Below are 57,671 nucleotides of genomic sequence, written 5' to 3'. Positions count from 1 at the left end.
CATGATGAACGATCTTTTTTCACTGGACGGCAAAAATATTCTGATCACCGGTTCGGCTCAGGGAATTGGTTATTTACTGGCGACTGGGCTCGGTAAATATGGCGCGCAGATTATCGTCAATGATATTACGCCAGAACGCGCAGAAGCCGCTGTTACGAAACTGCAGCAGGAAGGTATTCGCGCCGTTGCTGCACCTTTTAATGTTACGCATAAACAGGATATTGATGCTGCCATCGAACATATCGAAAAAGATATTGGTCCGATCGACGTACTGGTGAATAACGCCGGTATCCAGCGCCGCCATCCGTTCACCGAGTTCCCGGAGCAGGACTGGAACGACGTCATTGCCGTTAACCAGACGGCGGTATTCCTGGTATCACAAGCGGTGACCCGTCGCATGGTTGAACGCCAGGCCGGGAAAGTCATCAATATCTGCTCCATGCAGAGCGAACTGGGGCGTGACACCATTACGCCGTATGCCGCATCGAAAGGCGCGGTGAAAATGCTCACCCGCGGGATGTGCGTTGAGCTGGCGCGCCACAATATTCAGGTGAACGGTATCGCGCCTGGCTACTTCAAAACCGAAATGACCAAAGCGTTGGTCGAGGACGAAGCCTTCACCTCCTGGCTGTGCAAACGTACGCCAGCCGCACGCTGGGGCGATCCGCAGGAGCTGATTGGCGCAGCGGTATTCCTTTCTTCCAAAGCGTCAGATTTTGTTAACGGACACCTGTTGTTTGTCGATGGCGGCATGCTGGTCGCCGTCTGATACAACACAACGCAACATCACGCAGCGCCCAGGCGCTGCATTTTTGGCCCCCCCTAAATAATTCGAGTTGCAGGACGGCGGCAAGTGAATGAACCCGATGAGCTTACTTGAGTAAGTGATTCGGGTGAGTGAGCGCAGCCCACACACCTGCAACTTGAAGTATGACGGGTGTATAAGAGAAACGATTATGCCATTAATAATAATTGCGGCAGGCGTCGCGCTGCTTCTGGTCCTGATGATTGGCTTTAAAGTTAACGGCTTTATTGCCCTTGTACTGGTTGCGGCTGTCGTCGGTTTTGCCGAAGGGATGGATGCACAGGCCGTTCTGCACTCAATACAAAACGGCATCGGCGGGACGCTTGGCGGACTGGCGATGATCCTGGGTTTCGGCGCAATGCTCGGGAAGCTAATTTCCGATACTGGTGCGGCCCAACGCATCGCCACCACGCTGATTAGTACGTTCGGGAAAAAGCGCGTGCAGTGGGCGCTGGTAATCACCGGGTTGGTCGTCGGTCTGGCGATGTTCTTCGAAGTCGGTTTTGTTCTGCTGCTACCGCTGGTATTTACAGTGGTTGCCTCATCTGGCCTGCCGCTGCTGTATGTCGGCGTGCCAATGGTTGCCGCCCTTTCTGTTACTCATTGTTTTCTGCCGCCGCATCCGGGCCCAACGGCGATCGCCACGATTTTCGAGGCGAACCTGGGGACCACGCTGCTGTACGGATTTATCATTACTATCCCGACGGTGATTGTCGCCGGACCACTGTTTTCCAAGCTGCTGACCCGTTTTGAGAAAGCGCCACCGGAAGGTTTATTCAACCCACATTTGTTCACCGAAGAAGAGATGCCATCATTCTGGAACAGTATCTTTGCGGCGGTTATCCCGGTAATACTGATGGCAGTAGCGGCGGTATGCGAAATTACGCTGCCAAAAACCAACAGCGTGCGGGTGTTTTTTGAATTTATCGGTAACCCTGCGGTCGCGTTGTTTATCGCCATCGTGCTCGCTATTTTTACCCTTGGTCGACGTAACGGACGTACGATTGAGCAAATTATGGATATCATTGGCGACTCTATCGGCGCGATTGCGATGATTGTGTTTATCATCGCCGGTGGTGGTGCGTTTAAGCAGGTTCTGGTGGACAGCGGCGTGGGGCAGTATATCTCGCACCTGATGACCGGCACCTCACTCTCTCCGCTACTGATGTGCTGGACGGTAGCCGCCTTGCTGCGCATCGCGCTCGGTTCAGCGACCGTTGCCGCTATTACCACTGCGGGTGTGGTGCTGCCGATTATTAACGTCACCCATGCTGACCCGGCGCTGATGGTGCTGGCAACTGGCGCGGGCAGCGTGATTGCCTCACACGTTAACGATCCGGGATTCTGGTTGTTTAAAGGCTATTTTAATCTCAGCGTCGGGGAAACGTTACGTACCTGGACGGTAATGGAAACGCTGATTTCCATTATGGGACTGCTGGGGGTTCTGGCGCTGAACGCCATCCTGCATTAATACGGTATTTACCGGGGAGCGAAAGTCAGTGCTCCCCGGCACTGGAGAGAAAATGAGGAACCACAGAATTTCTTTGCAAGACATAGCCACCCTGGCGGGTGTGACCAAAATGACGGTGAGCCGCTACATCCGTTCGCCGAAAAAGGTCGCAAAGGAAACCGGTGAACGTATCGCGCAGATTATGGAGGAGATTAATTACATCCCTAACCGTGCGCCCGCAATGCTATTGAATGCGCAAAGCTATACGCTCGGTGTGCTGATCCCCTCTTTTCAAAACCAACTGTTCGCCGACATCCTTGCAGGTATTGAATCGGTGACCTCGGACCATAACTATCAGACGTTGATCGCTAACTACAATTATGACCGGGAATCCGAAGAAGAGTCAGTGATTAACCTGCTCTCGTACAATATCGACGGTATTATTCTTTCCGAGAAATATCACACTCTGCGCACCGTTAAGTTTCTGCGATCAGCCACCATTCCGGTGGTTGAGCTGATGGATATTCAGGGCGATCGCCTGGATATGGAAGTGGGCTTTGATAACCGTCAGGCGGCGTTTGATATGGTCAGCACCATGCTGGATAAACGCCAGCGCCACAAAATTCTCTATCTGGGGTCGAAAGATGATATCCGCGATGAGCAGCGCTACCGCGGTTACTGCGATGCCATGACGCGTCGTGGACTGGAGCCGCTGCGCGTCAATCCGCGCGCGATTTCATCCATCCACCTGGGAACACAAATGATGCGTGATGCCCTCACGGCACACCCTGACGTAGACGGCGTTTTTTGTACCAATGACGATATTGCGATGGGTGCGTTGCTGTTGTGTCGCGAACACAACCTTGCCGTACCGGAGCAGATCTCCATTGCCGGGTTCCACGGACTGGAAATGGGCAGGCAGATGATCCCAAGCCTCGCCAGCGTCATTACTCCGCGTTTTGACATTGGGCGCATGGCGGCGCAAATGTTACTGAGCAAAATCAAGAACAACGACCATAACCACAACACGGTTGATTTGGGGTATCAGATTTATCACGGCAATACGCTTTAAGTCATTTTCTCTCCCTGTCGCATACTTTCTTTCATTCACATTGCCTATACTCCAGGCAGGATAAATGGAGGAAATCTTAATGAGCACACCTCTGTTAATTGCCCGCACACCGGACACCGAACTGTTTTTACTGCCAGGCATGGCCAACCGTCACGGGCTGATTACCGGCGCAACCGGGACCGGCAAAACCGTCACGTTACAAAAGCTTGCCGAATCGCTGTCTGAGATTGGTGTGCCGGTATTTATGGCTGATGTGAAAGGTGACTTAACCGGTGTGGCACAGGAAGGACAAGCGTCAGAAAAACTGCTCGCTCGCCTGAAAAATATCGGTATTACCGACTGGCAGCCACATGCCAATCCGGTAACGGTATGGGATATCTTTGGCGAGAAAGGTCATCCCGTTCGCGCCACTGTTTCTGATCTCGGGCCACTGCTTCTTGCCCGGCTGCTGAACCTGAACGACGTACAGTCTGGCGTATTAGATATTATCTTCCGCATTGCTGATGATCAGGGGCTGCTCCTGCTCGATTTCAAAGATCTGCGGGCGATTACCCAGTACATCGGCGATAACGCCAAATCTTTCCAGAATCAGTACGGCAACATCAGCAGCGCCTCGGTGGGGGCTATCCAGCGCGGATTACTGTCGCTGGAGCAACAGGGCGCAGCGCATTTCTTTGGCGAGCCGATGCTGGAGATTAAAGACTGGATGCGCACCGACACCAGTGGTAAAGGGATGATCAACATCCTCAGCGCCGAAAAGCTCTACCAGATGCCCAAACTGTATGCTGCCAGCCTGCTATGGATGCTCTCCGAGCTGTACGAACAATTACCGGAAGCGGGCGATCTGGAGAAACCGAAGCTGGTATTCTTCTTCGACGAGGCCCATCTGTTGTTCAATGACGCTCCGCAGGTGCTATTGGATAAAATTGAGCAGGTGATTCGTCTGATCCGCTCGAAAGGTGTCGGCGTGTGGTTTGTTTCGCAAAACCCGTCTGATATTCCTGACAACGTACTCGGCCAATTGGGCAACCGTGTGCAGCACGCCCTGCGCGCGTTCACGCCCAAAGATCAGAAAGCGGTGAAAGCGGCAGCGCAAACCATGCGCGCCAATCCGGCATTTGATACCGAAAAAGCCATTCAGGAGTTGGGCACCGGCGAAGCGCTGGTTTCATTTCTCGACGCCAAAGGCAGTCCCTCAGTGGTTGAACGGGCAATGGTGATTGCACCGTGTTCGCGGATGGGTCCGGTGACGGACGATGAACGTAACGGGTTAATTAATCACTCTTCTCTGTACGGCAAATATGAAGAAGAGGTCGATCGTGAATCCGCCTATGAACGCTTACAGAAAGGGGTTCAGGCCAGTACCGAACAGCAAAATACCCCCCCAGCCAACGGCAAAGCGGTCGAGGTGGACGACGGTATTCTTGGCGGGCTAAAGGATATCCTGTTTGGCAGCACCGGACCACGCGGTGGCAAGCGCGATGGTGTGGTACAAAGCGTGGCGAAAAGCGCGGCGCGTCAGGTCACTAACCAGATAATCCGTGGCATGTTGGGAAGTTTAATGGGCGGCAGAAAACGCTAGCAGGAAGACGCCCCTCCCGAACAACGAGAGGGGCAGATGTTATGACTTACGCAGCATCAGCCAGAGGCTGATCAGGAAGAACGATGCGCTTGGCAGCAACGCGCCGATAATCGGTGGAATACCGTACACCAGCGTCAGTGGGCCAAAGATCTGGTCCAGCACGTAGAACACGAAACCAAAGCTAATCCCTGTCACCACGCGCACACCCATCGGCACGCTACGCAGCGGGCCAAAGATAAACGACAGCGCCATCAGCATCATTACCGCTACCGATAACGGCTGGAAGACTTTGCTCCACATATTGAGCTGGTAGCGTCCGGCATCCTGGCCGCTCGACTTCAGGTACTTCACGTAGTTATGCAGACCGCTGATGGAGAGCGCATCTGGATCCAATGCCACCACACCAAGTTTGTCTGGCGTAAGGTTGGTTTTCCAGGTTCCGCTCACAGTTTGCGAACCGGTGATTTGTTTCGGATCCTGCAGGTTAGATTCATCAACCTGCGACAGGCGCCAAACTTTATTATCGGCATCGAATTTTGCATTTGCGGCGTAACGCACAGACAACAGGCGACGCTGATCGTTAAAGGTGTAAATACTGATACCACCCAGCTCTTCGTCACCTTTCACCCGCTCAATGTAGACAAAGCTGTCACCATCTTTCGCCCACAGCCCCTGCTGGGTTGAAAGCAGCGAGCCGCCATACATCTGCTGCGCACGATAGTTACGCGCCATCTGTTCGCCCTGAGGCGCAACCCATTCACCGATAGCCATCGTCAACAACACCAGCGGAATAGCGGTTTTCATCACCGACAATGCGACCTGCATACGGGTAAAACCAGAAGCCTGCATCACTACCAGTTCACTGCGCTGGGCCAGCATGCCCAGCCCCAGCAACGCGCCGAGCAGCGCGGCCATAGGGAAGAAGATCTGAATATCTTTCGGTGCGCTGAGCAGGGTATACAGCCCTGCGCCCATCGCATCGTAGCTCCCCTGCCCGGCTTTTTTGAGCTGGTCTACAAACTTGATTATGCCGGAGAGCGACACCAGCATGAACAACGTCATCATGATGGTGGTGAAAATCGTTTTACCGATATAGCGGTCAAGTACACCAAAGGGCTGCATTATACCGCTCCTTTACGCAGAAAACGGGCACGCAAGCGGCGCACTGGCAACGTATCCCACAGGTTAAGCGCAATCGCCAGTGCCAGATAAAGCAGGTTAACCGTCCACATCCAGAGCGCTGGATCAAGCTTACCTTTGCCACCGTTCGACTTCAGGGAAGTCTGGATCAGGAAGAACATCAGATACAACAGCATTGCTGGCAGCATGGAAAGCACACGCCCCTGACGCGGGTTAACCACGCTCAGCGGCACAACCATCAGCGCCATCATAAATACGGTGAATACCAATGTGATACGCCAGTGCAGTTCCGCACGGGCACGATCGGTATCGGTCGTCCACAATGTGCGCATATCCATCTGGTCGGTATCGTTGGGATCCAGCGCCACAGCCTGATGACCGATAATTCCCTGATAATCCTGGAAGTCGGTAATACGGAAATCGCGTAACAGTGCAGTACCTTCAAAGCGCGTACCTTTGTTCAGCACCACCACCTGAGAGCCATCGCGCAACTGGGTCAAATGTCCTGAATCAGCCACCACCACCGAAGGACGGGCGTTACCTTTCGGGCGGATTTGCGCGAGGAAGACATCTTTGAAGTTGTTACCATCGACGCTTTCGATAAACAGTACCGAACTGCCGTTGGTGGCCTGCTGGAATTGCCCCTGCGCGAGTGCAGCCATGCCAGGATTCGCTTTCGCTTCCGCCAGCACTTCATCCTGATGTTTTGAGGACCAGGGTCCAGCCCACATGACGTTCACCGCCGCAATAATACTGGTAAACAACGCCAGCACCATCGCCGCTTTCACCAGCACCGCTTTGCTCAGACCGCAGGCGTGCATGACCGTAATTTCACTTTCGGTATACAGTTTACCCAGCGTCATTAGCAGCCCGAGGAACAGGCTTAATGGCAAGATAAGTTGCGCCATTTCTGGCACGCCCAGCCCCAGAAGCGAGAGCACCAGATTTGCCGGGATATCACCGTCAACCGCCGCACCGAGGATCCTGACTAGCTTTTGACAAAAGAAGATCAAAAGTAGAATGAAAAGGATCGCAAGTTGGCTTTTGAGCGTTTCCCGTACCAGATATCTTATGATTATCACTTTAAATACGCCCGTAAAAACTCGTCTTTTGCCGGAATTTAGCTTGTTTCATGGCTTATACGTCATTTATTCTCTTGAGTCGTCGAAATCGTCGCTAAGACTATTATACTCAACGGATTCACCTCTCAGAAATTGTTCTGACGTGCCAATGCCGTAATAACGTTAAGATTAACACGAAGTCACCGCAACAGCGGGTATGAGTTACGAAAGCTTGCAATTCTATCCGTAGCCACCGCCGTTGTCTTTAAGATTCAGGAGCGTAGTGCATGGAGTTCAGTGTAAAAAGCGGTAGCCCGGAGAAACAGCGGAGTGCCTGCATCGTCGTGGGCGTCTTTGAACCACGCCGCCTCTCTCCGATTGCAGAGCAGCTCGACAAGATCAGCGACGGGTACATCAGCGCACTGCTGCGTCGTGGTGAACTGGAAGGCAAACCGGGTCAAACCCTGTTGCTGCACCATGTTCCTAACGTTCTGTCTGAGCGAATTCTCCTCATTGGTTGTGGCAAAGAGCGTGAGCTTGATGAACGCCAGTACAAGCAAGTTATTCAGAAAACCATCAACACCCTGAATGACACTGGCTCGATGGAAGCAGTCTGCTTTCTGACTGAGCTACATGTGAAAGGCCGTAACAACTACTGGAAAGTGCGTCAGGCTGTAGAGACCGCGCAGGAAACGCTGTACAGCTTTGATCAGCTAAAGACCAACAAAAGCGAGCCGCGTCGCCCGCTGCGTAAAATGGTCTTCAACGTACCTACCCGCCGTGAGCTGACCAGCGGTGAACGTGCTATTCAGCACGGTCTGGCTATTGCCGCCGGTATTAAAGCCGCGAAAGATCTCGGCAACATGCCGCCGAACATCTGTAATGCGGCGTACCTGGCGTCTCAGGCACGTCAGTTGGCTGACAGCTACAGCAAAAATGTGGTGACGCGCGTGATTGGCGAGCAACAGATGAAAGAGCTGGGCATGCACTCTTACCTCGCCGTTGGCCACGGGTCGCAGAACGAGTCGCTGATGTCCGTTATCGAGTACAAAGGCAATCCGTCAGAAGATGTCCGTCCGATTGTTCTGGTCGGCAAAGGACTAACCTTTGACTCCGGTGGTATTTCCATCAAGCCTGCCGAAGGCATGGACGAGATGAAATACGACATGTGCGGCGCAGCGGCAGTGTATGGCGTGATGCGTATGGTGGCGGAGCTGCAATTGCCGATTAACGTCGTCGGTGTGCTGGCTGGTTGTGAAAACATGCCAGGTGGTCGCGCGTATCGTCCGGGTGATGTGCTGACTACCATGTCCGGCCAGACTGTTGAAGTGCTCAATACTGATGCCGAAGGCCGCCTGGTGCTATGTGACGTGTTAACCTACGTTGAGCGTTTTGAACCGGAAGCCGTCATCGACGTAGCAACCCTGACCGGCGCATGCGTCATTGCGCTGGGCCATCACATCACCGGCCTGATGTCGAACCATAACCCGCTGGCGCACGAGCTGATTGGTGCTTCTGAACAAGCAGGCGATCGCGCGTGGCGTTTACCGCTGGGCGATGAATTCCAGGAACAACTGGAATCCAACTTTGCGGATATGGCCAATATTGGCGGACGTCCTGGCGGGGCAATTACTGCGGGCTGCTTCCTGTCACGCTTTACCCGTAAGTACAACTGGGCGCATCTGGACATCGCCGGTACCGCATGGCGTTCAGGAAAAGCCAAAGGAGCAACCGGTCGTCCGGTCGCGCTGCTGTCGCAGTTCCTGCTCAATCGTGCTGGTTTTAACGGCGAAGAGTAAGTTTGAGATTGTCCCGTAGGCCAGATAGCGCCATCCGGCCTACGGTGTGCATCATGGCAACGCATTTAAATCCACCACAAGAAGCCCCATATATGAAGAATGCAACGTTCTACCTTCTGGACAATGACACCGTCATTGATGGCTTAAGCGCCGTCGAGCAACTGGTGTGTGAAATTGCCGCAGAACGTTGGCGCGCGGGCAAGCGTGTACTGATTGCCTGTGAAGATGAAAGACAAGCTATTCGGCTGGATGAAGCGCTGTGGGCGAGACCGGCAGAAAGCTTTGTGCCGCATAATCTGGCGGGTGAAGGCCCGCGCGGCGGTGCACCAGTTGAAATTGCCTGGCCGGAAAAGCGCAATAGTAGCCCACGCGATCTGCTGATCAGTTTGCGCGTTGGCTTTGTAGATTTTGCCACCGCTTTCACAGAAGTGATAGACTTTGTCCCTTACGAAGATTCTTTGAAACAATCGGCACGCGAGCGCTACAAAGCATATCGCGTGGCTGGTTTTAACCTGAATACGGCAACCTGGAAATAATGGAAAAGACATACAACCCACAAGATATCGAACAGCCGCTTTACGAGCACTGGGAAAAGCAGGGCTATTTCAAACCTAACGGCGATGAAAGCAAAGAGTCCTTCTGCATCATGATCCCGCCGCCGAACGTTACCGGCAGTTTGCATATGGGTCATGCTTTCCAGCAGACCATCATGGACACCATGATCCGTTACCAGCGCATGCAGGGTAAAAACACCCTGTGGCAGGCAGGTACTGACCATGCGGGTATCGCAACCCAGATGGTGGTTGAACGTAAGATTGCTGCCGAAGAAGGTAAAACCCGTCACGACTATGGTCGCGATGCTTTTATCGATAAAATCTGGCAGTGGAAAGCGGAGTCCGGCGGTACGATTACCCGTCAGATGCGCCGTCTGGGCAACTCTGTGGACTGGGAGCGCGAGCGCTTTACCATGGATGAAGGCCTTTCCAATGCCGTGAAAGAAGTCTTTGTTCGCTTGTACAAAGAAGACCTGATTTACCGTGGCAAACGCCTGGTAAACTGGGATCCAAAACTGCGTACTGCTATTTCTGATCTGGAAGTGGAAAACCGCGAGTCCAAAGGCTCGATGTGGCACATCCGCTATCCGCTCGCCGATGGTGCAAAAACCGCCGACGGTAAAGATTACCTGGTCGTTGCGACAACCCGTCCGGAAACCGTACTGGGTGATACCGGCGTGGCCGTTAACCCGGAAGATCCGCGCTATAAAGACCTGATCGGCAAATTCGTGATCCTGCCGCTGGTTAACCGCCGCATTCCAATTGTTGGCGATGAACACGCCGATATGGAAAAAGGCACCGGTTGCGTGAAAATCACCCCGGCCCACGACTTCAATGACTATGAAGTGGGTAAACGTCACGGCCTGCCGATGATCAACATTCTGACCTTTGACGGCGATATCCGTGAAAGTGCAGAAGTGTACGACACCAAAGGTGAAGAGTCCGACGTTTACTCCAATGAGATCCCGGCTGAATTCCAGAAGCTGGAGCGTTTTGCCGCACGTAAAGCCGTGGTTGCCGCTGTCGACGCACTGGGCCTGCTGGAAGAGATTAAACCGCACGATCTGACTGTTCCTTACGGCGACCGTGGCGGCGTGGTTATTGAACCGATGCTGACCGACCAGTGGTACGTTCGTGCCGATGTGCTGGCAAAACCGGCCGTTGAAGCGGTTGAGAATGGCGACATTCAGTTTGTACCGAAACAATACGAAAACATGTACTTCTCCTGGATGCGCGATATTCAGGACTGGTGTATCTCCCGTCAACTGTGGTGGGGTCACCGTATTCCGGCATGGTACGACAACGACGGTAACGTCTACGTTGGCCGTAACGAAGACGAAGTACGTCAGGAAAACAACCTGAGCGCCGACGTTGCCCTGCGTCAGGACGAAGACGTTCTCGATACCTGGTTCTCCTCCGCACTGTGGACCTTCTCCACCCTCGGCTGGCCGGAAAACACCGACGCTCTGCGTCAGTTCCACCCAACCAGCGTGATGGTTTCCGGCTTCGACATCATCTTCTTCTGGATTGCCCGCATGATCATGATGACCATGCATTTCATCAAAGATGAAAACGGCAAGCCGCAGGTTCCGTTCAAGACCGTCTACATGACCGGCCTGATCCGTGACGACGAAGGCCAGAAGATGTCCAAATCCAAGGGGAACGTTATCGACCCGCTGGATATGGTTGACGGAATCTCCCTGCCTGAGTTGCTGGAAAAACGTACCGGCAATATGATGCAGCCGCAGCTGGCAGAGAAAATCGCCAAACGCACCGAGAAGCAGTTCCCGAACGGCATCGAGCCGCACGGTACCGACGCTCTGCGTTTCACCCTGGCCGCGCTCGCGTCTACCGGTCGCGATATCAACTGGGATATGAAGCGTCTGGAAGGTTACCGTAACTTCTGTAACAAGCTGTGGAACGCCAGCCGCTTTGTGCTGATGAATACCGAAGACCAGGATTGCGGCTTTAACGGCGGCGAAATGACGCTGTCGCTGGCGGACCGCTGGATCCTCGCAGAATTCAACCAGACCGTGAAAGCGTACCGCGAAGCACTGGATAACTTCCGCTTCGATATCGCCGCAGGCATCCTGTACGAATTCACCTGGAACCAGTTCTGCGATTGGTATCTGGAGCTGACCAAGCCGGTAATGAACGGTGGTTCAGAGTCTGAACTGCGCGGTACCCGCCACACGCTGGTGACGGTTCTGGAAGGTCTGCTGCGCCTGGCGCACCCGATTATTCCATTCATCACCGAAACCATCTGGCAGCGTGTGAAAGTGATTTGCGGTATCACCGCAGACACCATCATGCTGCAACCGTTCCCGGAATACGATGCGGCTCAGGTTGATGAAGCGGCACTGTCTGATACCGAATGGCTGAAGCAGGCGATCGTTGCCGTACGTAACATCCGTGCGGAAATGAACATTGCCCCAGGCAAACCACTGGAATTGCTGCTGCGTGGTTGCAGTGAAGCCGCGATTCGTCGCGTCAACAACAACCGTAGCTTCCTGCTGAATCTGGCGCGTCTGGAAAGCATCACCGTGCTGCCTGCCGACGATAAAGGTCCGGTATCTGTGACCAAAATCATCGACGGTGCTGAGCTGCTGATCCCGATGGCTGGCCTCATCAATAAAGAAGATGAACTGGCACGTCTGGCGAAAGAAGTGGCGAAAATCGAAGGTGAAATCAGCCGCATCGAAAATAAACTGTCTAACGAAGGCTTTGTGGCGCGTGCACCAGAAGCGGTGATCGCCAAAGAGCGCGAGAAGCTGGACGGTTATGCAGAAGCGAAAGCTAAACTGATTGAGCAGCAGGCGGTTATTAGCGCGCTGTAATCTGAAAGCCGGGAGGCATATCGCCTACCCGGCCTGTTATATCTTTAATATCAATGTATTGCGCGCTTCCTGGGGCGCGCAATACATCCGTTCCTGAATTTTCCTCTCTTGCACATCCCCGTCCCACAGTGTTATTAACTGCGTATATCCGCCACTACATGTCACGAGTTTTGCTATGAATGTTATTTCACCCGTCGCGGCCACCCTGCGCCTTATCACTGCTGACGATAATTCAGCCGTTGCCAGTGTGATCCGTCAGGTTTCCGCTGAATACGGCCTGACCGCCGATAAAGGCTATACCGTCGCCGACCCTAATCTCGATGAGCTATATCAGCTCTACAATCAGCCAGGATATGCATATTGGGTCGTCGAGCAGAACGGAAAGGTTGTGGGCGGTGGCGGCATCGCACCACTTTCCTGTAGCGAACCTGATATTTGTGAACTGCAAAAAATGTATTTTTTACCCACGATACGTGGACAGGGGATGGCAAAGAAACTGGCGTTGATGGCGCTGGACCATGCCCGTGAACAGGGCTTTAAGCGCTGTTATCTGGAAACCACTGCCTTTTTGCGTGAGGCGATTGGCCTGTATGAACATTTAGGGTTTGAGCACATCAGCGAACCATTGGGCTGTACCGGGCACGTCGATTGTGAAGTGCGGATGCTCAAACCCCTTTAAGTTTTACTGCATGTCAGGTGCGACTGACAGGCGAATAACGCCGGCCGCATTTGCCGCAGGCAGTTTCAGTACCTGCGACCAGAAGTCCTGCACCAGATCGCAGGCAATCTTCTCTTTACCAACGCCTTTCTGTGGATCAGCCATGATTTCAATATCATGGCCATAACGCTGCACTAACGGTGGCACGACTGTCTGCACATCCTGTGTTGCCTGCTGACGTTCAGTTTCCGTAACCGTGTGTCGGTTTGGCCCATAGGCAGCACGCATCATTGCGGCATCGCTCTCCATCCGCCGCTGAATAATATCCTTCGCAATCAAATGGACCGGGTTAATTCCACCTTTCACCGCCGGAAACAGAAAACGGAAGCACTCGTCATCCCCTTTCTTTTGCACTGCCGCAATCTGTTCAAGGTTGATTTTCATATAGGTCGTGACGTTCTCGTCCGGCGCATTCTGTAAGCGTGCCATCTGAATCTGCAATATCTGCGGTTGTACCGCATCAATCATCTCCTGCTCGCTTTTACCCTCTTTTCGCATCTGCAGGGCCTGCATGCGAATACGCTGCCATAATGCGGGTTCCTGCTCTTTTAGCACGATCATCGTTGGCAGGGTTGCCATCGCGGCATCAAATTTTTGTTCTTCGGTCTGACCTGAGGCTGCATTTTCCCGGGGGATCAGGTAATGCACGTCAAAAACGTTCCACGCAATGATCGCTATCACCATGAAAACCGCGCCGGAGATTTTCCCCACCCAGCCTTTTTTGCGAAAGATGCCCACCACGATGGCGATAACCACGCCTACGTAAGCAGCGAGTAATACATGTGTCCAGTTCATTGGTAATCCTTGTCCCAAAAAGAGACATTCTTAACGTCTGCAGACATCCTGTCACTGGGCAACAGCAAAAACTACCGAATTTTAGAGATGACCGGTACGCCACTGTGAAAACGGAACTCATCGTCCGGGGATAAGATCAGCGAAGCTTCTACTTCACCAAAAAATCGTACTCTTTCACTGATATCGTGTGCAGAAACCTGCTGTGCCAGCGCCAGATAATCCTGATAATGGCGCGCCTCTGAACGGAGCAACGACAGATAAAATGCCTGTAACTCGTCATCCAGATACGGTGCCAGAGCAGCGAAACGTTCGCAGGAACGCGCCTCGATATACGCGCCGCAAATGAGCTTATCAATCAGCGTTAACGGCTCATGGGTTCGCACCTCTTTGAGCATGCCTTTGGCATAACGGCTGGCAGTAATTTTGATATACGGAATATTGCGACTCATCATCGCCTCCCGCACCTGCCAGAAGTGGTGTAACTCTTCTTTGATCAACAAAACCATGCTGTCGATAAGCTGTCGTCCCCATGGGTCGTCAGTTTGCGGCATCACACTTTTGCCGATCTGCTTATTCAGTGAGATGAAATCAGGTTCTTCCCCTTCCCGGAAGGCAAAGGCCTCATAGGGTTTCAGCCACTCCAGCAGCGCCTGCGCTCCCTGCTTATCAGCGACATATTTACGCACCAGCAACATCGCGGTTTGCGCCGCTTTCAGTTCACAAATGAGGTGGTCGGTCAGTAACAGAGGTAGATGTTCCGGGTCTCGCGCTTTATCAAGCCATGCCTGGGGTGTTTTGCAGTGCAGGAAGTTCAGGATCGGGGAGAGTATTTGCGGGTAATCCATACGTTGTCCTTGCCCTACGACAGCAAACGCTGCCGTAGGTCAGCAGATGATTTAGTGACGCACGCCATCATCATCTTCGTCGACGAAATCTTCATCGTCGCCGTCTTCACCTTCTTCGCCGTTAGGGTCTTCAAAATAAGTACCCCACCCGTCGTACTCCACATCAAATTTTTCAGCCAGGTTCATCAGTTGCTCAACCTGGGAGTCAATCAGCTCGGCGTTCAGAGCACATTCGCTGAGGATGTCACAGCAAATTACCGTGTCGCCCTCTTCCACTTCCAGCTCTTCCGGCTCGGTCACTTCATAACCCAGTTTGAAAGCTTCTACTGCTGCTTTTTCCAGGGTTTCAAAATCATCTGCGGAAAGGTGATGCTCGATGGTATACAGCGCATCAGGATCGCTGCCATCTTCAAGTAATTCTTCAATAATCAAGCGTGTTTCTTCACGCTGTTCTTCCAGGTGTTCCGGGTTTGCCATGGCTCGTTCCTCATAATGTCCTGCCGATACTCTTATTGTCACATACCGCTGACATTGCCTCCACCTTTCCAGGAAAGATTTGTTAAACAAGGTTGCAAACGAATAAATATCCATATAAATTGAATTTTAATTCAATAAATGGCTTAAGCCATGTGAGGGAACCATGTCTGCACTTTATCAGAAGCATTTTTTGAAACTGCTTGATTTCACCTCTGCTGAACTCGCATCACTGCTACAACTCGCCGCACAACTAAAGGTGGATAAGAAAAACGGCACAGAGATCGCCAAACTGACCGGCAAAAACATCGCGCTCATCTTCGAAAAAGACTCGACCCGTACCCGTTGCTCTTTCGAAGTTGCCGCATACGATCAGGGCGCTCGCGTAACGTATCTCGGGCCAAGCGGCAGTCAGATTGGTCATAAAGAGTCGATTAAAGATACCGCCCGAGTGCTCGGTCGCATGTACGACGGTATTCAGTACCGGGGCCACGGACAGGAGGTCGTTGAGACACTGGCGGAGTATGCCGGGGTTCCGGTATGGAATGGGTTAACTAACGAATTTCACCCCACTCAGTTACTGGCCGATCTGTTAACTATGCAAGAACATCTGCCGGGTAAAGCGTTTAATGAGATGACGCTGGTATATACCGGCGATGCCCGCAACAATATGGGGAACTCGATGCTGGAAGCAGCAGCGTTAACGGGGCTGGATTTGCGTCTGGTTGCGCCACAAGCCTGCTGGCCTGAAGAAAATCTGGTTGCGGAATGCAAAGCCCTGGCACAGAAAAACGGCGGTAATATAACGCTGACTGAAGATGTTGCCACAGGCGTTAAAGGTGCAGATTTCATCTATACCGACGTTTGGGTATCAATGGGTGAAGCGAAAGAGAAATGGGCCGAGCGTATTGCGTTACTGCGTAAATATCAGGTCAACAGCAGCATGATGGAGCTGACCGGCAACCCGCAGGTGAAATTCTTGCACTGCTTGCCTGCATTTCATGACGATCAGACCACGCTTGGCAAAAAAATGGCGGAAGAGTACGGTCTGCATGGCGGTATGGAAGTGACAGACGAGGTCTTCGAGTCACCCGCCAGTGTGGTATTCGATCAGGCAGAAAACCGCATGCACACAATCAAAGCGGTGATGGTCGCGACGTTAGCGAAGTGACTATATTACATGACGGAAGTGCCGGATGGCGTCTCATCCGGCATCACAATATATTCTACGCCACCAGCATTTTCACCACAGCTTTGCGTACCAGCGCAGGCTTACCCACCGCACACAGCGGCTTATGAACCTCTCCTGGATAGAACACCACAAAGTCACCTTCATTCAGTACAACCGTTTTCTCCTCAGCCCCTTCCGGTAAAAAGGCGATATCTTTATCCTCCAGCCAGTCGGTCTCCGGCGCACCCGCAGGCAATGTGCTGAAAGTCATCCCTTCCTGGCCTTTGAGCAGGATCTGAATATCAAGATAACGGGCATGGTACTCGGCACGGCGCTGCTCGAACGGCTCGGTCATATCTTCTGCAATCAGATAAAACAGGCGATTGCCATCGATGTCATGCTTACCTTTTTCAGTTTCATCCGTCACATGCGCTTTAATGTGCTCAATCGCCTGTCGCAACTCTTCTGGCAGCCATGCTTCCAGGTGGTGAATATTGCCAATAATCATTTCAAAACCCTCAACTAAAACAACGTTTCATTTTGGTTGTTATACGAAAAAACCGTCTGCCATACAACTCCTGGTTACTGATATTTTGCGTCAACGCATGTTTATCGCTGATGATGTTGGTCAGTTGTTAATATCCAGGATGAGTTATGCATAAACTATGCATAACTCATGATCCTCTCTTTCCCTGATGTTATGTAACCTACTGTTTTACAAAATTTTATTAGAAAAACCCGCAACAGGTCACATTTCACTCTCCCTTCATAATGCCTGTATATCCTCATATTTATTTGAAAATAAAAGTTAAACCACAAATAATAAAATTAAAAAATCGCATAACCATTCAAAGATGAAAAATAAACCATTAAAAATCAACAAACTATTAAATTCACTATATTTAAGAAAACACACAAACAATTAACACAAACAAATAACAAGACATATTCCTGCGTATTAATTCAATTCAACACCCTATTATTTTTTTAATTTCTCAGAACTCTGTCATATATTAAAAAAGAAAAATAAAACGTCCGCTCTACTGTGAAAGAAATCACATTTCTATGTCAGATAAGGTCTAAATATAGATCCCGCAATTAGCTGAAAAATCATGACTGCAAAAATATTATTTGCAGGCACCTCCTCTTTATTTTTTACAATCACGTTAAAGGGATAATGATGGAAAAGCATTATGTCGGTTCCGAAATCGGTCAATTACGTAGCGTGATGCTACATCGTCCTAATCTCAGTTTAAAAAGGCTGACGCCATCGAACTGTCAGGAGCTGCTTTTTGATGATGTTCTTTCAGTAGAACGTGCGGGTGAAGAACATGACATTTTCGCCGACACACTGCGTCAGCAGGGAATTGAAGTTCTGTTACTCACTGATTTATTGACACAAACTCTTGATATCCCTGACGCAAAAAGCTGGTTACTGGATACGCAAATTTCTGATTACCGCCTTGGCCCCGCTTTCGCTACCGATATTCGCGCCTGGCTGGCAGATATGTCGCACCGGGAACTCGCCCGGCATTTAAGCGGCGGTCTGACCTACGGAGAAATCCCCGCTTCAATCAAAAATATGGTAGTCGACACTCATGATATTAATGATTTTATTATGAAGCCATTACCGAATCACTTATTTACTCGCGACACTTCATGCTGGATATATAACGGTGTGTCTATTAATCCGATGGCCAAAACAGCTCGTCAGCGGGAAACCAATAATCTCCGGGCAATTTATCGCTGGCATCCGCAATTTGCCGATGGTGATTTTATTAAATATTTCGGTGATGAAAATATTAATTATGACCATGCCACGTTAGAAGGTGGTGATGTGCTGGTCATTGGCCGTGGCGCAGTGCTGATCGGCATGTCTGAACGGACAACCCCACAGGGAATCGAGTTTCTTGCCCAGTCGCTATTCAGGCATCGCCAGGCTGAACGCGTGATCGCCGTAGAACTGCCAAAACATCGCTCCTGTATGCATCTCGATACCGTTATGACCCATATCGATATCGATACCTTCTCCGTCTACCCGGAAGTCGTTCGCCCTGACGTTCAGTGCTGGACCCTGACGCCAGATGGACGCGGCGGCCTGAAACGAACTCAGGAAAACACCCTGGTACATGCCCTCGAAAAAGCCCTGGGCCTTGATCAAATTCGCTTAATCACCACCGGTGGTGACGCTTTCGAAGCCGAACGTGAGCAGTGGAATGATGCGAACAACGTCCTCACTCTGCGCCCCGGCGTCGTAGTGGGTTATGAGCGCAACATCTGGACCAACGAAAAATACGATAAAGCCGGAATCACCGTTTTACCCATTCCAGGCGACGAACTTGGACGAGGTCGCGGCGGTGCGCGCTGCATGAGTTGCCCGCTGGAACGCGACGGTATTTAAGGGGACGTCATGGAAAACAAACCTACTTTGGTTGTCGCCCTCGGTGGCAACGCGCTGCTCAAACGTGGCGAGCCGCTGGAAGCAGATATTCAACGTAAAAATATTGAGCTGGCAGCAAAAACCATCGCCCAGCTCACGCAGCAGTGGCGGGTGATCCTGGTGCATGGCAACGGCCCGCAGGTCGGACTGCTGGCGTTACAAAACAGTGCCTACGCCAGCGTCACCCCCTATCCGCTCGACATTCTCGGCGCGGAGAGCCAGGGCATGATCGGCTACATGCTACAGCAGGCGCTGAAAAATCAGCTTCCGCAGCGTGAAATTAGCGTCCTGCTGACGCAGGTTGAAGTCGATGCCAGCGATCCGGCATTCAGCAACCCAACCAAATATATCGGACCGATTTACGACAACATCCAGGCCAGGACATTACAGGCGGAAAAGGGCTGGGTTTTCAAAGCCGACGGTAAAGCATTCCGCCGGGTGGTCCCCTCTCCACAACCCAAGCGCATTGTTGAAAGCGACGCGATTCGTACCCTGATCGCCCGCGATCATCTGGTTATTTGCAACGGTGGCGGTGGTGTGCCCGTGGTGGAGAAGGCCGATGGCTACCACGGTATTGAAGCGGTGATCGACAAAGATCTCTCCGCAGCCCTCCTCGCCAGCCAAATCCATGCCAATGCGCTGCTGATCCTGACAGATGCCGACGCCGTATACCTCGACTGGGGCAAACCCACTCAACGCCCGCTGGCTCAGGTCACTCCGGAGCTACTCAGCGAAATGCAATTCGACGCCGGTTCAATGGGGCCCAAAGTCACGGCCTGCGCCGAGTTTGTCAGCCGCTGCCACGGCATTGCGGGCATCGGTTCGCTGGCTGACGGCACGTCCATTCTCAGCGGAGACAAAGGCACGCTGATTCGCAGCGAAACCGTCGACGCATAAACCCCTTTTACCTGATGGCACGAACCCGCAGGCCGGATAAGGCGAAGTTGCCATCCTGCCTACTACGACTTAAGGACCTATTTATGGCTATTTCACTGAAAAATCGCAACTTTCTAAAACTTCTCGACTACACCCCCACCGAGATCCAGTACCTCATCGATCTGGCTATCGAGCTAAAAACCGCGAAAAAAGCCGGGCGTGAAAGACAAACACTAATCGGCAAGAACATCGCGCTGATCTTTGAAAAAACCTCTACTCGCACCCGTTGCGCCTTTGAAGTCGGCGCTTTCGACCAGGGTGCGCAAGTGACCTATCTCGGCCCAAGCGGCTCGCAGATTGGTCATAAAGAGTCGATGAAAGATACCGCCCGCGTTTTGGGTCGTATGTATGACGGCATCGAATACCGTGGCTATGGCCAGGACATCGTTGAGGAGCTGGGTGAGTACGCCGGTGTTCCGGTATGGAATGGGCTGACGAATGAATTTCACCCTACGCAGATCCTCGCCGATCTGATGACAATGCTGGAACACGCACCGGGTAGAACTCTACCTGAACTGAGTTTTGCTTACCTCGGGGATGCCCGTAACAACATGGGCAATTCGCTGATGGTCGGCGCGGCAAAAATGGGCATGGATATTCGCCTGGTCGCACCAAAATCCTTCTGGCCAAATGAAGCTCTGGTCGCCGAATGCCGTGAAATCGCCAGTGTTACTGGTGCGCGCATTACGCTCACCGACGATGTCGCTGAAGGCGTCTACGACGTGGATTTCCTCTACACCGATGTCTGGGTCTCAATGGGCGAGCCAAAAGAAGCATGGGCGGAACGCGTCAGCCTGATGACGCCCTACCAGGTTAACCAACAGGTCATCAAGGCCACCGGCAACCCTAATGTGAAATTTATGCACTGCCTGCCGGCCTTCCATAACGAGCACACCAAAGTAGGACGTGAAATCGAAGCGGCTTACGGCCTGAAAGGGCTGGAAGTCACAGAAGAAGTATTCGAGTCAGTTCACTCGATCGTCTTCGACGAAGCAGAGAACCGGATGCATACCATCAAAGCGGTCATGGTAGCGACACTCGGCGACTAATCCCTCAGGGCATATGTCGCCAGGCGACGTATGCCCGAGCTATCCGGAGAACATCATGGGCAAATTCAAATTTCCCAGCGCATATACCATTCTGTTTATTCTCATTGCACTTGTCGCCGTCATGACCTGGATAGTCCCGGCAGGGAAATACCAGATGGCGATGAATGACACACTGGGAAAAGAAGTACCGGTTGCTGGCACTTACGCCCCCACAGAGGCCCATCCACAAGGTTTTACCGCGGTATTACTGGCACCAATCGACGGTCTTTATAACCATGAAACCTACACCGCCGGTGCAATTGATGTGGCGTTGTTTGTCCTGATCATCGGCGGTTTTTTGGGGGTTGTGAATAAAACAGGTGCCATCGACGCCGGAATTGAACGCGTGACGGTGAGACTTAACGGTAAAGAGGAGTGGATGATCCCCATCCTGATGGGACTTTTTGCTGCCGGAGGAACGATTTACGGGATGGCAGAAGAGTCACTCCCTTTCTACACATTATTAGTTCCGGTAATGATGGCCGCCCGCTTCGATCCGTTAGTTGCCGCCGCTACCGTTCTGCTCGGCGCTGGTATTGGCACACTCGGTTCGACGATTAACCCCTTTGCGACAGTCATCGCTGCTAACGCAGCCGGGATCCCTTTTACCCAGGGGATGTTGATGCGCATTCTGCTACTGCTCGTCGGGTATGTTATCTGCGTCGTGTGGGTGATGCGCTATGCCCGAAAAGTTCGCAGTCATCCAGAGCTGTCTATCGTAGCGGACAAACTGGAGGAAAACCGCGCTCATTTTCTCGGTAATCGCGCCGATACCAACCTTGAGTTCACGGCTACGCGTAAAGCAATCCTGTTTATTTTCGCTGCCGCCTTTGCGGTGATGATTTATGGGGTCGCTGTACTCGGGTGGTGGATGGCGGAAATATCCGGCGTCTTTCTGGCTGCTGCAATTATCGTGGGCGTGATAGCCAGAATGAGCGAAGAAGCATTTACCAGCACGTTCATCGACGGCGCGCGGGATCTGCTTGGTGTCGCGCTAATTATCGGTATTGCCCGCGGCATCGTCGTGGTGATGGATAACGGCATGATTACCCACACGATTCTGCACAGCGCCGAGAATTTAGTCTCTGGCCTTTCTACCACCATTTTCATCAATGTTACCTACTGGCTGGAAGTTTTGCTGTCCTTCCTGGTGCCTTCCTCCTCCGGGCTTGCAGTACTTACCATGCCAATAATGGCTCCGCTGGCAGACTTCGCCCATGTGCAAAGAGATCTGGTTGTCACTGCGTACCAGTCCGCTTCCGGCATTGTGAATCTGGTTACCCCTACCTCTGCGGTGGTAATGGGGGGACTGGCCATTGCTCGCGTACCTTACGTGCGATACCTGAAATGGGTCGCCCCACTACTGCTCATTCTCACGCTGCTGAACATGGCGGTCTTAAGCATTGGCGCCATGCTGTAGCCCTTTTGCCGTCGGATATCGACGGCTTTTTTGAGCGCTCTCTCGTTTTTCTGCCCAACCGCCCGTTTGATCCGTTATCGATACGGAAAATATGGTGAATTTCGCCATCGCATTGATATAAATAATAAATATAAGGTGTCTTTATGAAGGAATACGATGATTACTCTGCCAAAGAGCAACTGCTGCTGGCGGTTTGTCAGCGCCTGATTACAGAAAAACGCTACCTGTCACAGGAAGCCATCCGCTGTGAACTACAAAACCAGGGGTTTGCCGGCATCAGCCAGTCTACTGTCTCACGCCTGCTGAAATTGCTCGGAGCTATAAAAATAAGAAATACAAAAGGGCAAAAAATTTATTCTACAAATCCCCAGTTGCGCCCTGCGCCGGATGCCGCCCGCTCTATTGCTGAAATGGTGGTCAGCATAGAGCACAATAGCGAATTTATCCTTATCCACACCGCAGCGGGATATGGCCGGGCCGTTGCCAGAATCCTCGATTATCACGCATTGCCGGAAGTTCTGGGGGTAGTTGCTGGCAGCAGTATTGTCTGGGTCGCACCTCGGGTAGTTCAGCGAACTGCGCTAGTCCACAAGCAAATTAATTATTTACTAAAGATGAATTAAAATTCATAAGAACCGTTTGCGATGAATAATTTGTGCATTATTTGCTTGATCCCATAACGTAGCTGAGTATAATCGCGGACAATTTGCCGGGAGGATGTATGGTTCAGTGTGTACGACATTTTGTCTTACCGCGTCTGAAAAAAGACGCTGGCCTGCCGTTTTTCTTCCCGTTGATCACCTATTCCAAGCCCCTCAATTGAGGGGCTTTTTTTTTGCCCAGGCGTCAGGAGATAAACATGGCTAACCCGCTCTATCAAAAACACATCATTTCCATAAACGACCTCAGCCGCGATGATCTGAATCTGGTCCTCGCGACGGCGGCGAAACTCAAAGCAAACCCGCAACCGGAACTGTTAAAACATAAAGTAATCGCCAGTTGCTTCTTCGAGGCGTCAACCCGTACCCGTTTATCATTTGAAACCTCGATGCACCGTCTGGGTGCCAGCGTGGTTGGGTTCTCCGACAGCAGCAACACATCCCTGGGCAAAAAAGGTGAAACGCTGGCCGACACCATTTCCGTCATCAGCACCTATGTTGATGCCATTGTGATGCGTCATCCGCAGGAAGGCGCCGCGCGTCTGGCAACTGAATTCTCCGGCAATGTGCCGGTACTGAATGCGGGTGACGGCTCCAACCAGCATCCGACGCAGACCCTGCTGGATCTGTTCACCATTCAGGAAACTCAGGGCCGCCTGGACAATCTGCAGATAGCGATGGTAGGCGACCTGAAATATGGTCGTACCGTCCACTCCCTGACCCAGGCACTGGCGAAATTTGACGGCAACCGCTTCTACTTTATCGCCCCGGATGCGCTGGCAATGCCGCAATACATTCTGGATATGCTGAATGAAAAAGGTATCGCCTGGAGCCTGCATGGCACTATCGAAGAGGTGATGGCGGAAGTGGACATTCTCTATATGACCCGCGTACAGAAAGAACGTCTGGACCCGTCTGAATACGCCAACGTGAAAGCACAGTTTGTTCTGCGCGCCAGCGATCTGAATGGTGCGAGAGAGAATATGAAAGTTCTGCATCCGCTGCCGCGTATCGATGAGATCACTACCGACGTTGATAAGACGCCACATGCCTGGTATTTCCAGCAGGCAGGCAACGGGATATTCGCTCGCCAGGCGTTACTGGCACTGGTTCTGAACCGCGATCTGGCACTGTAAGGGGAAATGACGATGACACACGATAACAAACTGCAAGTAGAAGCCATCAAACGTGGCACTGTGATTGACCATATTCCCGCACAGGTTGGTTTCAAGCTGCTGACGCTGTTCAAACTGACAGAGACCGACCAGCGCATCACTATCGGTCTGAACCTGCCGTCTGGCGAGATGGGCCGTAAGGACCTGATTAAAATTGAAAATACCTTCCTGACCGACGAGCAGGTTAACCAGTTGTCCCTGTACGCTCCACAAGCGACGGTAAATCGCATTGACGACTATGACGTCGTGGGTAAATCACGTCCCAGCCTGCCGGAGCGTATCGATAATGTGCTGGTATGCCCGAACAGCAACTGCATCAGCCATGCTGAGCCGGTTTCATCCAGTTTTGCAGTGAAAAAGCGCGCCGATGACATCGCACTCAAATGCAAATACTGTGAAAAAGAGTTTTCGCATTATGTGGTGCTGGCCAACTAATTGGGGTTGGTAATGAATTCCCGGCTCCCTATAATGACCGGGAACATTCTATTACCGCTGTAATTCAGGAGAAATCATGAGCAAGACTATCGCGACGGAAAATGCACCAGCAGCAATCGGCCCATACGTTCAGGGCGTAGACCTGGGTAGCATGATCATCACTTCCGGTCAGATCCCGGTCGATCCAAAAACCGGTAGCGTATCGGAAGACGTGTCCGCTCAGGCGCGTCAGTCGCTGGAAAACGTGAAGGCTATCGTAGAAGCTGCAGGCCTGAAAGTCGGCGACATCGTAAAAACAACCGTGTTCGTTAAAGACTTGAACGATTTCGCCACCGTTAACGCCACCTACGAAGCGTTCTTCACCGAGCACAACGCCACCTTCCCTGCGCGCTCTTGCGTGGAAGTTGCCCGTCTGCCGAAAGACGTGAAAATCGAGATTGAAGCGATCGCCGTTCGTCGCTAAATAATGAAGAAATCCGGGCGCGAAAGCCCGGATTTTTGTCACTGCAGGGCAATCACAGCACGCCAAACAATTTCGGCAAGAACAACGAAATCGCCGGAATATACGTCACTAACATCAGTACCAGAAAAAGTACGGCGTAGAACGGTAGCATCGCCTTCACCACTTGTTCAATCTTCTGCTTACTCACCGCACTGGCAACAAACAACACCGACCCTACCGGCGGCGTAATTAGCCCAATCCCTAAGTTAACCAGCATGATCATACCAAAATGGACCGGATCAATACCGAGCGCGTTGGTTACAGGCAACAGGACCGGCGTCAGGATCAGGATCAGCGGTGCCATATCCATCAATGTACCGATCAGCAGCAGCATAATGTTAATACACATCAGGATGACGTATTTGTTATCCGAGATGCTGGTAAAGGCTTCGGTGATGCGCATCGGCAACTGCATATAGGTCATCACCGCGCCGAACGCGGCAGCAAAACCAATCAAAATCATGACGATAGTGACCGTTTTCACCGTGCGGAACATCAGTTTCGGTAGCTCAGACCACTTATAGTCGCGATAGATAAACATCGTGACAAAGAAGGCCCACAGGCAGGCAATCGCCGCTGACTCCGTCGCGGTAAAGATACCTGACAGGATGCCGCCCATGATGATAACCACCGTCATCAGGCCCCACAGCGTATCAACAAAAATCTTCAATGCCTGACGAAACGGTACGCGCTCGCCTTTCGGATAACCACGCTTGTGCGCAAACGCCACGCACATCACCATCAGGCTAAAGCTTAACAACAAACCAGGCAGGATCCCGGCGATGAACAGCGCAGCAATCGAAACCGTACCGCCGGTCGCCAGCGAGTAAATAACGGAGTTATGGCTGGGTGGCGTAAGGATCGCCTGTACCGATCCACTGGCGGTCACCGCCGCAGCAAAGTCACGTGGGTAACCTTTTTTGTCCATCTCCGGGATCATCACCGAACCGATGGAGGCGGTGTCTGCCACGGACGATCCGGAAATCGCGCCAAAAAAGGTGGAAGCCACAATGTTAACCAGCGACAGCCCACCGCGAATGAAGCCAACGAAAATATAGGCAAAATTCACCAGCCGACGAGCAATCCCGCCTTCGGCCATAATCGCTCCGGCCAGAATAAAGAACGGGATAGCCAGCAATGAAAACTTGTTCACGCCGCTGGTCAGTTGGATCATCACCGCTTCCAGCGGGATATCAATATACCAGGCCCCAATGATGGCGCTAATACCAACCGCGTACGCTACCGGTACCCCAATCGCCAGCATAATGCCGAGCGTAAAGACGAGAATAAATGCATCCATCTGCTTTCCTTTATGAAATGGGGGCGGTAACTAGCTGGTCGATCCCAGCATGACAACAGGACGCTGATACTGCGGACCACGACAAATCTTTTCAGCAATAAAAAGCAGCGTGATGGCAGAACCAATGGGCAGCGGGAGATAGTTTTGCCCGGCACTGAGAAGCGGGAATTCCGCGACGGCTTGATCCCACAATTCAAGACACAGCGTGGTTCCGTACCAGAGAATGAACAGGCTTATCGCAATCAGCATGAGATCGGCGACAATCGAGCAGTAGCGACGGGCGGAATCTCCCAGGCGATCAGTGACCATACTCACCGCGATATGGGAACCTGCGCGATAGCTTACCGCCGCGCCAATAAAGGTGAATGTCACCATACAGAGAATGGCGACTGGCTCAGGCCATGACAGTGCATTATTCAGAACATAACGTGCAAATATCCCGACAGGAATAATGGCGACCATAACCAATAATGCGACTCCGGCAATCCACATTGAGATCCGGTAAAGAAAATCCATTACTGATGAATAGCATTCACCCATCATCATCACCTCGAATTAATCAAAAGATTCAGACGGATGGTTAATCCCACCCGCCCAATAAATTACTTCACATCCTGAATACGTTTGATCAAATCCTGGTGTTCTTTACCGTAATTATCCCTTACCGATTGCGTGGCTTTAAAGAAATAATCGGTATCAATATCATGGAACTGAACGCCATTAGCTTTCATGGTTTCCAGAGACTTCTCATTATAGGCAGCCCAGAGCTTGCGCTGTTCTACTTGCGCTTCTTTAGCGAGTTTAATGATGAGATCCTGGTCCTCTTTTTTCAATTTATCCCATTTAGCCTTCGAGAAAAGAAATAGCTCCGGGATAATAAAATGTTTACTCCAGGTATAGTTTTTAACGACAGGCAAATAGTTGTGCGCAACAAACGTTGGCGGGTTATTTTCCGTTCCGTCAATGACGCCAGTCTGCATTCCGCTAAACACTTCGCTGACGCCCATTACAATGGAGTTAGCGCCCATTGCTTTTAAAGTATCCAGCGCGATCGGGCTCGCCTGAACGCGGATTTTCATACCGTGCAAATCTTCCGGTTTAACCACCGGGTTTTTGGTAATCAGGTTACGTGTTCCGGCATCCATCCAGCCGAGAAACACCAGACGTGATTTACTGTTTGCCGTCAGGCGATCGCCAATTTCCTGGCCAATCATACCGTCAAGCACCTGATGCATATGGTTTTCATCGCGAAAAATATACGGCAGTGTAAACACGTTAATCTCAGGGAGTATTGCTGCTACTGGCGTCATCGAGACACGAATAATATCGATAGCGCCTAATTGTGCCTGCTCAATCATCTGTTTTTCGTCGCCCAACACGCCACCCGGAAATGTTTTAATCTCCAGACGACCATCCGTTGCAGCACTCAGCTTCTCTCCCATGTGCTTCACTGCCACAACGTTCGGGTAATCAGCCGGGTGAACATCTGCGGCGCGAAAAGTTTGGGCCAACGTTGAATGACTGGTCAGTAATACTGATACACCAATGCACAGACTTAACAGGTTTTTTGTCAGTTTCATTTGTCCTTCTCCAGAAGTTCATAATATCCATTAACAGGAATAGCTTGCAGAGCAAATGACTGCCGGAATTAGAAATGGGCAGCGAGAAACTTTCTTTACGACGTTACCTGTGCAGACTAACTGGTGTAACAATTTATTTCACTGACTGCCTTCACAAAAAAACGTCAACGCTAATAATTTTTAGCACAGTGTTTCATTTTTGCAACGCAGATCGTTTTATTGATAAGAAAACAAAGAGAGAGGAAGGGATTGTTACCAATTTGCCCTGTTAGTATTTCAATAAAAATAAAACAGAAATATCGTCGAGTAATATCTTCGAATGAAATAAAAAAATGCCGGATAGTGACCCAAGCACTATCCGGCAGAGAACTAAAAGATTATTGCCAGCCGTAACGACGGCTATAAAAACCTTTCACTAATTGGGTCAATGTCATGTAACCAGCCAGAATCGCAATCAGCCACGGGAAGTAGCTCAGCGGCAGAGCCTGTAATTGTAAGTAGCTGGCCAACGGTGAGAATGGCAGCGCAATCCCCACCACCATGACCACCAGCGTCATCAGCATTAACGGCCATGCAGCACGGCTCTGGATAAACGGTACACGGCGGGTACGGATCATATGCACAATCAGCGTTTGCGACAGCAGACCCACCACAAACCAGCCAGACTGGAACAACGTCTGATGTTCTGGCGTATTGGCATGGAAGACGAACCACATCAGACAAAATGTCAGAATATCGAAGATGGAGCTGATTGGCCCAAAGAACAACATAAAGCGGCCCAGTTCGGCAGGATTCCAGCGCTGCGGTTTTTTGATCTGCTCTTCATCAACGTTATCAAAAGGAATAGCAACCTGGGATACATCATACAGCAGGTTCTGAATCAGTAAGTGCAGCGGCAACATTGGCAGGAAAGGCAGAAATGCGCTCGCCACCAGCACGCTAAAAACGTTACCAAAGTTAGAGCTGGCGGTCATTTTGATATACTTAAGCATATTCGAGAAGGTACGACGCCCCTCGATGACCCCTTCTTCCAGTACCATCAGGCTCTTTTCCAGCAGGATGATATCTGCCGCTTCACGGGCAATATCTACCGCACCATCAACGGAAATGCCAATATCCGCCGCACGCAGTGCCGGGGCATCGTTAATGCCATCGCCCATAAATCCAACCACATGACCTTCGCGTTTCAGCAACGTGACAATGCGCTCTTTGTGCATCGGCGTAAGACGGGCAAACAGCGTCGTGCTCTGGGCCAGTTGTGCCAGCTCGTCATCGCTTAGCCCTTCAATGCTGCTACCAATAACCACATCGCCCGCATCCAGACCTACTTCATGACAGACTTTTGCCGCCACCAGTTCGCTGTCTCCGGTGAGGATTTTCACCGTAATACCGCTGGCCTTCAGCGCCTTCAGAGCCGGAGCGGTGGTCTCTTTCGGCGGATCGAGGAACGCAATGTATCCTTCGAGGATCAGGTCGGACTCATCAATACGCTGATAATCTCCCTCACGTGCAGGCAGGTATTTGGTCGCCACAGCCACCACGCGCAATCCCTGGCGGTTAAGCGTATCGGTAACGCGTTTAACCCGACGCAGCATATTGTCATCCAGCGGAACAATCTCGCCATTGTGACGCACCTGGGTACAGACACTGAGGATCTCCTGTAGTGCCCCTTTACACACCAGCTGATGCACATCAGTTTCTTCCGCCACTACCACCGACATCCGGCGGCGCTCGAAATCAAACGGGATCTCATCGATTTTCTGCCAGCGGGTAGAGAGCAGGCGGGCCGATTCTTCATCGACACCTTCCAGCACCGCGGTATCCAGCAGGTTTTTCAGCCCGGTCTGGTAATGGCTGTTCAGCCACGCGGAATGCAGCACATGCTCACTGGGCTTACCGGAGATATCGGTATGATTCTCCAGCACGATTTTGTCCTGGGTTAGCGTACCGGTTTTATCGGTGCACAGAATATCCATCGCGCCAAAGTTCTGGATGGCATCAAGGTGCTTAACGATAACTTTTTGCTTCGACAGTTTCACCGCACCACGCGCCAGCGTGGAAGTGACGATCATGGGCAGCATTTCCGGCGTCAGTCCCACCGCCACAGAAAGAGCAAACAGCGCAGCTTCCCACCAGTCGCCTTTGGTATAACCGTTGATGATAAGCACAACAGGTGCCATCACCAGCATAAAACGGATCAACAGCATGCTGACACGGCTGATCCCTTTCTGGAACGCATTCTGCTCGCTTTCCTGCTCAGTAACCCGACCCGCCAGTTGTCCAAACCAGGTATTCGCCCCGGTAGAAATGACGATAGCCTGCGCCGTACCGCTCACCACGTTGGTGCCCATAAAGCACAGGGTATCGCACTCCAGCGGGTTGCTTTGCTGCGGGTCTCGGCTGTTCGCCACTTTCTCAACCGGCAGTGATTCTCCGGTAAGCGAGGCTTGCGCCACAAACAGGTCACGCGCCTGAACGATGCGTAAGTCAGCCGGGATCATATCGCCTGCCGCCAGTTTGATGATGTCGCCAGGAACAAGCTGGTCGATCGGCAACTCTACCCAGCCGTTTTCTCCTTTCTCGTTGATCACCCGCAGTACCGTGGCGGTGTTGCTGACCATCGCTTTCAGCGCATCTGCCGCTTTGGTTGAACGCGCCTCCTGCACAAAATTCAGTAACGTAGAGATAGCAACCATCAGGGCAATTACGCCTGCAGCAAACAGATCCTCAGTGGCATAGGAAATGCCACCCAGAATGGTGAGCAAAATATTAAATGGGTTACGGTAACAGACCCACAAATGCACCCACCACGGCAACGGTTTCTGTGCCGGCAACTGGTTTTCACCGTGTTTCTCACGGGCACTTTCCACTTCAGCGGCGTTCAAGCCTTCAGGGTGCGCATCAAACGTTTTCCACAGCGCTTCCTCTTCCATCAGCGCCATTTTCAGGCAATGTTCGCTCAGGGAAGGTGGGATCGGCGCGCTGGCAACGGCCTGGGCATTGGGCAATGGATCGCGATGCACCAGACGATGAGGCAAATGACGATTGAGCCGGGCAAACAGCTGGCGGGTAATATTTTTAAACATAGGCAGTCCCCCTGCGCCAGTAAACACAGGCGCAGTGAATACATCAGGCACAGTAAAGCCTTGCCTGATGGCAATCTAAAATCACAACAGGGACGTCAGAACGTCACTGTCTTACATATCCGGTAAGACAGTGAAAGCAGGCTTACCGGAAAGGTTTATTTCTCCGTTTCGGGAGAGGGGTGGGATCGGGATCCATACAGCCTCCGGTAAGTGAGTGAGTTGCGCGGCGCATTATACGCAGAAAACCATAAGGTTCGTGGCAATTATGGCGGTATGATAAACCACAGTAACTAAACCAAACGTATACACATTGCCTGAATAACAAAGTAAATAAAGCAGACTTTGCCCATTGCACTCCACTTGAGTAAAGTTACCCTCTTAATTAAAACTGAATGCGCTACGGGAAAACAGGATGCAGAATCGGCTGACTATTAAAGACATCGCCCGCTTAAGCGGCGTGGGAAAATCAACAGTTTCCCGCGTTCTCAACAATGAAAGCGGTGTCAGCGAACGCACCCGTGAACGTGTTGAAGCGGTAATGAATCAGCACGGTTTTTCCCCTTCCCGCTCCGCACGCGCCATGCGTGGGCAAAGTGACAAAGTGGTAGCAATTATCGTCACGCGCCTGGATTCACTTTCAGAAAATCTCGCCGTCCAGACCATGCTGCCCGCCTTCTATGAGCAGGGTTACGATCCTATTATGATGGAAAGCCAGTTTTCACCTGAACTGGTAGAAGAGCATTTGGGCATGCTCAGACGTCGCAATATTGACGGCGTGGTACTGTTTGGTTTTACCGGTATTACAGAAGCCATGATCGCTTCCTGGCAGGACTCTCTGGTGCTACTGGCAAGAGATGCCAAAGGTTTCGCCTCCGTCTGTTATGACGATGAGGGTGCAATCCATACTCTGATGCAACGTCTGTACGACCGTGAACATCGCCAGATCAGTTTTCTTGGTGTTCCCCATAGCGATGTGACCACCGGTAAGCGCCGCCATGAGGCTTACCTTGCATTCTGCAAGAAACATAAACTGCATCCTGTTGCTGCTCTGCCAGGTCTCGCCATGAAGCAGGGTTATGAGCATGCCGCAGATGTCATTACTCCGGAAACCACGGCCCTGGTATGCGCGACGGATACCCTTGCCCTTGGGGTCAGCAAATATTTGCAGGAGCAGCGGATCGATAATCTGCAACTGGCGAGTGTGGGGAATACACCACTGATGAAATTCCTCCATCCGGAGATCATCACTGTCGATCCCGGTTACGCCGAAGCCGGACGACAGGCGGCTTTACAGCTGATCGAACAGATCAACGGCCGCAGCGAGCCGCGCCAAATCATCATCCCCTCCACCCTTTCCTGATCGCTTTCTGAGCGTTAATTTGTGATCTTCGCTACGTTTCGGGAACGTTCCCATTTTTAAATATTCAACGAAGATATACTCTGACGCCAGGTCAACAACAGGGCTTAATAATGAGCAAAATAAAACAAGCAGACATCGATCGGCTGATTGAGCTGGTGGGCGGGCGCGACAATATCGCCACGGTGAGTCATTGCATCACGCGCCTGCGTTTTGTGCTGAATCAGCCTGCGAACGCCAGTCCGAAAGAGATCGAACAACTTCCGATGGTCAAAGGCTGTTTCACCAACGCCGGGCAGTTCCAGGTGGTGATTGGCACCGAGGTGGGCGATTACTACAAAGCGCTGCTGGCGACCACCGGACAGGCCAGTGCCGACAAAGAGCAGGCGAAAAAAGCCGCACGGCAGAACATGAAATGGCACGAGCAGATGATTTCTCATTTCGCAGAGATCTTCTTCCCGCTGCTGCCGGCGTTGATTAGCGGAGGCTTGATCTTAGGGTTTCGTAACGTGATCGGCGATCTGCCGATGAGCAACGGCCAGACGCTGGCGCAGATGTATCCCTCACTGAAAACGCTTTATGACTTTCTGTGGCTGATTGGCGAGGCGATTTTCTTCTATCTGCCGGTCGGGATCTGCTGGTCTGCGGTGAAGAAAATGGGCGGTACGCCGATCCTTGGCATTGTGCTCGGCGTCACGCTGGTTTCACCGCAGTTGATGAACGCCTACCTGCTGGGTCAGCAAGTGCCGGAAGTATGGAATTTCGGCCTGTTTACTATCGAAAAAGTCGGTTATCAGGCACAGGTCATTCCAGCTCTGCTGGCAGGTCTGGCACTTGGATTGATTGAAACGCGCCTGAAACGCATCGTCCCGGACTACCTGTATCTGGTGGTGGTTCCGGTGTGCTCACTGATCCTCGCGGTGTTCCTTGCGCACGCCTTTATCGGTCCGTTTGGCCGCTGGATTGGCGATGGTGTCGCCTTTGCTGTGCGTCATCTGATGACCGGCAGTTTTGCTCCGATTGGCGCAGCGCTGTTCGGCTTCCTGTACGCCCCACTGGTGATCACCGGAGTGCATCAGACCACGCTCGCTATCGACATGCAGATGATTCAAAGCATGGGCGGAACGCCTGTGTGGCCGCTCATTGCGCTGTCGAATATCGCTCAAGCCTCTGCAGTGGTCGGCATCATTATCTCCAGTCGTAAACATAACGAGCGGGAAATTTCCGTTCCTGCTGCGATCTCCGCTTATCTGGGAGTGACTGAACCGGCAATGTACGGCATCAACCTGAAATACCGTTTCCCGATGCTATGCGCGATGATCGGCTCCGGCCTTGCTGGACTGCTGTGCGGTCTGAACGGCGTGATGGCGAATGGTATTGGCGTCGGCGGCTTGCCGGGCATCCTTTCCATCCAGCCAACCTACTGGCAGGTATTTGGCCTGGCAATGGTTATCTCGATTGTTATCCCGATGGTACTGACCTCGTTCATCTACCAGCGTAAATACCGTCAGGGCACATTACAGATTGTCTGACTTTTTTTCGGGGCGCAGTTGCGCCCCATCGCATTTGCAGGAAATAACGATGAATATTCCCCACTGGTGGCAAAACGGCGTTATCTATCAGATTTACCCCAAGAGTTTTCAGGACACAACCGGTAGCGGCACTGGCGATTTACGCGGTGTGACACAACGTCTCGACTATCTGCAAAAACTGGGGATAGATGCCATCTGGCTGACGCCATTCTACATTTCGCCGCAGGTTGATAACGGCTACGATGTCGCTGATTACATTTCCGTCGACCCGGCCTACGGTACGCTGGATGATTTTGACGAACTGGTGGCGCAGGCGAAAGCGCGCGGCATCCGTATTATTCTGGATATGGTGTTTAACCATACTTCGACGCAACACGCCTGGTTTCGCGAGTCGCTGGATAAAGACAGTCCGTATCGTCAGTTTTATATCTGGCGCGATGGTACACCGGACGCATGCCCGAATAACTGGCGTTCAAAATTCGGTGGCAGCGCCTGGGGCTGGCACGCTGAAAGCGAGCAGTATTATCTGCACCTCTTTGCCCCGGAGCAGGCTGACCTGAACTGGGAAAACCCGGCAGTGCGCGCGGAGCTGAAAAAAGTCTGTGAATTCTGGGCCGATCGCGGCGTAGATGGACTGCGCCTCGACGTCGTGAACCTTATCTCCAAAGAGCAGGACTTCCCGAGCGATCCTGACGGTGATGGACGCCGTTTTTATACCGATGGCCCACGCGTGCATGAATTTTTACGCGAAATGAACCGTGACGTCTTCACGCCACGTAATCTGATGACGGTGGGCGAGATGTCTTCTACTTCGCTTGCTCATTGTCAGCAATACGCCGCACAGGACGGCAGCGAATTGTCGATGACCTTCAACTTCCACCACCTGAAAGTAGACTACCCCAATGGTGAAAAGTGGACACTGGCAAAGCCAGATTATGTGGCGTTGAAAGCCCTGTTTCGCCACTGGCAGCAGGGTATGCACGACACCGCCTGGAACGCACTGTTCTGGTGTAACCACGATCAGCCGCGCATCGTTTCACGCTTTGGTGATGAAGGGAAATACCGCATACCTGCGGCCAAAATGCTGGCAATGGTGCTGCACGGTATGCAGGGCACACCCTATATCTACCAGGGCGAAGAGATTGGCATGACCAACCCGCATTTTCGACAGATTACCGATTATCGCGATGTGGAAAGCCACAATATGTTTGCCGAACTGAATGCCGCTGGGCGTGATGCCGATGAGCTGCTGGCGATCCTCGCCAGTAAATCCCGCGATAACAGCCGCACGCCGATGCAGTGGGATCGCAGCAAACATGCCGGTTTTACGCAGGGGGAGCCGTGGATCAATCTGTGCGACAACGCGGCTGATATCAATGTCTCAGCAGCGCTTGATGATGCCGATTCGGTATTTTACGCCTATCAGAAACTGATCGCCTTACGCAAAACTGAACCAGTTATCACCTGGGGCGACTACGAGGATCTGTTACCGGAAAGCCCGCATCTGTGGTGCTATCAGCGAGAATGGCAAGGACAGCGGCTGCTGGTCATTGCCAACCTGAGCGAGACCTTCCAACCCTGGCAACCGATCCATACCGGTGGAAACTGGCGGGTGCTGATGCACAACTATGCCGAGGTCGCCAGCCAGCCCGGAGGCATGACATTGCGTCCTTTTGAAGCTATCTGGTGGCTGCAAAAATAGCTTGCAATTGGTTTTAAGCCCGGTGCGTATAGCGCTGCCGGGCTTCTCTGCATGCATCCAGCCTACCCTTCTGTTTTTGTTGAATAATTAATCAGATTTTTCTCACCACAATTTACAATCGGCTGCAGTGCCCGTCATCTGTACGCTCCAGTTTTTACTTTGAGCTACGTCAATAAAAACGTAAACATCCTTGATGCAAATCACTACATATAGAACTTAAAATGCACTCCGACCCAATATGTTGTATTAATCGACTACAATTGCTACAACAACATTTCCCTTCATAGCAGTGGAAATGTGGATAAAAGAGGTCTGGATTGCGAGAAGTCATTGGATAGAAAGATGAATAAACCGATGAACGCTCCCTAACCTCTGTGGATAACCTGTTCTTATAAATATGGAGTGATCATGACACCGCATGTGATGAAACGAGATGGCTGTAAAGTGCCGTTTAAATCAGAGCGCATCAAAGAAGCCATTCTGCGTGCAGCTAAAGCAGCGGGAGTCGATGACGCAGATTACTGTGCCACCGTCGCAGAAGTCGTTAGCAGCCAGATGAATGAGCGCAGCCAGGTCGATATCAACGAGATCCAGACAGCGGTAGAAAACCAGCTGATGTCTGGTCCGTACAAACAACTCGCCCGTGCGTACATCGAATACCGCCACGATCGTGATATACAGCGTGAAAAACGTGGCCGTCTGAACCAGGAAATTCGTGGTCTGGTTGAACAAACCAACTCAGCTCTGCTGAACGAAAACGCCAATAAAGACAGTAAAGTGATCCCGACCCAGCGCGACCTGCTGGCCGGTATCGTCGCCAAACACTATGCACGTCAGCACCTGCTGCCGCGTGATGTCGTCCAGGCACACGAGCGTGGTGATATTCACTATCACGATCTCGACTACTCGCCATTCTTCCCGATGTTTAACTGCATGCTGATCGACCTGAAAGGTATGCTGACGCAGGGCTTTAAGATGGGTAATGCGGAGATTGAGCCGCCAAAATCTATCTCGACTGCAACCGCCGTTACGGCACAAATCATCGCGCAGGTTGCCAGCCATATTTACGGCGGCACCACCATTAACCGTATTGATGAAGTCCTGGCACCGTTCGTGACCGAGAGCTTTAACAAACACCGCAAAACTGCTGAAGAGTGGCAGATCCCGGATGCAGACGGTTATGCGCATTCCCGTACCGAGAAAGAGTGCTATGACGCATTCCAGTCACTCGAGTATGAAGTGAACACGCTGCATACCGCCAATGGTCAGACGCCGTTCGTCACCTTTGGTTTTGGCCTGGGTACCAGTTGGGAATCTCGTTTGATTCAGCAGTCCATCCTGCGTAACCGTATTGCCGGTCTGGGTAAAAATCGTAAAACTGCCGTCTTCCCGAAACTGGTGTTCGCTATCCGTGACGGTCTGAACCATAAGTTTGGCGATCCGAACTATGACATCAAACAGCTGGCGCTGGAGTGCGCGAGCAAGCGTATGTACCCGGACATCCTGAACTACGATCAGGTCGTAAAAGTCACCGGTTCGTTCAAAACCCCGATGGGCTGTCGTAGTTTCCTCGGTGTTTGGGAAAACGAGAACGGCGAGCAGATCCATGACGGTCGTAACAACCTCGGCGTGATCAGCCTCAACCTGCCACGTATTGCGCTGGAAGCCCACGGCGACGAAGCCACTTTCTGGAAGTTGCTGGACGATCGCCTGGTGCTGGCGCGTAAAGCGCTGATGACCCGCATCGCTCGTCTGGAAGGCGTAAAAGCCCGCGTAGCGCCAATCCTGTATATGGAAGGTGCCTGCGGTGTGCGCCTGAAAGCGGATGATGACGTGTCTGAAATCTTCAAAAATGGCCGTGCATCAATCTCTCTGGGCTATATCGGTATTCACGAGACCATCAATGCGCTATTTGGTGATACGCACTTGTACGACAGCGAAGCACTTCGTGCCAAGGGCATTGCCATTGTCGAACGTCTGCGTAAGGCAGTCGATCAGTGGAAAGACGAGACCGGTTACGGCTTCAGCCTGTACAGCACACCGAGTGAAAACCTGTGCGATCGTTTCTGCCGTCTGGATACCGCCGAGTTTGGTGTCGTGCCGGGCGTGACCGACAAGGGTTACTACACCAACAGCTTCCACCTCGACGTGGAGAAAAAGGTTAATCCTTACGACAAGATCGATTTCGAAGCACCGTACCCGCCGCTGGCGAATGGCGGCTTCATTTGCTACGGCGAGTATCCGAACATTCAGCATAACCTGAAAGCGCTGGAAGACGTCTGGGATTACAGCTACCAGCATGTGCCGTATTACGGTACTAACACGCCTATCGATGAGTGCTATGAGTGCGGCTTTACCGGTGAGTTTGAGTGCACCAGCAAAGGCTTCACCTGCCCGAAATGTGGTAATCATGATGCAGCCCGCGTGTCGGTGACCCGCCGTGTATGCGGTTATTTAGGCAGCCCGGACGCACGCCCGTTTAATGCCGGTAAGCAAGAAGAAGTGAAGCGCCGCGTTAAGCATTTAGGTAATGGGCAACTCGGTTAATCCCTCACGGTTTTATGCCCGGTGGCGCTACGCTTACCGGGCCTACAAACTGTGCATACATTGTAGGCCGGATAAGCAAAACGCCATCCGGCATGGTTAAGCGAAATGAATTATCACCAGTATTACCCTGTCGACATCGTCAACGGTCCCGGCACTCGCTGTACCCTGTTTGTTTCAGGGTGCGTGCACGAATGCCCTGGCTGCTATAACAAAAGCACCTGGCGGCTAAACTCCGGCCAGCCGTTTACCACAGAGATGGAAGACAAGATCATTGCCGATCTGAACGATACACGGATCCATCGTCAGGGGATCTCGCTGTCGGGCGGCGATCCACTTCATCCGCAAAACGTGCCGGATATTCTGAAACTGGTACAGCGCATTCACGCTGAGTGTCCGGGAAAAGATATCTGGGTGTGGACTGGCTACAAACTCGATGAGCTCAATGCCGAGCAAATGCAGGTGGTGGATCTCATCAACGTGCTGGTCGATGGTAAATTTGTTCAGGATCTCAAAGACCCGGCGCTTATCTGGCGCGGTAGCAGCAACCAGGTTGTGCATCATTTGCGCTAACACTTCAGGCGGATGATGTTCTGTTTTCCGCCTGTCAAAACCGGCTCACACACTCCATCGCGACTGCTTTGAATTCGTTAAAGTCACGGCAGGTACAGAGTCTTGCCATGGCGCGTTCGCGCAGAAAAGTAACGAAAATATCGTAGATTGCCATCGCCTCTTCGTACTCGCTTTTGCTGATGGCGAGTAAAAAGATCACGTGTGCGGTTTCATCTCCCCAGGCAATGCCCTGCGGAGCGAGGACCGTGTAGACCACCGTTTTCTTGGCCAGCAAACCGAGCGCGTGCGGTAGTGCAATGCCGTCACCCAGCATGGTGCTAACGATGGCCTCACGTTCCACCACCGAACCAACAAACTCCGCATCCACAAAACCTTCATCCTGCAACTGATGGCATAGTGTGTTGAACAGCGTCTGTTGATCCATTTGCCCGTCGATAATACGAAAATGCGTCGCATCGAAGTATTTGTCCAGCATCCATGGGCGGGTCCTGTCCACCAGCACCAGTTTACCAATTTGCTCCAGTTGATAATCTGTTGGAAACGGCGCAATCATCACTACGGGCTTATCTTTTTCGCTAATTCGCGCAGTAGAGATAACAAAGTCTTCGCTAATACTGTCCCGTTGTTCATAGTCTCGCAGCGTCACGGTACTTACAATTTCAATCTGTGAATACTTACGCGCCAGCACCGCTTCAATCATCCTTGCCATCGCATTTCCCGCATCACAGACCAGAAGTACACGGGGCTGTCGTTGGTAACCGATGTTGTAACTACGTTCCAGCCCAACACCAATATGCAGGACAAGGAAGCCAATCTCATTTTCACTGATCGTATACGGGGTGTATTTCCCCCATCCCGACACGGCAGCAAGTGTCATGTCCCATGCCATTGGATAGTGCTGTTTAATATTTTCCAGCAGCGGATTAGGGATCATGATCTGGTAGCGTACCCGGGTGATCATCGTCTTAATATGCGTTAGCAGATCGGCATGCAGTTGCTGGTCATTCAGCAGGTTATAGTTGTACTGGGTGTTGATAAAACGCAGGATGTAATTAACCAGCGCCTCATCATCGTCAGCATTGATGGCACTGGGGGCGATCTCCTGAACCTGACGGGCAGCAATATGCACCTTCAGCCAGTTTTCTTCAAAAACGGAAAGCGGTTTATCTGCCAACTGGTGCAATACCGCCGCAATTTCCCGCGTAGCAAGGCACACCGCATGTTCGACTTCTTCTGCGGCGAACTCAGGAAGTGGATACCCCTCGCTAATCCTGCGTACCGCCACCGCACAATATAAGCGCAGAAAAAGCTCGCCCTCATCGGTCAGGCTGATATGAAAACGGGAAAAAATATCCTGTAAAACAGGTTGCAACTGCTGCGGTACGCCAGCATTGAGCGCCTCTTCCATTACCAGCGGATGGGCAGGATCTTGCTGTGCCAGCGTCCACAGAAGATCGGTCAAACAGGCCCGAATCGCCATCTCGCTACCGAACAGCTTCATTCCATGCCGGGGGCGCGTTTCCAGCGTCAGATGATAACGTTGCAGGTGTTCACGCACCTCCGCCATGTCATTCTGCAGTGTCGCCCGACTGATGAACCATTCATCAGCTAAATCTTCCAACTTTAGCGAAAAAGCCGATGTCAGAAAACGGACCACCAGCCAGTGAACCCGTTCCCGGCTGGTACGCGGTATACGCAACAGCTGCTCTGGTTGCTGCGTTTGCAACGCGTGATAACTTGCCGGATCGTCAATTTTAAGCTGGTAGCCGTTGCCCCGACTGAGAACAAACTGTGCGCCATACTGGGTGAGTAGCGTATTCAGCGCGGTGATATCCGCTCGTACAGTACGTGTGGAAACCGACAACCGCTGCGCCAGCTCATCCTGCGGCAGCGCCTCGTTTTGCAGCATGTCAAACAGCTGTGCTAAACGTTGGTTGGGGAATCGCACGTCTTTTTCCTCATCAGTCAGTTAACCTACACAGGCCCTGGTGATCGCCAGCAGCTGGCGTACATCATCCGGGCGAGTGTTTCCATTCACCTTATCAATAATAGAACTATAAATGTGAGGAATGATTTTGCTCACGCCTGCATCAAGCGCTATCTGCAGGATTTCCGCAAAGTTATCCAGGTCTATACCACCCGTTGGCTCCAGCCAGAAGTCATGCCGGGCGCAGGCTTCAGCCACAGCCTTGTACTCGTTACGGCACTTGAGACCGCCCATCGGGAAGTATTTAATCGAACTGCCGCCCATGTCTTTGAGCAGGGCGATAGCTGTTTCTAGTGGAACAATGCCATCCGGAGACTGGCTGCTCAGCGGCCCGGTGGAGATTTTGACCATACCAGGCGTTCCGGTAGGTGACACAAGACCATTGACCACCGTCTCATTCTGCCCCAGCAGCGCACGGCTGGTTGCCACGCCGGTAAAAACCTGGTTTACATGCTGTGGCTGTACCTGGCGGGAGATTTCACTGACCATCGCCGACTGGTTGGGATCACCGGCTCCCAGGCCCACGGAGAGCGCATTGTCGATAAGCGCCGCATATTCGCGCATATCAGCCACAGCGCTTTCAACATCCGGGTAATTTTTAGAGAGCACGCCGACCAGCACATGGCCTTCAGCCGCCGCATAAATATCCCGGGCATTCTCTTTGGAACCCGCCAGCACGTTCAGGCAAACGCGATCGCGATAAAAGTTAGGGGTCAGTTTCATGCTTTTTTCTCCTGCCGGGTCACGTCACCAATACGACGCGCCACAATCTCCAGTTGTGCGCGATCGACGCTGCGCACATCCGCTTCAATAATCCCTTCGTTGGCTTTATAGCCACGGAAATAAATCGCGTACTCACCCTGTTTAAGCGCATCAACCAGTTCACCCGTGGCGATACCGGTCACCGCTTCGTCAAACTTAATCTCTGCACGGGCGATGTCGCGTCCTGCGCTATCCCATACCACGCGGGCGCTAACGCCATTAAAAGTATTCAGCGTATTGATAAATGGTGTCATTTTTTCCACCATTTCCGCGCCGCTCTCTTTCTGCGCGTTCAGATAGAGTTCAATGGCGCAGGTCAGACCGAGAATGCCTTCTTTGCCGACCTTCATTGCCCTCCCAATACCCGCTGTCTGGCGTTTTACCCACTCGACATACTGAGTTTTGCCGATCACCAGACCGCTGGTTGGCCCTTCAATGGCTTTCGCACCGCTATAAATCACCAGGTCCGCGCCAACACGGTAATAGCATTGCAAATCTTCTTCCGCCGCCGCATCGACAATCAGCGGCAAGTTATGCGTACGCGCTACCACTGCGGCCTGCTCCACACTGAGCATGCTTTTCTGCACACAGTGGTGGGATTTGATATACAGAATGGCCGCCGTGCGCGGTGTAATAGCGGCAGCCAGTTGTGCCGCAGAGCATTCGTTAGCGTAACCCGCCTCCACCAACTTACCGCCGCCAAGCGCCACCATGCTGCCAACCGGTGCGCCAAAGTTGACGTTGTGTCCTCTTGGCAGCACGATTTCATTGTTGTCAATTGGCGTAACGTGCAGATTTTCCAGCAGCCAGTCACTGTCCTTAACCAACACAGCGGCAACCGACAGGGCAATCCCTGCCGAAGCGCAGGAGACGACCGTAGCCCCCTCTACTTCCAGTAGCTTTGCGATGTAGTCTCCTGTTTTGTTGACCAGATCTTTCATCTCAAAGTACTGATTCATCCCTTCCATCGCGGCCTGTACTACCTCCGGGCGCGGCGTGGAAACACCGAGCGCCGTCATGCGACCTGAAGTGTTAATTACCTGTTTTAAATCGTATTTTTCAAAAATCGAAGACATGTTCTGCGCTCCCTTGTTCGGTCATATAACCCTTGCCCGCACGTATTGCGGCAAGCGGCACCAGCAGTTGATCTGCCTGTAAGCTGTCGTTTTCTGCATCGACCAGCACGGCTGGCTGGCGTTTAAGCATAAAGAGGGTGAGATCAGCATCCTGACCGACCTGAAGTCGGCCTTTGTTTTTCAAACGCAGACCGTCAGCAACATTGGCGGTCACGCAGTCAATAACCTGCGGTAGCGACATGCCGATGGCGAGAAACTTGGACATCACATTAGCAAGCGAATACACCGGGCCGCTGATGCGATTACGGCAATAGATGTCTGAGCTGATGGTATGCGGCAGAATGCCTAAACTGATGGCGCGCTTCGCGACCGCAAAGCTCAAGCTGGCGGTGCCGTGCCCGACATCAAGGCGAACACCACGCGCGAGAGCCTGCGACACCGAGGCTCGCAGCTCGCCTTCTGGCGTCAGAATGCGGTTCGGTTTGCCGTTGTAACAGTGGGTAATGATATCGCCCGCCGCCAGGCGCTCGGCAATTTCATCCAGATCCGGCGGGTTATTACCAATATGTACCATCAACGGCAAGTCGCCGTTTTCGGCCTGCATCACTTTGGCATGCTCCAGCGGCGTAATGCCGTTTTCACCGACCACGCTGCTGCTCATCCGCGCCTTCAGGCCGACGATAAAATCAGGGTAGCGGTTGACCGCCTGTCGCACCGCATCGGCATCAATGTTGGTCATGTTCGCCAGTTCATTTTGGGCGATAAGCCCAACGCGAGAGATATTCAGTAGCGCATAAACATCAGTGATCGCTTCACGAGTCAGCGTGTAAAAATCGTCAATATCATCAGCCCCGGTACTACCTGCATCGACCACCGTGGTGACGCCGGTGGCAATACCGACGCTGTCTGGCTGGTCATGATAAATCGGAGATTTCGGGTAGCAGTGGACGTGAGAATCAATCCAGCCTGCGCTGACGTAGCACTCGCCGCGTAAGTCGATAGTTTTTGCCGCCGGGCTATCAACATCGCCCAGCGCCGCAATTTTGCCGTCTTTGAGCGCAATATCGCTCACCGTATCGTCAACCAGACGCGCATGGCGCAGGAGTAAATCAAACATCGTTCTCTCCTTTGCCGGACAGGGCTGAGTAATCGCTCTGTCCGGCCTACAAAACAGCAGTGTTAGCTAATCGCAATCGGGAAGATTGATCCCAAAATCATCGCACCGAGGATCGCCCCGCCAGTGATCGGTTTTTGCCACAGGTAAAACAGCAGCGCACCCGCCAGAGAGCCGATACCGATAGGGATGGAGGCAGTCATCGCACTGAGAATGATCAACGGCCCAAGGAAGCGACCAGAGGCGTTACCGGCCCCCATCATTACGTCAGCGCCATAGGTCGAGTCGCTCTGATTGATGGTGAACTTACGCGCCAGAATGATGATGTAACCAATCGCCAGGCCAATCACCAGACCCGTGACCAACGAGGCGGCAAAGTTCGCTACCGGGAAAATAATGCCCGCGCCCAGCAACAATGCCGGGACGCCCAGGCCAACACCGGTCTGAATCGCCCCACCGATATCAAGGATCCCTACCAGCGAACCTTCAATGATTCGGGCAAACAGGAAACTTGCGCCAAACGCCGCAACCGCGCCGTAGGATCCGGTGTCCATTCCCGCTTTCAGCATCGCCACAAATGCCACTTCGTTAAATGCGCCGATGCCGTACAGGTAGTACATGTGCGTTCCGGCAAAGACACCGGAGGAGAGCAGGCCAACGAAGATCGGGAACGACCAGTCGGCAAACCAAAAACCTTTATTCTGTTCCATGATGACCTCCGTTATTTGCCGCTGAGCGAGTTGTGGATCAGTTCGAGCCAGTGCGGCACGGTCAGATGGAAGGATTCGATCATCTTCATATCGAAGCCGCGGAAGAAGCCGCTCAGGACGAACAACGCGACGATAGCGACCATCATCACTTTGGTGACGTGGTTCCAGCCGCTCTCTTCTACGCCTTTACCAATCAGAATACCGAGTACCAGACCCGGTACCGCATTACCCATAATGAGCTGTGCTGCACCACCAAAGACTGTCGCCCAGAAACCGGATTTCTTACCGGCATCAATAGCCGCCAGCCAGAAGATCACCGGCATCACGGTATTGACCAGCAGGTTTGCCGCAGGAACCAACACCTTAACAGCGGTAACCTGCAATGCTTCCGGTACGGATGAAGCGGTCAGGTTCAGAAAGGTCACGACGATCATGCCGATAACGCCACAGGCAATCGCCATGCGTTTAGGGTCATGCAGCGTTTCACCGACATTACGGTTTTTCAGCATCAACGCCGCCGCGCCCCAGTTAGGAATGATGCGGTGATCGACATCCTGAGTGAACGCGCCGGCCGCCACGGATGATGCCCAGGCGTTGAAGAAGAAACCCAGACCAAATGAGAAGTGAGAAGCCGGATCCCCTTCGCAGGAATTCAGTTCTCCCAGGGTACGAAATGCGCCCATCCCCTGAGTGGTAGGCGCATGAAACATGCGTGCAGCCCCAGCGCCGACACCCACGCCAACCAGCGCGCCGATGATGAGCGATTTTATTAATATTATCAGGAACATATTTATGCCTTTTAATAGTAAATCAGCGTTGCGTGACGAAATCCACCTTGTCGAGATTGATGGCAGTCACGTTGACGGTCACATCCAGCTCCACGCTGAAAGTGCGTCTTTCCCGGCGCATAAAGAAGAATAAAAATGCCTCTTTACGCACCGATTCACGCGCTTGAACAACCTGCACATCCTGTGGCTCAATACGCAGTAAGATATGCGGCGATGCCTTCATCACCGCAGCCTGAACATGATTCAGGGCATCAGCAAAGGCGCGTGCTTTCGTGTCGCCTTTACCGGTAACTCTCACCGTCGTGGTGAATTGCTCTTTCATACTCAGGCGCCGTATTTCTTTTGCCACGCCTGTACCAGACGCTCGCCCAGTTCTTCCTTATCCATAAAGCCAAAGCCCAGCACGTTGCAGCCTTCGTTAATGGCGGTCACACCCTCATCCACTGAGCGCATGCCGTATTTTGCTTTGTAGCCATATTTGGTCTGCGCAGTGATGGCTCCCGCGCCGCCGCTGCCACAAAAAGAGATGCCAAAGGTGGCGTTTTCCGCTTTCATAACGTCGCCCAGTTTCATATCTGCCGCCACACCCGGCACCACGACCGCACGACCACCAGCTTTCTCAACGCCTGCCGCCACTTTCTGGCCCTTACCCAGACGATCGCCAATCACCACAGTAATCTGTTCCATCTTTTGCTCCTTAAAGGTTATCTTTCGCGACTTCGAAATGTACCGACAGCAGCCAGGCCTCTTCTTCTGGAAGATTGCCAAACTCAGCTACGACGTCGCGGGCAAGCGCCATTGATTCGGCAGAAATTTCATCAAATAGGCTGGCATCAACGTCTGGCAAGGGCTCCCCCGTCACCGAGCGGTGCGCCATGGCGCGAACATGCGACGTCAGCATTTGTTCCTGTACGGCGTTGGGGATGATGTGGCGTTCACGCAACAGGGCATATACCTGCGCCAGCATGCGATCGGCCAGTTCACCAGACGGTGTCACCGGTTCCCCCATGTCATTTATTGCAACTCCGTTATTCACTCGTTTCACCCCACTCATGGCTATGAGGGTAAACTAGCGGTGGAGGTTAAAAGTTTGTAGCGAGTTGTTTTCCACTTCGAAGTGGAAAGGCGAGCAGCGATAGTGATCTGTGCCACAGAAAAGACGGAATTGGCGATTAATAACCAGCATAACGTGATGGGGATCGCAGGAGATTGCAGGTAAAGCACAAGCGGAAGGAATAACGGTCTGACGTTAAAAGTTAAAAAATGTGATGGGCATAACGTTTACTTATGGAGGGAATCTGATGGGTATGTCTTACCCGACCTACGTAGTCTGTAGGCCGGATAAATAAATCAACGGTACTTCTTATGGTAAGCATTGCGGGTGGATTTCAGCTCTTCCGCTACTGCCTTCGCCTCTTTGACTTTACCTTCGTTCGCCAGTTTTAACGCACCGTCAATCTGACCGATCAACGTGTCAAAACCGTGGCGGAAATCTTTCATCTCCGGGCTGTCCGGGGATTTGCTTTCCAGCTTCGGCGGCGTTCCTTTTTGTGCGTCCTGTGCGGCTGCACGCATTTTGGTTAACGCACCTTTGAGTTCAGTCGAATTATCCGTTTTTTCGACGATCTTCAGGTTATCGTTGAGGATCCCCATGTCGTCTTCGAGATCGGCAGCAAACGCAGAAGAGCCAAGAACCAGCGTTGAAGCCGCGATGATCGCTAACAGGTGTTTACGCATTGCTCACTTCCTTTTTATTATTAAAAAATAACGCCCGATACCCTAAATAATCCGAGTTGCAGGCAAGCGGCAAGCGTGTGAATCCCGGCCATTTACATAAGTAAGTGACTGGGATGAACGCGTAAAACCAACACACCTGCAGCTTGAAGTATGAAGGGTATTATTGACCGGCGATCTTCATCTCCGGCAACAGTACAGAACCACACTGTATATTACTGCGCGTTTCAATATCGTTCCCTACGGTCACAATATTGCGCCACATCTCTTTTAAGTTACCGGCAATGGTAATTTCACTTACCGGATACTGAATTTCACCGTTTTCGACCCAGAAGCCAGCCGCACCGCGAGAGTAATCGCCGGTAATACCACTCACGCCCTGCCCCATCAGTTCGGTAACAACCAGGCCAGTGCCCATCTCTTTGAGCAACTGCTCGAAGCTTAGCCCTTGTCCGGGAATACGCCAGTTGTGAATGCCGCCAGCATGACCGGTGCTTTTCAGCCCCAGTTTACGGGCAGAATAGTTGGTCAACAGCCACTGAGTCAGTACACCATCTTTGATAATGTCACGACGCTCGGTACGCACGCCTTCACTGTCGAACGGTGAGGATGCCAGCCCTTTCAACAGATGCGGGTGTTCTTCAATGGTCAGCCATTCCGGCAGGATCTGTTTGCCCAGTGAATCCAGCAGGAAGGTGGATTTGCGATACACCGAGCCGCCTGCAATAGCGCCGACCAGATGTCCAAACAGTCCGGTCGCTACTTCGTTCGCAAAAATAACCGGTGCTTTCATGGTGGACAGCTTACGCGGCGACAGGCGAGATAAGGTGCGACGGGCACAGTCTGCGCCGACCCACTCCGGCGTTTGCAGATCGCCAATTGCACGGCCAATGGTATAGGCATAATCGCGTTCCATATCGCCGTTCTCTTCAGCGATAACGCAGCTGGAAAGTGAATGACGCGTGGAGCAGTAACCCTGTAGCATGCCATGGCTGTTACCAAAAACTTTGATGCCATAGTGGCTATTAAAACTGCCGCCTTCGGTGTTAGTAATGCGCTTATCGGCCTGTAACGCAGCCTGTTCAGCACGCGCGGCCAATTCAATAGCTTCATCAGGCGACACTTCTGCCGGGTGGAACAGATCTAAATCTGGCGCATCAAATGCCAGCAGCTCTTTATCTGCCACGCCCGCGCACGGGTCCGGCGAGGTGTAACGGGCGATATCCAGCGCGGCCTGCACGGTACGTGCGATAGCCTGCGGGCTTAAATCAGTGGATGATGCGCTCCCTTTACGGTTCTGGTGATAAACCGTAATGCCAAGAGCACCATCACTATTGAATTCTACGTTCTCCACTTCACCATAACGGGTGCTGACGCTAATACCCGTGGTCTTGCTTACAGCGACTTCCGCGCCATCCGACTGACCTGACGCTAGCTCCAGTGCTGTCGAGACCGCTTCTTCCAGAATCTTACGCTGCGCTTCAACTTGTGAGATTACTTTCATCGCAAATGCCATAATGTAGAGAGTTTCTCTGAAGTCTAACAGAGAACCGTTTTTCAGTGCGCATCTTAACTGGTAACATTAGCCTCTTTTTTTAAGGAGCCTGACATGACTAAGCAGCCCGAAGACTGGCTCGACGACGTTCCCGGTGATGACATCGAAGACGAAGACGATGAAATTATCTGGGTCAGTAAAAGTGAAATTAAGCGTGACGCCGAGGAGTTAAAGCGCCTGGGCGTAGAACTGGTAGAACTGGGGAAAAACGCGCTGGATAAAATCCCGCTCGATGCGGATCTGCGTGCCGCCATTGAACTGGCGCAGCGTATCAAGATGGAAGGCCGTCGCCGCCAGTTGCAGCTGATTGGTAAAATGCTGCGCCAGCGGGATGTCGATCCTATTCGCCAGGCGCTGGATAAGCTGAAAAACCGTCATAACCAACAGGTTGTGCTGTTTCACAAACTTGAACAGTTGCGCGATCGTTTGATCGTTGAAGGTGATGACGCGGTAGCAGAAGTACTGAGCCTGTGGCCAAACGCCGACCGTCAGCAGCTTCGTTCTCTGGTTCGCAATGCGAAGAAAGAGAAAGAAGGCAATAAACCGCCGAAATCAGCGCGTCAGATCTTCCAGTATCTGCGTGAGCTGGCTGAAAACGAAGCATAATTTCATGCGTTGAAAGTGCCAGATAACTGCGTCAATGCCTTATCTGGCCTACAGTCAATTACATGCCCGGTAAGCGGCCACGCTACCGGGCATTCTCTTACTCTTCTGCTTGTGCTTTCTTCGCCAGACCATCCAACAGTTTTTGATGGATGCCGCCAAACCCGCCGTTGCTCATCACCAGAATGTGATCGCCAGGCTGCGCGGTTTTCACCACCATATCAGCCAGCGTATCAACATCTCCGCTCCAGTGAGCAGGCTGGACACAGGCTTCTGCTACTTCAGAGACCAACCACGGAATATGTGGTGGTTGCAGCAGGAATACTTCGTCCGCACGTCCTAACGAAGGTGCCAGATCGTCTTTGCACAACCCCATTTTCATGGTGTTAGACCGAGGTTCCAGCACAGCAATGATACGCGCCGTACCGCCGACTTTACCGCGCAGTGCCGCGAGGGTAGCCAGAATCGCCGTTGGGTGATGGGCGAAATCGTCATACACCGTCACGCCATTAGCTTCACCGCGAAGCTCAAGACGACGGCGGGCATTGATGAACGATCCCAGTGCGTTGGCCGCATCCGCTGGCGTCACACCAACGTGACGGGCCGCCGCAATCGCCATCAGGCCGTTGTGCATGTTGTGCTCACCCACCAGGCCCCATTTCACAACACCGGCTTTTTCACCGTCCAGCCACACTTCCCACTCGGAAGCATCAGTAGTCAGTTTTTTCGCCTGCCAGTGTCCCTGCTCGCCGACCAGTTCCTGTTCACTCCAGCATCCCATCGCCATCGTCTGTTTCAGATTGATGTCGTTTTCCGGGAAGATGATGCGACCCTGACCCGGCACAATACGCACCAGGTGGTGGAACTGTTTCTGAATCGCTTTCAGATCGTCAAAGATGTCTGCGTGATCAAACTCAAGGTTGTTGAGGATCAGCGTTCGCGGGCAGTAATGCACAAACTTGGAACGCTTATCAAAGAACGCGCAGTCGTACTCATCCGCTTCAATGACAAAAAAGTCGCTTTCGCCCAGACGAGCAGAAACCTCAAAATTACCGGGTACGCCACCAATGACAAACCCCGGCTTATAACCGCAGGCTTCCAGAATCCAGGTCGCCATCCCTGCCGTGGTGGTTTTACCGTGTGTCCCCGCCACCGCCAGTACCCAGCGATCGCGCAGAACAAAGTCATGCAGCCACTGCGGACCGGACATGTACGGAATATTCTTCTCAAGCACCGCTTCCACGCACGGATTGCCACGAGTCATGGCGTTACCGATGATCACCAAATCCGGCTGTGGGTCGAGCTGGCTGGCATCGTAACCCTGAATCAGGTCAATGCCCTGCTTCTCAAGTAAAGTACTCATCGGCGGATACACATTGGCGTCCGAACCCGTTACTTCATGGCCGAGCGAACGCGCCAGCATCGCCAGACCGCCCATGAAGGTGCCACAAATTCCCAAAATATGAATGCGCATACGTCACTATCCTTTTTTAATCTGGGGGCCATTTTACGCACATGTCTGGCAAGTGAGAAACGCATTTCAGGATATTCCGTAGTTTGCTGGCGCGATTCACCTGAGCGCGATAGCTGAAATATTTGTTAATATTGTTGCGGTCGCTTTACTCCACATAAATTGCAGGGAAAGTGTTATGAAAACGTTAGGTGAATTTATTGTCGAAAAGCAGCACGAGTTTTCTCATGCTACCGGTGAACTCACTGCTTTGTTGTCGGCAATAAAGCTGGGCGCCAAGATCATCCACCGCGATATCAATAAGGCCGGTCTGGTCGATATCCTGGGTGCCAGCGGTGCAGAAAACGTGCAGGGAGAGGTACAGCAAAAACTCGATCTGTTTGCGAACGAAAAACTGAAAGCAGCACTGAAGGCTCGTGATATTGTCGCAGGCATCGCCTCCGAAGAAGAAGATGAAATCGTCGTCTTTGAAGGTTGTGAACACGCAAAATATGTCGTGCTAATGGATCCGCTGGATGGCTCATCCAACATCGATGTTAACGTCTCCGTCGGTACGATTTTCTCTATTTACCGACGCGTAACTCCTGTCGGCACACCGGTCACGGAAGAGGATTTCCTGCAGCCGGGTAACAAGCAAGTTGCTGCGGGCTATGTTGTTTATGGTTCATCCACCATGCTGGTGTACACCACTGGTTGTGGCGTACACGCCTTCACCTACGATCCTTCTCTGGGCGTATTTTGCCTCAGCCAGGAACGTATGCGCTTCCCGGCAAAAGGAAGCACCTACTCCATTAACGAAGGCAACTACATCAAATTCCCGAATGGCGTGAAGAAGTATATTAAATTCTGCCAGGAAGAAGATAAGGCCACTCAGCGCCCGTACACCTCGCGCTATATTGGATCTCTGGTCGCAGATTTCCACCGCAACCTGCTGAAAGGCGGGATCTACCTGTATCCAAGCACCGCCAGCCACCCGCAAGGGAAACTGCGTCTGCTGTACGAATGCAACCCAATGGCCTTCCTGGCCGAGCAAGCGGGCGGCAAGGCGAGCGATGGCAAAGATCGTATTCTGGATATCACCCCAGAAAGCCTGCACCAGCGTCGCTCGTTCTTCGTAGGTAACGACCATATGGTTGAAGATGTAGAACGCTTTATCCGTGAGTTCCCGGACGCGTAAACGCAACATCCCGGTCTACACCACGTTGTAGGCCGGATAAGCGAAGCGCCATCCGCGCACGATACGGTAATATTGCCGGATGGCGGCGTAAACGCCTTTATCCGGCCTACAAAATCCATAGCCCGATTACGACACCTGCAACCGGAACGCCGCCATCGCCTCCAACAGTGCATGTGACTGCTCTTCCAGTGAGCGAGTAGCCGCCGAAGATTGCTGTACCAACGCCGCATTCTGCTGCGCCGTTTCATCCATCTGGCTCACGGCAATGTTCACCTGTTCAATCCCGCGGCTCTGTTCCTGGGAAGCGCTGGCAATTTCACGCATTAGTTTAGTCATACGCATAACTTCAGTCGCAATCTCATCCATGGTTTCGCCCGCTTGCTGCGCCAGCTCACTTCCTTCTCCCACATGCGTGTGCGAGTCGCTGATTAAGGTACGGATCTCTTTTGCCGCTTCGGCACTGCGGCTGGCAAGATTGCGCACTTCTCCTGCTACCACCGCGAAACCACGCCCTTGCTCGCCAGCACGCGCCGCTTCAACAGAAGCATTCAGCGCCAGGATATTGGTCTGAAAAGCAATGCCATCGATTACGCTGAGGATGTCGGCGATACGACTGGAACTCCCGGAAATATCACGCATTTTTTCAATAACGTAGCACACCATTTCACTACCCCGATCGGCGGTATCCGATACCGATTTTGCCATCTGATGCGCCTGTTCCGCGTTTTCCGCATTCTGTTTCACGGTCGCCGTTAGCTCTTCCATACTGGCGGCGGTCTGTTCCAGCGAGGTTGCGGTGGATTCTGTACGTTGTGCCAGGTGTTGGTTACCTGCGGTCAGTTCGCGACTGCCGAGATCAATTTGCGAGCTGGCATCACGTACGCGTTGCACAGAATCACCCAATGCATGACGCATTTCATCCATTGCAGTATTAAGGCGGTTGAATTCGGCACTGGCTGACAAGGCAGTAACGGGTGACAAATCGCCCGTCGCCAGACGCTCAAGCTGTTCCACAATGTTATCCAGAGGCTGCAGAAACTTATTTCGCAGCATAAACCAAATAACCGCCAGCAAAGCGATGGCAGCCAACATGGATATTCCCATAATACCGTGATAAATCAATGAAGTAATTACACGGGTTGCGGCATAAAGCCCCATCCCTCCAGTCAGCAACAGAAGAAAAGTCAGCAGAGACAATAACACCAACAAACTTGATCGAATTGAAAGGGATTTTGGCATCGTTATATTTCCGGTTGTAGGGATAAAACAGACCTGTACAGAACCTATCGACTACAACCGGAAAAAGTTTAGGCATTTAAATGTTTTCTATAAAATCATGATGTTACTATGGTGCCGCAGACGTGGTAACTCTGGTTACCGGTGAACTCTGACGGTTCTCCCACAACACAGTAAGACCCCGTTGCAAGGCAATAAAAATAAACAATAAAATGCCAATGGCGATTTTTGTCCACCATGAACTTAATGTGCCATCAAAATTAATGTAGGTCTGAATCAGCCCCTGAATGGCTACGCCAAACAGGGTTCCTAAAACCGTTCCCACTCCGCCGCTCAGCAGCGTACCGCCAATCACCACCGAGGCAATAGCATCCAGTTCTACGCCGACACCTGCCAGTGCATAACCTGCCTGGGTATAAATTGAAAAAACAATTCCGGCCAGCGTCGCCAACCCGGTAGACAACATATAGATGCGGATTGTCGTACTGCGGGTTGAGATCCCCATCAGGTTGGCAGAGGTGGCATTACCGCCGATAGCGTAAACCTGATTGCCAAACCGCGTACGGTGCGCAAGGAATATGCCGATCACCACCACAGCCAGCATCAGCAATCCCATCGCGCTTAGGCGACCGCCGCCGGGGATCTTCCATGCCAGGCTGGAGAGCGTGTCATAAACAGGATGGTTAATCGGGATTGATTCTTCGGAGACCAGATAGCTGACGCCGCGAAGGAAGAACATCCCCGCCAGAGTAATGATGAATGCCGGGATCTTCAGCGCATCAATTAACAACCCCATAAACGCACCGAATGCGCAGCCCATCAAAAGAATCAGGGGGAACGCCAGCAGAGGAGAAATTCCCCAGTAGCCAATGGCCTTTGCCAGAAATACGCCAGTAAAAGCAATCACTGAGCCGACGGAAAGATCGATCCCGCCAGAGAGAATGACGAAGGTCATACCAACAGCAATGATCCCTAAAAAAGCGTTATCAGTCAGGATATTGCATATCACTCGGGTAGAGGCAAAAGCCGGGAATTGCGTCAGACAGTAGAGATAGCCCAGCACAAAAACACCGAGGGTGATCATCAACGGTAAATTACGTTTTATCATGACCGCGCACTCCTTTTATCAGGCTGATAAAGCGTTGTGACTGCACGACCAGCACACACAACACGACAATGGCTTTGACCACCTGGTTCAGCTCCGGCTGGAAGCCCGAGAGTAAAATCCCGGTGTTCATCCCCTGAATAATGAGGGCTCCGACTACCGACAACAGCAGGTTGAAACGCCCTCCCATCAACGAGCCGCCGCCAATGACCACCGCCAGAATGGCATCTAACTCCAGCCATAATCCGGCATTATTAGCATCTGCCCCACGAATATCCGCAGTGACGATAATTCCGGCAATCGCTGCGCACAGGCCGCTCAGTACATAGGTGAGCATTACAATGATGCGGGTGTTCACCCCGGCGTTTTTCGCCGCGCGAATATTGATACCTACCGCTTCAATAAACATGCCCAGCGCCGTTTTGCGGGTCAACAGCCAGAATGCAACCAACGTCAGCAGCGCGATGATCACCGGCGTAGGGAACAGTAACAACGAGCCGCTGCCGAACCACGACAGATCGGGGGAATTGAAGGTGACGATCTGCCCTGAGGTGATCAACTGCGCAACTCCACGCCCGGCCACCATCAGGATAAGCGTCGCGACAAACGGTTGGATCTTGAGGATCGCCACCAGAATGCCGTTCCACAATCCTGCCAGAATACCGGAGCCTAACGCAGCGAGCAGGACAATAGGTAAACTGTGTCCTGCGACTGTCATCGCAGCGGTGGTGGCGCCTGCAATGGCCATCACCGCACCAACAGAAAGATCGATACCGCCGGTGGCAATCACCAGCGTCATGCCAATCGCCAGCAGCGCTACGGGCGCAGCGCGGTTGAGAATATCAATAGGGCTACCGAACAGGCGGCCGTCCTGCAAAATCACCTGATAGAAGTGCGGTGCTACCAGGCTATCCACCAGCAACACCAACAGCAGCGCTACCAGCTGTGGCATTCCTTTTGGCCAGCGAAACCGTCGTTTAGGCGGAGTAGACTGGGGGAGAGATTGAGGCATCACAATAATCTCCTTAGGCCGCAATGGCGTTCATAATTGCCGGTACGGACAGTTCAGCCAGTGGGATCTCTGCCACCTGTTTGCGATCGCGCATAATAATGACCCGATCGGCATAACCCACCAGCTCTTCCAGTTCGGACGAAATAACCAGCAGAGCGAGGCCATCAGCACACAGCGTTTCGATCAAGCGAATGATCTCCGCATGCGCACCGACGTCGATCCCACGCGTCGGTTCATCAAGGATCAAGAACTGTGGTTTAGTCAGTAGCCAGCGTGACAACAGTACTTTTTGCTGATTACCGCCGGAGAGAAATTCGATCGGCTGTTCTGCGTTCGGCGTACGAATGCCGAGCTGGCGGATAAAGCGCTCGGCGATCTCGTTTTGTTCTTTACGGGGAATGGGCCGCAGCCAGCCTCGCTGCGCCTGCAGGGCCAGAATGATATTTTCCCGCACCGAAGCAGCGGCAATAATGCCATCCGTTTTCCTGTCTTCCGGGCAGAAGCCGATCCCCAGGCACGAGGCCTGATGCGGCGATCGCAGGGTCTGCGGTTTACCTTTGATCAGCGCACTGCCACTGTCGGCAGGTTTAATACCGAAGATCACTTCCGCCGTTTCTGTCCGCCCCGAACCCAGCAACCCCGCCAGGCCAACGATCTCGCCGGGCCGAACCTGCAAATCAAAAGGTGCGATCGTGCCTTTCTTGCCAAAATTACTGAATGCCGCCACCGGCTTATCACTCAACAGCGTGCGACCTGCGCGCTGTAACGCATGGGTATCCAGCTCACGACCCAGCATCATTTTCACCAGTTCGATCTGTGGTAGTTCTCGTGTTTCACGGCACCCAACGAAGCCGCCGTTACGCAGAACGGTGATCCGATCGCTGACCTGATAAACCTGATCGAGAAAATGGGTGACGAAAATCAGGCTGACGCCGCGATCGCGCAGATGACGCATTAGTCCAAACAGCATTTCAACTTCCTGGGTATCCAGGCTGGCGGTGGGCTCATCAAGGATCAACACTTTCGCGGAGAGATCGATTGCCCGGCAGATGGCGACTATCTGCTGCATCGCGACGGAAAAGCGGTTAAGCGGTTCGCGAACGTCGAGAGAAAAACCGTAAGAGGCCATCAGCTCTGTCGCACGCTTTTCCATCTGTTTACGTTGCAACAGGCCAAAGCGCCGCGGCTCACGGCCAATAAACAGATTATCCGCTACCGACATATTGGGCAGCAGGTTCACTTCCTGATAAACGGTGCCAATCCCCAGTTGCTGGGCGTGGGCGGTATTTTTGGGGGAAATCGTCTGGCCTTCGAGCCAGATAGTGCCACGATCGGCATGGTAAACGCCGGTCAGCGCTTTGATCAGCGTCGATTTTCCGGCTCCGTTTTCTCCCAACAGCGCCATAATCTCGCCACGACGCAAGCTGAAATCCACGTTATCCAGCGCTTTGACGCCGGGAAAGAATTTACTTAATCCTTCGGTTCGGAGGATTTCCTGGTGCTGTTCGGTGGTCATGGTTCCCCCTCTATCAACTGCCGGATGGCGACGCTCGCATCTTATCCGGCCTACAATACACTCGCCTGTAGGCCGGCCATCCAGCATTGTTCCTCACGCTAACGACTTAGTAGCCCATGTTTTTCTTCTTCTCTAACTCTTCTTTGGCGGTATCAGGCAGATAGAGGATTGATTTGGTAATGGTCAGCTTCTCGGGCATCGTGCCGTCTTTTTTGAATTTCTCCAGCGCGTCGAATGCCGGACCAGCCATATTTGGCGTCAGCTCGACGCTGGCGTTGGCTTCGCCGTCAATCATCGCTTTATAGATATCCGGTACGCCGTCAATTGAACCGGTGAGAATATCTTTGCCCGGCTTCAGGCCTGCTTCTTTAATCGCCTGAATAGCCCCAATCACCATGTCATCGTTATGGGCGTAAACCATGCAGATGTTCTTGCCGTTGTTTTCCGCTTTGATAAAACTTTCCATAACTTCTTTACCTTTACTGCGGGTAAAGTCTCCGGACTGGGAGCGAATAATTTTGATATTTGGCGCGTTGGCAATGGCTTCAGCAAAGCCTTTTTTACGGTCGATTGCCACGCTGGCACCGACGGTCCCTTGCAGCTCAACGACGTTACATGGCTTGCCGTTCACTTCTTTAATCAACCAGTCGCCGATCAATTTACCTTCCAGCACGTTATCGGCGGTGACAGTGGTCATATAGAGAGATTTGTCTTTTACATCGATGGAACGATCGAGCAAAAAGACTGGAATTTCGGCATCTTTAGCTTCTTTTAATACTGGCTCCCAACCCGTTGCTACGACCGGTGCAATGAAGATGGCATCCACGCCCTGGGCAACGAATGAACGTACTGCTTTAATCTGGTTTTCCTGCTTTTGCTGACCGTCGGCGATTTTCAGCGTAATACCGCGCTTCTCGGCCTCGCTTTTCGCCACGTTGGTTTCTGCGGCGCGCCAGCCGGACTCAGACCCGACCTGCGAAAATCCTACGGTTAAAGGGGCTGCCATTGCCATAGACGACATGGCTGCTGAAACTGCTGTGACTAAAAGTAAGCGCTTCCACATAAGTGCGTCCTCGTAGGGTGATTATTGTTGATTAATAAACAGTCGCGAAAAAACTATAGACAATCGAGCATGTAACGAATTGAGTTACATCACACTTCAAAAAAGTAAATAAAACGTTAATCACAAGTTT

General features: G+C 52.2%; 55 protein-coding genes and 1 pseudogene. 26 read left to right on the top strand and 30 right to left on the bottom strand.

Going from position 1 to position 57,671, the window contains the following annotated elements:
- Window positions 1-4 precede the first annotated feature (4 nt).
- The 4 genes from idnO (at window position 5) to OGY01_RS17315 (ending at window position 4,909) form a co-directional block, all read left to right on the top strand.
- Window positions 5-769, top strand: a complete 765-nt coding sequence (gene idnO, locus OGY01_RS17330) for a gluconate 5-dehydrogenase (RefSeq protein ID WP_225760491.1) — start codon at window positions 5-7, stop codon at window positions 767-769.
- 187 nt (window positions 770-956) lie between these two features.
- Window positions 957-2,276: a gnt-II system L-idonate transporter gene (idnT, locus tag OGY01_RS17325; protein ID WP_048222237.1), complete on the top strand. Its 1,320-nt coding sequence runs from the start codon at window positions 957-959 to the stop codon at window positions 2,274-2,276.
- Window positions 2,277-2,328: 52 nt separating this feature from the next.
- Complete coding sequence (idnR, locus tag OGY01_RS17320) at window positions 2,329-3,327, top strand: DNA-binding transcriptional regulator IdnR (protein WP_045439240.1); 999 nt, start codon at window positions 2,329-2,331, stop codon at window positions 3,325-3,327.
- A 79-nt stretch (window positions 3,328-3,406) separates the two neighbouring features.
- Window positions 3,407-4,909, top strand: a complete 1,503-nt coding sequence (locus tag OGY01_RS17315) for a helicase HerA-like C-terminal domain-containing protein (protein ID WP_045449409.1) — start codon at window positions 3,407-3,409, stop codon at window positions 4,907-4,909.
- Between the two features lie 39 nt (window positions 4,910-4,948).
- Here OGY01_RS17315 and lptG read toward each other — a convergent pair whose 3' ends face one another.
- The 3 genes from lptG to OGY01_RS17300 form a co-directional block, all read right to left on the bottom strand.
- Window positions 4,949-6,031 carry an LPS export ABC transporter permease LptG gene (lptG, locus tag OGY01_RS17310; RefSeq protein WP_045439235.1) on the bottom strand — a complete coding sequence of 361 codons (1,083 nt, stop codon included), beginning with the start codon at window positions 6,029-6,031 and terminating at the stop codon, window positions 4,949-4,951.
- Window positions 6,031-7,131 (bottom strand): LPS export ABC transporter permease LptF, encoded by a 1,101-nt coding sequence (gene lptF, locus OGY01_RS17305; RefSeq protein ID WP_045439231.1) that lies wholly within the window; start codon window positions 7,129-7,131, stop codon window positions 6,031-6,033. Before lptF ends, lptG begins: the two co-directional genes overlap by 1 nt.
- 62 nt (window positions 7,132-7,193) lie before the next feature.
- Window positions 7,194-7,244, bottom strand: coding sequence for a hypothetical protein (locus OGY01_RS17300; protein ID WP_223307023.1), 51 nt, complete (start codon window positions 7,242-7,244; stop codon window positions 7,194-7,196).
- Window positions 7,245-7,397: 153 nt separating this feature from the next.
- On the opposite strand from OGY01_RS17300, the gene pepA reads away from it, so the two are divergent.
- From pepA to OGY01_RS17280, 4 genes are all read left to right on the top strand, one after another.
- Window positions 7,398-8,909: a leucyl aminopeptidase gene (gene pepA, locus OGY01_RS17295; RefSeq protein ID WP_045439229.1), complete on the top strand. Its 1,512-nt coding sequence runs from the start codon at window positions 7,398-7,400 to the stop codon at window positions 8,907-8,909.
- A 92-nt stretch (window positions 8,910-9,001) separates the two neighbouring features.
- A complete protein-coding gene (gene holC, locus OGY01_RS17290) occupies window positions 9,002-9,445 on the top strand; it encodes a DNA polymerase III subunit chi (protein ID WP_045439226.1) in 444 nt (147 codons plus the stop codon).
- The gene (locus tag OGY01_RS17285; protein WP_286493436.1) at window positions 9,445-12,300 is read left to right on the top strand and encodes a valine--tRNA ligase; all 2,856 of its coding nucleotides are present in this window, start codon (window positions 9,445-9,447) and stop codon (window positions 12,298-12,300) included. The genes holC and OGY01_RS17285 overlap by 1 nt, the downstream gene beginning before the upstream one ends.
- Before the next feature lie 175 nt (window positions 12,301-12,475).
- Window positions 12,476-12,979 (top strand): GNAT family N-acetyltransferase, encoded by a 504-nt coding sequence (locus OGY01_RS17280; protein ID WP_045439219.1) that lies wholly within the window; start codon window positions 12,476-12,478, stop codon window positions 12,977-12,979.
- Window positions 12,980-12,982: 3 nt separating this feature from the next.
- Here OGY01_RS17280 and OGY01_RS17275 read toward each other — a convergent pair whose 3' ends face one another.
- The 3 genes from OGY01_RS17275 to rraB form a co-directional block, all read right to left on the bottom strand.
- Window positions 12,983-13,813, bottom strand: a complete 831-nt coding sequence (locus OGY01_RS17275) for a topoisomerase II (protein WP_286493435.1) — start codon at window positions 13,811-13,813, stop codon at window positions 12,983-12,985.
- 71 nt (window positions 13,814-13,884) lie between these two features.
- Window positions 13,885-14,658, bottom strand: coding sequence for a tRNA isopentenyl-2-thiomethyl-A-37 hydroxylase MiaE (gene miaE, locus OGY01_RS17270; protein WP_045439216.1), 774 nt, complete (start codon window positions 14,656-14,658; stop codon window positions 13,885-13,887).
- 51 nt (window positions 14,659-14,709) lie between these two features.
- Window positions 14,710-15,135 carry a ribonuclease E inhibitor RraB gene (gene rraB / locus OGY01_RS17265; RefSeq protein ID WP_045439213.1) on the bottom strand — a complete coding sequence of 142 codons (426 nt, stop codon included), beginning with the start codon at window positions 15,133-15,135 and terminating at the stop codon, window positions 14,710-14,712.
- Between the two features lie 92 nt (window positions 15,136-15,227).
- On the opposite strand from rraB, the gene argL reads away from it, so the two are divergent.
- Together argL and argF (OGY01_RS17260) are read left to right on the top strand one after the other, a co-directional pair.
- Window positions 15,228-15,329: a putative translational regulatory protein ArgL gene (gene argL, locus OGY01_RS23805; RefSeq protein WP_404842351.1), complete on the top strand. Its 102-nt coding sequence runs from the start codon at window positions 15,228-15,230 to the stop codon at window positions 15,327-15,329.
- On the top strand, window positions 15,299-16,303 hold the full coding sequence (gene argF / locus OGY01_RS17260; protein ID WP_045439209.1) for an ornithine carbamoyltransferase: 1,005 nt from the start codon (window positions 15,299-15,301) through the stop codon (window positions 16,301-16,303). The genes argL and argF (OGY01_RS17260) overlap by 31 nt, the downstream gene beginning before the upstream one ends.
- A 55-nt stretch (window positions 16,304-16,358) precedes the next feature.
- Here argF (OGY01_RS17260) and OGY01_RS17255 read toward each other — a convergent pair whose 3' ends face one another.
- Window positions 16,359-16,811: a YhcH/YjgK/YiaL family protein gene (locus OGY01_RS17255; protein WP_045439205.1), complete on the bottom strand. Its 453-nt coding sequence runs from the start codon at window positions 16,809-16,811 to the stop codon at window positions 16,359-16,361.
- A gap of 672 nt (window positions 16,812-17,483) precedes the next feature.
- Here OGY01_RS17255 and arcA point away from each other — a divergent pair.
- The 5 genes from arcA (at window position 17,484) to OGY01_RS17230 (ending at window position 22,810) form a co-directional block, all read left to right on the top strand.
- Entirely contained in the window at window positions 17,484-18,704 is a 1,221-nt protein-coding gene (gene arcA / locus OGY01_RS17250; RefSeq protein ID WP_045439201.1) for an arginine deiminase, read from the top strand.
- A gap of 9 nt (window positions 18,705-18,713) precedes the next feature.
- Window positions 18,714-19,640 carry a carbamate kinase gene (arcC, locus tag OGY01_RS17245; RefSeq protein ID WP_200012513.1) on the top strand — a complete coding sequence of 309 codons (927 nt, stop codon included), beginning with the start codon at window positions 18,714-18,716 and terminating at the stop codon, window positions 19,638-19,640.
- An 83-nt stretch (window positions 19,641-19,723) separates the two neighbouring features.
- Entirely contained in the window at window positions 19,724-20,728 is a 1,005-nt protein-coding gene (argF, locus tag OGY01_RS17240) for an ornithine carbamoyltransferase (protein ID WP_045439195.1), read from the top strand.
- A gap of 55 nt (window positions 20,729-20,783) precedes the next feature.
- On the top strand, window positions 20,784-22,187 hold the full coding sequence (locus OGY01_RS17235; protein WP_045439193.1) for a YfcC family protein: 1,404 nt from the start codon (window positions 20,784-20,786) through the stop codon (window positions 22,185-22,187).
- Window positions 22,188-22,330: 143 nt separating this feature from the next.
- Window positions 22,331-22,810 (top strand): arginine repressor, encoded by a 480-nt coding sequence (locus OGY01_RS17230; RefSeq protein WP_045439191.1) that lies wholly within the window; start codon window positions 22,331-22,333, stop codon window positions 22,808-22,810.
- Here the strand turns inward: OGY01_RS17230 and OGY01_RS17225 are convergent.
- Window positions 22,807-22,929, bottom strand: coding sequence for a hypothetical protein (locus OGY01_RS17225; protein ID WP_136345326.1), 123 nt, complete (start codon window positions 22,927-22,929; stop codon window positions 22,807-22,809). The two genes, OGY01_RS17230 and OGY01_RS17225, sit on opposite strands and share 4 nt — an antisense overlap.
- Here OGY01_RS17225 and pyrL point away from each other — a divergent pair.
- The 4 genes and pseudogenes from pyrL to ridA all read left to right on the top strand — a co-directional run bounded on the left by pyrL (window position 22,909) and on the right by ridA (window position 24,919).
- Window positions 22,909-23,044: pseudogene (gene pyrL, locus OGY01_RS17220) on the top strand (pyr operon leader peptide). The gene OGY01_RS17225 and the pseudogene pyrL overlap by 21 nt on opposite strands.
- A 2-nt stretch (window positions 23,045-23,046) precedes the next feature.
- On the top strand, window positions 23,047-23,982 hold the full coding sequence (gene pyrB, locus OGY01_RS17215) for an aspartate carbamoyltransferase (RefSeq protein WP_045439188.1): 936 nt from the start codon (window positions 23,047-23,049) through the stop codon (window positions 23,980-23,982).
- 12 nt (window positions 23,983-23,994) lie between these two features.
- On the top strand, window positions 23,995-24,456 hold the full coding sequence (gene pyrI / locus OGY01_RS17210) for an aspartate carbamoyltransferase regulatory subunit (RefSeq protein WP_003025816.1): 462 nt from the start codon (window positions 23,995-23,997) through the stop codon (window positions 24,454-24,456).
- Between the two features lie 76 nt (window positions 24,457-24,532).
- Window positions 24,533-24,919 (top strand): 2-iminobutanoate/2-iminopropanoate deaminase, encoded by a 387-nt coding sequence (gene ridA / locus OGY01_RS17205; RefSeq protein WP_042321681.1) that lies wholly within the window; start codon window positions 24,533-24,535, stop codon window positions 24,917-24,919.
- 52 nt (window positions 24,920-24,971) lie between these two features.
- Here ridA and OGY01_RS17200 read toward each other — a convergent pair whose 3' ends face one another.
- The 5 genes from OGY01_RS17200 to mgtL all read right to left on the bottom strand — a co-directional run bounded on the left by OGY01_RS17200 (window position 24,972) and on the right by mgtL (window position 31,120).
- The gene (locus OGY01_RS17200; RefSeq protein WP_045439183.1) at window positions 24,972-26,258 is read right to left on the bottom strand and encodes a TRAP transporter large permease; all 1,287 of its coding nucleotides are present in this window, start codon (window positions 26,256-26,258) and stop codon (window positions 24,972-24,974) included.
- A gap of 30 nt (window positions 26,259-26,288) precedes the next feature.
- Complete coding sequence (locus OGY01_RS17195; protein WP_045439181.1) at window positions 26,289-26,798, bottom strand: TRAP transporter small permease; 510 nt, start codon at window positions 26,796-26,798, stop codon at window positions 26,289-26,291.
- A 62-nt stretch (window positions 26,799-26,860) separates the two neighbouring features.
- Window positions 26,861-27,838 carry a TRAP transporter substrate-binding protein gene (locus OGY01_RS17190; RefSeq protein ID WP_045439178.1) on the bottom strand — a complete coding sequence of 326 codons (978 nt, stop codon included), beginning with the start codon at window positions 27,836-27,838 and terminating at the stop codon, window positions 26,861-26,863.
- 377 nt (window positions 27,839-28,215) lie between these two features.
- Window positions 28,216-30,924: a magnesium-translocating P-type ATPase gene (gene mgtA, locus OGY01_RS17185; RefSeq protein ID WP_045439174.1), complete on the bottom strand. Its 2,709-nt coding sequence runs from the start codon at window positions 30,922-30,924 to the stop codon at window positions 28,216-28,218.
- A 142-nt stretch (window positions 30,925-31,066) separates the two neighbouring features.
- Window positions 31,067-31,120, bottom strand: coding sequence for a mgtA regulatory leader peptide MgtL (gene mgtL / locus OGY01_RS23700; RefSeq protein ID WP_223307022.1), 54 nt, complete (start codon window positions 31,118-31,120; stop codon window positions 31,067-31,069).
- 192 nt (window positions 31,121-31,312) lie between these two features.
- Here mgtL and treR point away from each other — a divergent pair, with 192 nt between their 5' ends.
- From treR to nrdG, 5 genes are all read left to right on the top strand, one after another.
- Window positions 31,313-32,284 (top strand): trehalose operon repressor TreR, encoded by a 972-nt coding sequence (gene treR / locus OGY01_RS17180; RefSeq protein WP_255642480.1) that lies wholly within the window; start codon window positions 31,313-31,315, stop codon window positions 32,282-32,284.
- 110 nt (window positions 32,285-32,394) lie between these two features.
- Window positions 32,395-33,813: a PTS trehalose transporter subunit IIBC gene (gene treB / locus OGY01_RS17175; protein WP_286493434.1), complete on the top strand. Its 1,419-nt coding sequence runs from the start codon at window positions 32,395-32,397 to the stop codon at window positions 33,811-33,813.
- Between the two features lie 49 nt (window positions 33,814-33,862).
- Window positions 33,863-35,515 (top strand): alpha,alpha-phosphotrehalase, encoded by a 1,653-nt coding sequence (gene treC / locus OGY01_RS17170; RefSeq protein ID WP_200012476.1) that lies wholly within the window; start codon window positions 33,863-33,865, stop codon window positions 35,513-35,515.
- Window positions 35,516-35,923: 408 nt separating this feature from the next.
- Window positions 35,924-38,062 carry an anaerobic ribonucleoside-triphosphate reductase gene (gene nrdD / locus OGY01_RS17165; protein ID WP_045439162.1) on the top strand — a complete coding sequence of 713 codons (2,139 nt, stop codon included), beginning with the start codon at window positions 35,924-35,926 and terminating at the stop codon, window positions 38,060-38,062.
- Window positions 38,063-38,167: 105 nt separating this feature from the next.
- Entirely contained in the window at window positions 38,168-38,632 is a 465-nt protein-coding gene (gene nrdG, locus OGY01_RS17160; RefSeq protein WP_048222265.1) for an anaerobic ribonucleoside-triphosphate reductase-activating protein, read from the top strand.
- A gap of 34 nt (window positions 38,633-38,666) precedes the next feature.
- Here nrdG and OGY01_RS17155 read toward each other — a convergent pair whose 3' ends face one another.
- The 11 genes from OGY01_RS17155 to pmbA all read right to left on the bottom strand — a co-directional run bounded on the left by OGY01_RS17155 (window position 38,667) and on the right by pmbA (window position 48,319).
- The gene (locus tag OGY01_RS17155) at window positions 38,667-40,580 is read right to left on the bottom strand and encodes a BglG family transcription antiterminator (protein ID WP_286493433.1); all 1,914 of its coding nucleotides are present in this window, start codon (window positions 40,578-40,580) and stop codon (window positions 38,667-38,669) included.
- 21 nt (window positions 40,581-40,601) lie between these two features.
- Window positions 40,602-41,342 carry a 2-dehydro-3-deoxy-phosphogluconate aldolase gene (gene dagF, locus OGY01_RS17150; protein WP_045439154.1) on the bottom strand — a complete coding sequence of 247 codons (741 nt, stop codon included), beginning with the start codon at window positions 41,340-41,342 and terminating at the stop codon, window positions 40,602-40,604.
- Window positions 41,339-42,457 (bottom strand): DgaE family pyridoxal phosphate-dependent ammonia lyase, encoded by a 1,119-nt coding sequence (locus OGY01_RS17145; protein WP_045439151.1) that lies wholly within the window; start codon window positions 42,455-42,457, stop codon window positions 41,339-41,341. The genes dagF and OGY01_RS17145 overlap by 4 nt, the downstream gene beginning before the upstream one ends.
- Window positions 42,441-43,574: an amidohydrolase/deacetylase family metallohydrolase gene (locus tag OGY01_RS17140; protein WP_286493432.1), complete on the bottom strand. Its 1,134-nt coding sequence runs from the start codon at window positions 43,572-43,574 to the stop codon at window positions 42,441-42,443. The genes OGY01_RS17145 and OGY01_RS17140 overlap by 17 nt, the downstream gene beginning before the upstream one ends.
- 62 nt (window positions 43,575-43,636) lie before the next feature.
- Window positions 43,637-44,281 carry a DUF4310 family protein gene (locus tag OGY01_RS17135; RefSeq protein ID WP_003830379.1) on the bottom strand — a complete coding sequence of 215 codons (645 nt, stop codon included), beginning with the start codon at window positions 44,279-44,281 and terminating at the stop codon, window positions 43,637-43,639.
- An 11-nt stretch (window positions 44,282-44,292) separates the two neighbouring features.
- A complete protein-coding gene (locus tag OGY01_RS17130) occupies window positions 44,293-45,069 on the bottom strand; it encodes a DUF4311 domain-containing protein (protein WP_286493431.1) in 777 nt (258 codons plus the stop codon).
- A gap of 22 nt (window positions 45,070-45,091) precedes the next feature.
- Entirely contained in the window at window positions 45,092-45,391 is a 300-nt protein-coding gene (locus OGY01_RS17125) for a DUF4312 family protein (protein WP_045439135.1), read from the bottom strand.
- Window positions 45,392-45,393: 2 nt separating this feature from the next.
- Window positions 45,394-45,756 (bottom strand): SFCGS family glycine-rich protein, encoded by a 363-nt coding sequence (locus tag OGY01_RS17120; protein WP_008786042.1) that lies wholly within the window; start codon window positions 45,754-45,756, stop codon window positions 45,394-45,396.
- A 10-nt stretch (window positions 45,757-45,766) separates the two neighbouring features.
- Complete coding sequence (locus OGY01_RS17115) at window positions 45,767-46,105, bottom strand: glycine dehydrogenase (protein WP_286493429.1); 339 nt, start codon at window positions 46,103-46,105, stop codon at window positions 45,767-45,769.
- A 314-nt stretch (window positions 46,106-46,419) separates the two neighbouring features.
- Complete coding sequence (cybC, locus tag OGY01_RS17110) at window positions 46,420-46,806, bottom strand: cytochrome b562 (protein ID WP_286493427.1); 387 nt, start codon at window positions 46,804-46,806, stop codon at window positions 46,420-46,422.
- Between the two features lie 160 nt (window positions 46,807-46,966).
- A complete protein-coding gene (gene pmbA, locus OGY01_RS17105; protein WP_045439120.1) occupies window positions 46,967-48,319 on the bottom strand; it encodes a metalloprotease PmbA in 1,353 nt (450 codons plus the stop codon).
- Window positions 48,320-48,412: 93 nt separating this feature from the next.
- On the opposite strand from pmbA, the gene yjgA reads away from it, so the two are divergent.
- Entirely contained in the window at window positions 48,413-48,964 is a 552-nt protein-coding gene (yjgA, locus tag OGY01_RS17100; RefSeq protein WP_045439118.1) for a ribosome biogenesis factor YjgA, read from the top strand.
- 97 nt (window positions 48,965-49,061) lie between these two features.
- On the opposite strand, the gene mpl is transcribed toward yjgA, so the two are convergent.
- A complete protein-coding gene (gene mpl, locus OGY01_RS17095) occupies window positions 49,062-50,435 on the bottom strand; it encodes a UDP-N-acetylmuramate:L-alanyl-gamma-D-glutamyl-meso-diaminopimelate ligase (protein ID WP_286493425.1) in 1,374 nt (457 codons plus the stop codon).
- A gap of 175 nt (window positions 50,436-50,610) precedes the next feature.
- Between mpl and fbp the strand changes: the two genes are divergently transcribed.
- Window positions 50,611-51,609: a class 1 fructose-bisphosphatase gene (gene fbp / locus OGY01_RS17090; protein ID WP_045439113.1), complete on the top strand. Its 999-nt coding sequence runs from the start codon at window positions 50,611-50,613 to the stop codon at window positions 51,607-51,609.
- Window positions 51,610-51,735: 126 nt separating this feature from the next.
- Here fbp and OGY01_RS17085 read toward each other — a convergent pair whose 3' ends face one another.
- The 5 genes from OGY01_RS17085 to ytfQ form a co-directional block, all read right to left on the bottom strand.
- Window positions 51,736-52,848 carry a methyl-accepting chemotaxis protein gene (locus OGY01_RS17085; protein WP_200012460.1) on the bottom strand — a complete coding sequence of 371 codons (1,113 nt, stop codon included), beginning with the start codon at window positions 52,846-52,848 and terminating at the stop codon, window positions 51,736-51,738.
- A 106-nt stretch (window positions 52,849-52,954) separates the two neighbouring features.
- Window positions 52,955-53,953 (bottom strand): galactofuranose ABC transporter, permease protein YjfF, encoded by a 999-nt coding sequence (yjfF, locus tag OGY01_RS17080; protein ID WP_045439110.1) that lies wholly within the window; start codon window positions 53,951-53,953, stop codon window positions 52,955-52,957.
- Window positions 53,940-54,962 (bottom strand): galactofuranose ABC transporter, ATP-binding protein YtfT, encoded by a 1,023-nt coding sequence (gene ytfT / locus OGY01_RS17075; protein WP_045439107.1) that lies wholly within the window; start codon window positions 54,960-54,962, stop codon window positions 53,940-53,942. Before ytfT ends, yjfF begins: the two co-directional genes overlap by 14 nt.
- A gap of 13 nt (window positions 54,963-54,975) precedes the next feature.
- Window positions 54,976-56,478 carry a galactofuranose ABC transporter, ATP-binding protein YtfR gene (gene ytfR, locus OGY01_RS17070; protein WP_045439104.1) on the bottom strand — a complete coding sequence of 501 codons (1,503 nt, stop codon included), beginning with the start codon at window positions 56,476-56,478 and terminating at the stop codon, window positions 54,976-54,978.
- Between the two features lie 106 nt (window positions 56,479-56,584).
- A complete protein-coding gene (gene ytfQ, locus OGY01_RS17065) occupies window positions 56,585-57,541 on the bottom strand; it encodes a galactofuranose ABC transporter substrate-binding protein YtfQ (RefSeq protein ID WP_048222286.1) in 957 nt (318 codons plus the stop codon).
- Window positions 57,542-57,671: the final 130 nt, after the last annotated feature.

This window comes from Citrobacter sp. Cm038 (assembly GCF_030333105.1).
Lineage (GTDB): Bacteria > Pseudomonadota > Gammaproteobacteria > Enterobacterales > Enterobacteriaceae > Citrobacter > Citrobacter murliniae.
This window is presented reverse-complemented; position numbering and strand designations above follow the sequence as displayed.

Excerpts from the sequence above, each read along its gene's own strand:
- idnO (WP_225760491.1), top strand. The coding sequence starts at position 5 with ATGAACGATCTTTTTTCACTGGACGGCAAAAATATTCTGATCACCGGT.
- idnT (WP_048222237.1), top strand. The coding sequence starts at position 957 with ATGCCATTAATAATAATTGCGGCAGGCGTCGCGCTGCTTCTGGTCCTG.
- idnR (WP_045439240.1), top strand. The coding sequence starts at position 2,329 with ATGAGGAACCACAGAATTTCTTTGCAAGACATAGCCACCCTGGCGGGT.
- OGY01_RS17315 (WP_045449409.1), top strand. The coding sequence starts at position 3,407 with ATGAGCACACCTCTGTTAATTGCCCGCACACCGGACACCGAACTGTTT.
- lptG (WP_045439235.1), bottom strand. The coding sequence starts at position 6,031 with ATGCAGCCCTTTGGTGTACTTGACCGCTATATCGGTAAAACGATTTTC.
- pepA (WP_045439229.1), top strand. The coding sequence starts at position 7,398 with ATGGAGTTCAGTGTAAAAAGCGGTAGCCCGGAGAAACAGCGGAGTGCC.
- holC (WP_045439226.1), top strand. The coding sequence starts at position 9,002 with ATGAAGAATGCAACGTTCTACCTTCTGGACAATGACACCGTCATTGAT.
- OGY01_RS17285 (WP_286493436.1), top strand. The coding sequence starts at position 9,445 with ATGGAAAAGACATACAACCCACAAGATATCGAACAGCCGCTTTACGAG.
- OGY01_RS17280 (WP_045439219.1), top strand. The coding sequence starts at position 12,476 with ATGAATGTTATTTCACCCGTCGCGGCCACCCTGCGCCTTATCACTGCT.
- OGY01_RS17275 (WP_286493435.1), bottom strand. The coding sequence starts at position 13,813 with ATGAACTGGACACATGTATTACTCGCTGCTTACGTAGGCGTGGTTATC.
- miaE (WP_045439216.1), bottom strand. The coding sequence starts at position 14,658 with ATGGATTACCCGCAAATACTCTCCCCGATCCTGAACTTCCTGCACTGC.
- rraB (WP_045439213.1), bottom strand. The coding sequence starts at position 15,135 with ATGGCAAACCCGGAACACCTGGAAGAACAGCGTGAAGAAACACGCTTG.
- argF (WP_045439209.1), top strand. The coding sequence starts at position 15,299 with ATGTCTGCACTTTATCAGAAGCATTTTTTGAAACTGCTTGATTTCACC.
- OGY01_RS17255 (WP_045439205.1), bottom strand. The coding sequence starts at position 16,811 with ATGATTATTGGCAATATTCACCACCTGGAAGCATGGCTGCCAGAAGAG.
- arcA (WP_045439201.1), top strand. The coding sequence starts at position 17,484 with ATGGAAAAGCATTATGTCGGTTCCGAAATCGGTCAATTACGTAGCGTG.
- arcC (WP_200012513.1), top strand. The coding sequence starts at position 18,714 with ATGGAAAACAAACCTACTTTGGTTGTCGCCCTCGGTGGCAACGCGCTG.
- argF (WP_045439195.1), top strand. The coding sequence starts at position 19,724 with ATGGCTATTTCACTGAAAAATCGCAACTTTCTAAAACTTCTCGACTAC.
- OGY01_RS17235 (WP_045439193.1), top strand. The coding sequence starts at position 20,784 with ATGGGCAAATTCAAATTTCCCAGCGCATATACCATTCTGTTTATTCTC.
- OGY01_RS17230 (WP_045439191.1), top strand. The coding sequence starts at position 22,331 with ATGAAGGAATACGATGATTACTCTGCCAAAGAGCAACTGCTGCTGGCG.
- OGY01_RS17225 (WP_136345326.1), bottom strand. The coding sequence starts at position 22,929 with ATGTCGTACACACTGAACCATACATCCTCCCGGCAAATTGTCCGCGAT.
- pyrB (WP_045439188.1), top strand. The coding sequence starts at position 23,047 with ATGGCTAACCCGCTCTATCAAAAACACATCATTTCCATAAACGACCTC.
- pyrI (WP_003025816.1), top strand. The coding sequence starts at position 23,995 with ATGACACACGATAACAAACTGCAAGTAGAAGCCATCAAACGTGGCACT.
- ridA (WP_042321681.1), top strand. The coding sequence starts at position 24,533 with ATGAGCAAGACTATCGCGACGGAAAATGCACCAGCAGCAATCGGCCCA.
- OGY01_RS17200 (WP_045439183.1), bottom strand. The coding sequence starts at position 26,258 with ATGGATGCATTTATTCTCGTCTTTACGCTCGGCATTATGCTGGCGATT.
- OGY01_RS17195 (WP_045439181.1), bottom strand. The coding sequence starts at position 26,798 with ATGGGTGAATGCTATTCATCAGTAATGGATTTTCTTTACCGGATCTCA.
- OGY01_RS17190 (WP_045439178.1), bottom strand. The coding sequence starts at position 27,838 with ATGAAACTGACAAAAAACCTGTTAAGTCTGTGCATTGGTGTATCAGTA.
- mgtA (WP_045439174.1), bottom strand. The coding sequence starts at position 30,924 with ATGTTTAAAAATATTACCCGCCAGCTGTTTGCCCGGCTCAATCGTCAT.
- treB (WP_286493434.1), top strand. The coding sequence starts at position 32,395 with ATGAGCAAAATAAAACAAGCAGACATCGATCGGCTGATTGAGCTGGTG.
- treC (WP_200012476.1), top strand. The coding sequence starts at position 33,863 with ATGAATATTCCCCACTGGTGGCAAAACGGCGTTATCTATCAGATTTAC.
- nrdD (WP_045439162.1), top strand. The coding sequence starts at position 35,924 with ATGACACCGCATGTGATGAAACGAGATGGCTGTAAAGTGCCGTTTAAA.
- nrdG (WP_048222265.1), top strand. The coding sequence starts at position 38,168 with ATGAATTATCACCAGTATTACCCTGTCGACATCGTCAACGGTCCCGGC.
- dagF (WP_045439154.1), bottom strand. The coding sequence starts at position 41,342 with ATGAAACTGACCCCTAACTTTTATCGCGATCGCGTTTGCCTGAACGTG.
- OGY01_RS17145 (WP_045439151.1), bottom strand. The coding sequence starts at position 42,457 with ATGTCTTCGATTTTTGAAAAATACGATTTAAAACAGGTAATTAACACT.
- OGY01_RS17140 (WP_286493432.1), bottom strand. The coding sequence starts at position 43,574 with ATGTTTGATTTACTCCTGCGCCATGCGCGTCTGGTTGACGATACGGTG.
- OGY01_RS17135 (WP_003830379.1), bottom strand. The coding sequence starts at position 44,281 with ATGGAACAGAATAAAGGTTTTTGGTTTGCCGACTGGTCGTTCCCGATC.
- OGY01_RS17130 (WP_286493431.1), bottom strand. The coding sequence starts at position 45,069 with ATGTTCCTGATAATATTAATAAAATCGCTCATCATCGGCGCGCTGGTT.
- OGY01_RS17125 (WP_045439135.1), bottom strand. The coding sequence starts at position 45,391 with ATGAAAGAGCAATTCACCACGACGGTGAGAGTTACCGGTAAAGGCGAC.
- OGY01_RS17120 (WP_008786042.1), bottom strand. The coding sequence starts at position 45,756 with ATGGAACAGATTACTGTGGTGATTGGCGATCGTCTGGGTAAGGGCCAG.
- cybC (WP_286493427.1), bottom strand. The coding sequence starts at position 46,806 with ATGCGTAAACACCTGTTAGCGATCATCGCGGCTTCAACGCTGGTTCTT.
- pmbA (WP_045439120.1), bottom strand. The coding sequence starts at position 48,319 with ATGGCATTTGCGATGAAAGTAATCTCACAAGTTGAAGCGCAGCGTAAG.
- yjgA (WP_045439118.1), top strand. The coding sequence starts at position 48,413 with ATGACTAAGCAGCCCGAAGACTGGCTCGACGACGTTCCCGGTGATGAC.
- mpl (WP_286493425.1), bottom strand. The coding sequence starts at position 50,435 with ATGCGCATTCATATTTTGGGAATTTGTGGCACCTTCATGGGCGGTCTG.
- fbp (WP_045439113.1), top strand. The coding sequence starts at position 50,611 with ATGAAAACGTTAGGTGAATTTATTGTCGAAAAGCAGCACGAGTTTTCT.
- OGY01_RS17085 (WP_200012460.1), bottom strand. The coding sequence starts at position 52,848 with ATGCCAAAATCCCTTTCAATTCGATCAAGTTTGTTGGTGTTATTGTCT.
- yjfF (WP_045439110.1), bottom strand. The coding sequence starts at position 53,953 with ATGATAAAACGTAATTTACCGTTGATGATCACCCTCGGTGTTTTTGTG.
- ytfT (WP_045439107.1), bottom strand. The coding sequence starts at position 54,962 with ATGCCTCAATCTCTCCCCCAGTCTACTCCGCCTAAACGACGGTTTCGC.
- ytfR (WP_045439104.1), bottom strand. The coding sequence starts at position 56,478 with ATGACCACCGAACAGCACCAGGAAATCCTCCGAACCGAAGGATTAAGT.
- ytfQ (WP_048222286.1), bottom strand. The coding sequence starts at position 57,541 with ATGTGGAAGCGCTTACTTTTAGTCACAGCAGTTTCAGCAGCCATGTCG.